Genomic DNA, 57,348 nt, shown 5'->3' on the forward strand with positions numbered 1-57,348 from the left:
ACGGAGGCGCCAATGTAAATTCAATGCGTCTGCCGGAGTACCGGCAGCGGTGTGTTGGCAAAGGATCGCTACCCGGGGGTGATTCCCGCGCGCCAGAGCCTATGCGTAGGTTTGCGTAGAATTTGGAAAGCGGTGTGGTCAAATACCGACTTTGCGTGCCGGAGAATCCGGCGAAACGGGCGACATCTGCGCATGAGGATCGATCTGGCCGGGATAACGGTCATGACAATCAGGACTGATGTGTTGAAACGGGCATTTGGCGTCGCGCGCTTGCGCCCGTGGCGGGTGCTGCTGCTCGTGCTGCTGTCGCTCTGGCTGCTGCAGGCGCACGTTGCCCAGGCAGTCTACAAGGTCGAAGTCGAAGCGCCCAGGCCGATCCGCGAGATGCTCCAGGACCATCTGGACCTGTCCCGCTACAAGGATCGCGACGACATCACGCCCGACCAGTTCGACTATATGGTCGAGACCGTAGGCGAGCAGGTGCGCCAGTTCACTTCCACCGAGGGCTATTTCGACCCCACCACGACCACCCGCGTCGAGGGCGAAGGCGACAAGCGCGTGGTGCACGTGATGGTCGATCCGGGCGCGCGCACGCTGATCCGCAATGTCGACGTGCAGGTGACCGGCCAGGCGGCAACGCACTCGCCGGAGCAGATTGCGCAGATGCGCGCCAAATGGGGGCTGCCGGTTGGCGAGCCGTTCCGGCAGCAGGCCTGGGACAAGGCCAAGGAAGATGCCTTGTTCGAGCTGCAGCGCCATACCTACTACGGCGCCCGGCTGGCGGCCTCGCAGGCGCGCATCGAACCCGATGAACTGCGCGCGGACCTGTCCGCGCACTATGCCAGCGGTCCGGCTTACCTGCTGGGACCGCTGCACGTCTCCGGCACACGCCGCTATCCGGAACAGATCATCCACAACGTCAATCCGCTCAGCGTGGGCGAACCGTACCGCGTGGAGCGCCTGCTCGAACTGCAGCGCGCGATCCAGAACCAGCCTTATTTCTCCAACGTGCAGGTCGAGCTCGACCAGCCGCAAGGGGCCGCCGCGAACCCGCCCGATGGCGTGGTGACCGCGCCCGTCCACGTGACGGTGCGCGAGTATCCCGCCCACCGGCTCAATTCCGGCGTCGGCTACACCACCGATACCGGCGCGCAGATCGAAGGCCGCTATTCCTATTACAACCTGTTCAACCGCGCCTGGACCTTCGATTCGCAGGCGCGCCTGGAGCAGAAGCGTTCATACCTCTTTGCCGAGACGGCCATGCCGCCGGACAGCAGAACCTTCCGCAACAGTCTGTACAGCAGCTATGAGCGCACCATCGATATCGAGAACACCGATACGACGAGCTGGCGCGCTGGCCTCAAGCGCTCGCGCTCGCGCGAGAAGTACGACGTCACGATGTCGCTCGATTTCTACTACGACGACCTGTTGCCGGTGGGGCAGGAACACCAGCTCAGCAAGGCGCTGGTGCCGGCATTTGCGTGGACGCGGCGCGATGTGGACAACCCTGTGTTTCCTCGCCGCGGCAATGTCATCAGCACCCAGGTGGGGGTAGCTGCCAAGAACCTCCTGAGCGACGCCACCTTCCTGCGGCTGTATGGCCGGATCCGCCAGTACGTGCCCGTCGGCAACCGCGACCTGTTCATCGCGCGGCTGGAACTGGGCGCGGACATGACCGGGGACAGTGCAAGCAGTATTCCCGCCTCGCTGCGCTTCCGTGCGGGCGGCAGCGACTCGATCCGCGGCTACGGCTACCAGTCGATCGGCACCAAGAGCGGCTCCAGCGTGCTGCCGGCCAAGTATCTCGGCACGGCCAGCCTGGAATACCAGTACTGGTTCAAGCCGGACTGGGGCGCGGCCGTGTTCTGGGACGCCGGCACCGCCACCGACAACCTGAAAGGCATTCGCATCTTCAACGGCGTCGGCATCGGTGCGCGCTGGCGCAGTCCGGTGGGCCCGGTGCAGCTTGACGTCGGCTATGGCGTGGAGGAGCACCAGTTCCGTCCGCACATCTCGCTGGGGGTAGCGTTCTGATGGCGCGCCTCGTCCGACCCCGGTCACAGGCATGAGCATTCCCGACATGCCCCCCGTTCCCGCTCGCGGCGACAACGCGCCGCCACCACCGCGCCGCCGCCGCGTGTGGCGCGTGCTGGCGTGGCTGCTGGCAGGCCTGCTGGTCTTGATGACAGCCCTTATCGCTGCCGGCGTGGCCGCGCTGCGCACCGAGGCGGGCACGCGCCACCTCTGGTCGCTGGCGACGCGATTGTCGGCAGGCATGCTCACCGGCAAGCTTGAGGGCGGCACCGTGGCCCACGGCCTGCGCCTGCGCGACGTGGTGTTCGCCAGCGGTAAAACGCGCGTGGCCGTCGATCGCGTGGATGCCAGCTGGGGCCTGGCTTGGCAGCCCCGGCAGTTGCATGTGGCATGGCTGCGCATCGGCAAGGTCGATGTCCGGCTTCCGCCGTCGGCGCCCAGCACCGGGCCGGCCACGATGCCGAAGTCGCTGGAGCTGCCGCTGGCGATCGATGTCGATTCCCTGACGCTGGAGCAGTTGTCGTTCTTGCAGGGTTCGGCGCCGACTGCCAGGCCGATGGTGTTCAGCGACCTCGCGGGCGCGCTGCATACGGACGGCGTGCGCCACCGCGTCAGCGTCGACCGTCTGGTCACGCCGTACGGCAAGCTCGCCGTCAACGCCCAGATCGCCGGGAAGGTGCCGTTCGATCTCAGCGCGGAGGCGCTGCTCGAGGGCAGCTGGCAGAAGGAAGCGTTCGCCGTGAATGCCACCGCGAAAGGGTCGCTGCAGGCATTGCGTGCGGAGGTGGAAGCCAACGGCGATCGCATCAGGGCCCGCGCCGGCATCGACCTGACGCCGTTCGGCAAGGTGCCGTTCACGCACCTGCTGGTGGATGGGGAACGCATCAATCCGCGCCTGTTCAGCCCGACGGCGCCGCAGGCGAACCTCACCGTGCATGCCGAGCTGAGGCCGGTCGACGGTGTTGGCGTGCCCACGGACAAGGCCATGCCGGCATCGGTGCCAGCACCGGCGCCGGCCTCGGGCGCCTCGGCAGTGCCGGCGGCTCCAGCGGTCGCACCGGCCGCACCGGCCACTGCGCCGCTGGCAGTCGCCGGCGACCTCGTAATCCGCAATCTCGAAGCCGGGCCCATCGACGCCGAACGCCTGCCGGTGCAGTCGGTACAGGCACATGTCGAGCTCAGCGAAATGGCACAGGCCGTGCGCGACCTGCGGATTTCCCTGCCCGGCAAGGCCGAGATCACGGGAAGCGGCTCGCTGCATAGCGGCCGGGGCGGGTTCGACCTCGATGTGCGCCGGCTGAACCCGGCCGCGCTCTATCGCTCGCTGAACGAGGCCAGCCTGTCGGGGCCGGTCGTGCTGCGGCTGGAGCCCGGCCGCCAGAGCGTGGCGCTGGACCTTACGGGCAGCGAGCTCAAGCTGTTTGCCGATGCCAGCCTCGACGCCGATACGCTGACGCTGGGCTCCTTGCGTGCGGCAGTGGGGCCGGGCGTGCTGACGGCCGAAGGCAAGCTCGGCCTCAAGGACAAGCAGGCCTTCGAGTTCAAGGGCAAGCTGGCCGGCTTCGATCCGGCGCGGCTGGCCAAGGTGGCAGCGGGCCGGATCAACGCGGACTTTACGGCCAGCGGCACGCTTGAAGGCGAGCCGCGCGTCGCGCTGGACTTCGCCGTGGGCGAGAGCGAATACGCCGGGCTGCCGATGACCGGCGCGGGCAAGGTCCGGCTGGCCGGCGAACGGCTGCTGCCGAGCGAGGCATCGCTCAGCATGGCGGGCAACCAGGCCAACCTGCGCGGCAGTTTCGGGGCGCGGGGCGACCAGCTGAAGCTGGCGGTGGACGCGCCGCAGCTGGAACGACTGAAATTTGGCGTGGCGGGCCGGCTGAAACTGGATGCCACCATCACCGGCACGATCAGGAAGCCGGAGGTCGTGGCCGATTACAACGCGCAGGCGCTGGTGGTAGGCCCGCACAAGGTTGCCACAGCCAGTGGCCATGCCGAAGTGCGCGGCGGACTCGACGGCACGCTTGCCGTGCAGCTCGCCGCGCGTGACTACCACGGCCCGCAAGCCAGCCTGCGCACGCTGGATGCGACGCTGAACGGCACGCAGGCCAACCACACCTTCGACGTCAAGGCCGCCGGCAGCCTGCACCAGCGGCCGATGCAGCTGGCGCTGTCCGGGCAGGGCGCCTGGAAGGGCGGCACGAATGGCTGGAACGGCACCATCCGCACGCTGGAAGGACGCAGTACCGTCAACGTGCGGCTCGCGGCACCGACGCAGCTGCTGGTGGCGGACCAGCACATCCGGCTGGGCGCGGCACGGTTGCTGCTGGACCGCTCCACGCTGACGATCGACAACCTCGACTGGGATCACGGCCGCATTCGGACCCAGGGCAATCTCGATGGCCTGCAGGTGGGCCACGTGCTGGAGCTGGTTGAAACGATTACCGGCGAAAAGCCGCCGATGCGCAGCGATCTCGTGATCGATGGCCGCTGGAATCTTTCCCTGGCCGAGACGGCGACAGGGTTTGCCGAGCTGCGCCGCCGCAGCGGCGATGTCTCCGTCAATGCCGGACGCGGCTTCACCACCCTCGGTTTGGGCGAGACCGGCGTGCGTGCCGAGGCCACGGGCAATCGCATCACGCTGCGCGGCGGCATGGTGTCTTCGCGCATTGGCAAGCTGGCCGTGGATGCCTCGGCCGGGCTGATCGCCGACCAGGGCCTGCAGACGATCGGGCCGCAGTCGACGCTGGGCGGCACGGTCACCATCGATGTGCCGCGCGTGAAGTCGCTGGAAGCGCTGACCGGCCCGCAGTACGCCTTCGACGGCAAGCTGGCGGCGGCAATGCGGCTGGCCGGCACGGTTGGCGCGCCGCTGCTGACCGGCACCATCGACGGCGACAGCCTTGCCGTCACGCTCTACGATGAAGGGCTGCGTCTGACCGACGGCACCGTGCGCGTCGTGCTCGACCAGAACACCATCGAACTCAAGCACGTGGAATTCCACGGCGGCGACGGCAAGATCACGGCAACCGGCAACGTTAAGCTGGGCGAAGCCAATCCCAACCTGACCGGAAAGATCGTTGCCGACAAGCTGCAGCTGTTTGCCAGCCCCGAGCGCACGCTGATCGTCTCCGGTGATGCCACCATCGCCAACGAGAACAAGCAGATCGTGATTCGCGGCAAGTTCCGCGTGGATCGTGGCCTGTTCGACCTGCCCAAGGCCGGTGCGCCCGTGCTTGGCGATGACGTGATCGTGGTGCGCCGCAAGGACCAGCGCGCGGTCAAGACGGCGGCTACGCCGATGCCGGAAACGAAGCCCGCCAGCCGGTTCAGCCCGGTCGTCGACCTGACGGTGGATCTGGGCAACGATTTCCGCTTCCGTGGCGCCGGCGCCGACCTGAGGCTGGCTGGCCAGCTCGGCATCAAGAGCGAGCCATTGTCGCCCCTGCGCGCAAACGGCACCGTGCGCGTGACCGATGGCACGTACGAGGCGTTTGGCCGCAAGCTGAACATCGAGCGCGGCATCGTCAACTTCAACGGTCCGGTAGACAACCCGAATATCAACATCCGCGCCATGCGCCGCAACCAGGAAGTGGAGGCGGGCGTAGAGGTCACCGGCACCGTGCGCCTGCCGCGCGTGCGGCTGGTGTCGGAGCCCAATGTGCCGGAGGAAGATAAGCTATCGTGGCTGATGTTCGGCTACGGTGCGGAAAGCGCGGGGGCCGGCCAGCAGAAACAGATGGGCGGTGGGGCGCTGGGCGGTGCCGCGCTGGGCATGATCGGCGGCAAGGCGGGCAAGGGAATCGTGCAGCATTTCGGCATCGACGAATTCTCGATCGGGCCCAGTACGGCTGGCCTGAACGAGCAGCAGGTGGTGAGCGTGGGCAAGGCGGTCACCGACCAGTTCTCGGTCGGCTACGAGCAGAGCCTGACCTCGGCCTCCAACGTGGTCAAGCTGACCTGGGCTTTCTCGCGGCGCTGGTCGCTGATTGCGAAGGGCGGCTCCATCAACGGATTGTCGGTATTGTTCAACCGCCGCTTCGACAGCTGGGCCAACCTGTTCACCGGGGCCTCGAGCCGCAGCGGCACCAGCAGGAGCCAGCAGGATGGGAACCCGGAATCAGATACCGAGAGCGCCGCGCAGGCAGCGTCCGAAGCCGCCGTCGAGCCCGTGCGGCGTTGACGCCTCGCTCACCGTCACCACCACTCTTGCGTCGCCACGACGCCTTGCCGCCATGGGACTGATTGCCTCCGTGCTTGCGCTGTTCGGCTGTGACCAGCAGAAAGTCGATGAAGCGATGAAGAAGGCGGGCGACGCGGCCCGCAATACGTGGAACGCGGTCAAGCCCGACAGCCAGCTGTTCAAGGGCATCGAGCCCGGGCAGTCGACCGAAGAGGACCTGCGGCGCCAGGCCGGCAAGCCGGAAATCGTGTGGGAGGAAGATGACGGCGGGCGGCGCCTCGAGTACCCGCGGGGGCCGGAAGGCACGACGACCTGGATGGTGACGATCGGCGCCGACGGCAAGGTCAGCAAGATCGAACAGGTGCTTACCGCCGACAACTTCGCCCGCGTGCGCGCGGGCATGAGCAAGGACCAGATCCGGCGCCTGCTGGGCAAGCCGACCAAGGTCGAGGCATTTGCGCTGAAGAAGGAGGAGGTGTGGGGCTACCGCTGGATGGAGACCTCGACCGACAAGGCCTTCTTCAACGTGCATTTCAATACCGACGGCACGGTCACGACGACCTCGCGCAGCGACGATCCGTCGAAGATGCAGGGCGGGGGCTGACCGGTCCCCCAAAGAAAAACGGCGGCAGCCCGAAGGCGCCGCCGTCTTTTATTCAGGCAGTGCGCGCTCAGCGAATCCGCATACCCGGCACCGCACCGCTGTGCGGCTCCAGGATATACAGGCCCGGTGCCGCCTTCTCGTCAGCAGCCGAGGCCGCCAGCACCATGCCTTCGGACACGCCGAATTTCATCTTGCGCGGCGCCAGGTTGGCAACGACCACCGTCAGCTTGCCCACCAGCTGCTCCGGCGTGTAGGCCGACTGGATGCCCGAGAACACATTGCGGGTGCGGCCTTCGCCCAGGTCCAGCGTGATCTGCAGCAGCTTGTTCGAGCCTTCCACCTTCTGGCATTCCACGATCTTCGCCACGCGCAGGTCAACCTTGGCGAAATCGTCGATGGTGATGGTGTCGGCGATCGGCTCGATCGACGATGCCGCCGCCCCGGTGGCGGCAGGCGCGGTAGCCTGCAGCGAATCGCGGTTGGCGGCCAGCAATGCGTCGACCTGCTTGGCGTCCACGCGCGTCATCAGGTGCGAGTACGGCTGCACCGGGCTGCCGGCCGACAGCTGCTTGTCGATGGCGCGCCAGTCGAGCGGCTCGATGTTCAGGAAGCGTTCGACGCCGGCGGCCATGGCAGGAACCACGGGCTTCAGGAAGACGGTCAGCAGGCGGAAGGCTTCCAGCGAGACCGAGCAGGCCGCATGCAGCGCTGCGCGCTTGCTTTCGTCCTTGGCCAGTTCCCACGGCTTTTCGGTATCGACGAAGGCGTTGACCGCATCGGTCAGCTCCATCACCAGCCGCAGCGCCTTGCTGTACTCGCGGCCTTCGTAGAAGTGCGCCACCTGCGGCGCGGCCTCGCGCAGCTGCTCGAGCAGCGGATGGGCGAGGGCGGCTTCGTTGACCACGCCGTCAAAGCGCTTGACCAGGAAGCCCGCGGCGCGGCTGGCAATATTGACGTACTTGCCGATCAGGTCGCTGTTCACGCGCGCGATGAAATCATCGAGGTTCAGGTCGAGGTCTTCCATGCTGGCGTTGAGCTTGGCGGCGAAGTAGTAGCGCAGCCATTCCGGGTTCATGCCGGTGTCGATATAGCTCTGCGCGGTGATGAAGGTGCCGCGCGACTTGCTCATCTTCGCGCCGTCCACGGTCAGGAAGCCGTGGGCAAACACGTTGGTCGGGGTGCGGTAGCCCGAGAAGCGCAGCATCGCCGGCCAGAACAGCGTGTGGAAGTAGAGGATGTCCTTGCCGATGAAGTGGTACTGCTCGGCGGTCGAGTGCGGGCCGACCCACGCGTCGAAATCGATGCCCTTCTTCTCGGCCAGGTTCTTGAAGCTGGCGTAGTAGCCGATCGGGGCGTCGAGCCACACGTAGAAGTACTTGCCGGGCGCGCCGGGAATCTCGAAGCCGAAGTAGGGGGCATCGCGCGAGATGTCCCAGTCGGACAGCGTCGAGGTCTCGCCTTCGCTGCCCAGCCATTCCTGCATCTTGTTGGCGGCTTCGGGCTGCGCCAGATCGGCCACCCATTCGCGCAGGAAGCTCTCGCAGCGCGGATCGGACAGCTTGAAGAAGTAGTGGGCCGACGACTTCCGCACCGGGGTCGCGCCGGACACCACCGAGTACGGATTCTTCAGGTCGGTGGGCACGTAGGTGGTGCCGCACACTTCACAGGAATCGCCGTACTGGTCCTTGGCGCCGCACTTCGGGCACTCGCCCTTGATGAAGCGGTCCGGCAGGAACATGTTCTTGACCGGGTCGTAGAACTGCTCGACCTCGCGCTCGGCGATCAGGTCCTCGGCCTTCAGGGACAGGTAGATCTTCTCGCACAGTTGCCGGTTCTCGTCGGCATCGGTGCTGTAGTAGTTGTCGAACGACACCAGGAAGCTGTCGAAGTCGCGCTTATGCTCGGTCCAGACGCGGTCGATCAGCTGCTTGGGCGTAATCCCTTCCTTCTCCGCGCGCAGCATGACCGGCGTGCCGTGGGTATCGTCGGCGCCGACGTAGTAGACCTCGTTGCCCATCATGCGCTGGAAACGCACCCAGATATCGGTCTGGATGTATTCCACCAGGTGGCCGATGTGGATCTGGCCGTTGGCATAAGGCAGGGCGGATGTGACGAGGATGCGACGTGCGGTCATAAACAAGAGCCGGTCAGAAAGCGGGGAAGTTCGGGAGGGACAGCGGGGCCGGACGGCCCGGTGCTCGCCGGGAAACGGCTATTTTAGCAAGCGGGCGCGCTTGTCGGGCCGGTTGCACATGGTGGAATGCCGCCGGCGATCCGCGAGACGGCAGCGAACAGGCAAAAAAAAGCGCCGGTCAGTGCCGGCGCAGCTTTCCACAACGGAAAAGGAGGAGAAATCAGGCACCGCCCGGGAGGTCAGCCACCCATCGCGAGCCAGCGACGGTGGCAAGCGGTACCTGTCTCTATGACAGGATCACCCCTGAATTGGTTTCAAAAATATTTCGACGCGGCGATTTTGTGTCCGGCCGGCCTCTGTGGCGTTGTCCGCCACGGGCTGGGTCTGGCCCCGGCCTTCGGCCGACAGGCGGTTCCGTGCGACGCCGCGATCACCCAGGTAGCTCGCCACGCTCTGGGCGCGGCGCTGCGACAGCTGCATGTTGTAGTTCGGATTGCCGGTGCTGTCGGTATGGCCGACCACGTTGGCGCTCACGTCCTGGTGCTGGCCCAGGGTTTGCGCCACCTGGTCGAGCACGCTGCGGAACGAAGGCTTGATGCTGGCGCTGTCCGTGTCAAACGTCACCTGGCTCGGGATATTGACCTTGAGGGAGCCGTCCGGCTGCTCGGTGATCTGGGTGCCGGTGCCCGCCGTGTCCTTGCTCAGCTTGCCGCGGATGGCGTTCCAGTTGTAGCCTGTTGCGCCGCCGATGGCACCGCCAACGGCCGCGCCGACCAGCGTGCCGGTGGTGTTGCCGCCGATCAGATTGCCCAGGCCGGCGCCGACTGCCGCGCCCACGCCGGTGCCGACCGCCGTGTGGGTCTGCTGCTCGGTGGCGCAACCAGCGGCCAGCAGCGTGGCAGCAGCGAGAGAAACGGTGACGAGCTTGAGATTCATGCTTTCTCCTTCTGATATTCCCGTAAGTATTTTTTGTCCTGCAATGCGATGGTAACTGTTTCCGCGTGTGCAGGGCAGGCCGCGTACTGTCTGGTCGGGCCGGTGTCTGACGCCAGCAGGCGACAGGCAAAGCCGGGCCTTGCGCGGCACAAGCGCACTACAATATGGATATGGCGGCGCACGCACAAGTGCAAGGTTGTGAGATTTGTAAATGTCTGTAATCCCACAGGGCAGGCAGGGAGAATCCACTCCGATTCCCGGGTCTCATGGTCACTGCTTCATACTTTGATACATTACGCGCCAGTCCCCACCCATACCGAACAGCGGAGTTTGTCTTGAGCCTCAGCACTGAGCAGGTAACCGAAGCCCTGCGCACCGTCATCGACCCCAACACGGGCAAGGATCTGGTGTCCACCCGCTCGGCCAGGAATATCCGGGTCGACGGCGGCGACGTATCGCTGGAGGTGGAGCTGGGATACCCCGGCAAGAGCCAGCTTGATCCGATTCGCAAGCTGGTGGTTGCTGCGGTGCGGCAACTGCCAGGCGTGACCAATGTCAGCGTCAGCGTGACCATGAAGATCGTCGCGCACGCCGTGCAGCGCGGCGTCAAGCTGCTGCCGGGCGTGAAGAACGTGATCGCGGTGGCGTCGGGCAAGGGCGGGGTCGGCAAGTCGACCACCGCCGTGAACCTGGCGCTGGCGCTGGCGGCCGAAGGCGCGCGCGTCGGCATGCTCGATGCCGATATCTACGGCCCCAGCCTGCCGATGATGCTGGGCATCGACGGCCGCCCGGAATCGGCCGATGGCCAGACCATGGAGCCGCTCGAAGGCCACGGCCTGCAGGCCAACTCGATCGGATTCCTGATCGAGCAGGACAATCCGATGGTGTGGCGCGGCCCGATGGTGACCTCCGCGCTGGAGCAACTGCTGCGCCAGACCAACTGGCGCGACCTGGACTACCTGATCGTCGACATGCCGCCGGGCACCGGCGACATCCAGCTCACGCTGTCGCAGAAGGTGCCCGTGACCGGCGCCGTGATCGTCACCACGCCGCAGGACATCGCGCTGCTCGACGCCAAGAAGGGCCTGAAGATGTTCGAGAAGGTGGGCATCCCCATCCTGGGCATCGTCGAGAACATGGCGGTCTACTGCTGCCCGAACTGCGGCCACGTCGAGCATATCTTCGGCCACGGCGGCGGCGAGAAGATGTGCGCCGACTATGGCGTGGACCTGCTCGGCAGCCTGCCGCTGAACCTGTCGATCCGCGAGCAGGCCGATTCGGGCCGCCCGACCGTGGTTGCCGAGCCCGACAGCCCGGTGGCGGAGCTGTACCGCAGCATCGCGCGCAAGGTGGCGATCAAGGTTGCCGACAAGGCGCGCGACATGACCAGCAAGTTCCCGAGCATCGTGGTGCAGAACACCTGACCATCATGGAAACGCCAGCCGCTCCGGTTCCGGAAGGCCGTCCCGCCGTCACCATGGCTGTGGTGATGCGCAAGGTCCCGCTCGCCAGCCGCTGGCAGCCGTGGAAGTGGGAACTGGATGCCGTGCTGCCGGACCTCGGCGAATTCGGCACTGCGCCGATGTGCCTGGAGCAGGACGAGCACGGCGCGCGCTGGCTCTATCCGGGTTTCGAGGTGGCGTTGTTCCGTGACCAGGGCGAGGGCTATTACCTCAACCTGACCTCCATCACGCCTTGCTGGTTCGTGCTGTGGCGCATGCCGGAGGACGACGACTCCGAGCATCGCGGACAACCGTTGCCGCAGGCCGTCTCGCTGTCGTACAACGAGGCTGGCCGCTGGCTGGACGCCGGCGAAACCGTCGAGAATGTGCCGCTGGACGCGCAACAGCGCGAGTGGCTACAGGCGTACGTCGACGAGCACTACCGGCCGGAGCCCAAGAAGCGCCGCCGCCCCGAATCGTTCAAGGCGCCGCAGGACCGCGCGCAGTACTGACCGGCAGCCTGAGATGAGCGATTCCTCTTTCCTGTCGCGCTGGTCTCGCCGCAAGGCGGCGGTAAGGGAGGGCAATCCTGTTCCTCCGGAGCCGGCGCCGGAGACGGAGACAGTACCTGCTGCACCTGCCTCGCCGGTCGCGGTTCAGCAGCCGGTCGCCGAGCGTCCGCCTGCGCCCACGCTGGCGGACGTCGCGCTGCTGCAGCCGGGGGACAATATTTCGCGCTTTGTCGCAAGCGGCGTGGACGAGACGGTCAAGCGCGCCGCTTTGAAGACCTTGTTTGCCGATCCGCACTTCAACGTGATGGACGGCCTCGATACCTATATCGACGACTACAGCAAGCCCGACCCGATTCCGCCGGATGTACTGCGCCAATTGCGTCAGTCCGAGACGCTGGGTCTGTTCGATCCGATCGAAGAGGAAGAGGCGGTCCCCGCCGTGCAACTTGCCGAAGCTGCCGAATCTGACAATCACCAGCCGGCCACCGGCGAGCCGCAGCCTGAACCTGCCTCACCTGAACGCTCCGGGAATCCCGCGGAAGACCCGCCGGGCCCGGACAAACACGCGTAGCCCGAGCTGGGCTCGCGGCCTACAATAGGCACCCCCACAATCCGCCGGCACCAAAGACCCTCACAAGAAGGGGCTACGGAGCCGGCCAGATGGTCTTGTCATGCCGACGCTGATCTGCAATTGCAACGACACCATGCCGCTTGACGGGGCGGCACTGTCGGAAAGCGGCCAGGGCCCGCTCAAGGTCCACCGATTGCTCTGCCGCCGGGAAATCGGTGATTTCACCGCCGCGCTCGACGGCACCGACGACGTCATCGTCGCCTGCACCCAGGAGCGGCACCTGTTCGCCGAGGTGGCCGCGCAGGCTGCCCGCGGCAGCAGCGGCGAAGCCGTGGTCACGGCGCCGGTGCGGTTCGTCAATATCCGCGAAACCGGCGGCTGGTCGCAGGGCGCGCGCCGCGATCCGAAGACCGCCAATGCCAAGATCGCCGCCTTGCTCGCCGCCGCGGCACTGCCCGAGCCGGAGCCGGTGCCCGTGGTGGACTACCGCTCGGAAGGCGCCGTGCTGATCATGGGTCCGGCGGACCGTGCCCTGCCGTGGGCGGCAAAGCTGGAAGCCACGCCGCTGGAAATTACCGTGCTGCTGACCGATGGCGCCGCGCACCGTCGCGCCAGCGCCGGGCAGCCCGCGGAGCGAGCCTGGCCGGTGCACAGCGGCACGCTGCAGTCCCTGACCGGCTGGCTGGGCGCCTTCGAAGCAAGCTGGGAAACCGGCGAAGGGCGCAGCAATCCGATCGATCTGGATCTCTGCACGCGCTGCAATGCCTGCATCGAGGCCTGTCCCGAGAACGCCATCGATTTCAGCTACCAGATCGACATGGATCGGTGCCGCTCGCACCGCGACTGCGTCAAGGCCTGCGGCGCCGCGGCGGCGATCGATTTCGACCGGTTGCCTGCCAGCACGCAGGGCCGCTTCGATCTGGTGTTCGACCTGAACGACGCGCCGGCCTTCGCCATGCACCAGCCGCCCCAGGGCTACCTGCACGCCGGCGCGGACGTCCAGCGCCAGCAGGCGCATGCGCTGACGTTGCTGCAGCTGGTGGGCGAGTTCGAGAAGCCCAAGTTCTTCCGCTACAAAGAAAACATTTGCGCCCACGGGCGCAACAAGACCACCGGCTGCACGGCTTGTATCGACATCTGCTCGACGCAGGCGATCCGCTCGCTCTGGCATGACGGCAAGGGCCGCATCGAAGTCACGCCCAACTTGTGCATGGGCTGCGGCGCATGCACCACGGTCTGCCCGACCGGCGCGATCAGCTATGCATATCCCGGCCCGGACGTGCTCGGACTGCGCATGCGTACCGTGCTGAGCGCCTATGCGGAGGCGGGCGGGCGCGATGCCATCCTGCTGCTGCATGGCGAGGAATCCGGCACCCCGGCCATTATGGCGCTGGGGCGTGCGGCCCGCGCCGGGCAGGCGCGCGGGGTGCCCCCGAATGTGATTCCGCTGCCGGTGTTCCATCCGGCTTCGGCCGGGCTGGAGTTATGGCTGGCAGCGCTGTGCTGGGGTGCCGGCCATGTGGCGGTGCTCCTGACCGGCGACGAGGCGCCGCAGTACCGGACCGCGCTGGCCGAACAGATGGCCGTGGCGCGGGCCGTGCTTGCCGGCCTGGGCTACGACGAAGATGCGGTCTCCCTGGTCGAGGCCGCCGATACCGCAACGCTCGACCAGCAGCTTGCCGGTTTGCGCGCCAGCCGCAACAAGCTGGCGCCGGCGCCGTTCCGCGCCGTGGCGGCCAAGCGCGAAACCCTGGATTTCGCGCTGGACTACCTGACCCGGAACGCTCCCGTGCCCGCGGCCAGCGTGCCGTTGCCGGCTGGCGCGCCATTGGGCGCGGTGGCGGTCGACACCGCTACCTGCACGCTCTGCATGGCCTGCGTCGGGGCTTGCCCGACACAGGCACTGCGCGACAATCCCGAGCGCCCGGTGCTGAGCTTCCTGGAGCGCAACTGCGTCCAGTGCGGCCTGTGCGAGCGAACCTGCCCGGAAGACGCCATTACGCTGGTGCCGCGGCTGCTGACCGGCGACGCCGCCCGGCACCTGGTCACCCTGAACGAGACCCAGCCGTTCCATTGCGTGCGCTGCGCCAAGCCGTTCGGCACCGCGCAGATGGTGCAGTCGATGCTGGTGCGGCTGGCCGGCCACCCGGCGTTCTCGGGCGCCGCCGCCGAGCGGCTCAAGATGTGCCCGGACTGCCGCGTGATCGACATGATGGAAAAAGACACCGGCTCCGCCAGCGGCGCCACCCTGCAGTAAATCAGCCAGGCAGGCCACAACACATCACGACATGACAGAATTCCAGCCGATCCAGCTGACCGCCGCCGCGCCGGCCGACGATGCCGAAGACACCGCCCGCGCCGATCTCTACGGCCTGCTCGCCACGCTGTTCTACCAGGCACCCGATGCGGCGCTGCTGCATCACATCGCTGCCAACCGCGCTGTCGGCGAAGATGCGGCCACCGTGCTTGGCGAAGCCTGGAACGCGTTGTGCGACGCAGCATCGGTCACGACCGAGGCCGAGGCCGCGGAGGAATTTCGCGTGCTGTTCGTTGGCGTGGGCCGCCAGGAGATCTTCCTCTACGGTTCCTACTACCTCAGCGGCTTCCTGAACGAGCGCCCGCTGGTGGCCCTGCGCGACGACCTGGCGCGATACGGGCTGGAGCGCCATGACGATGTCAGCGAAACCGAGGACCATATTGCCACGCTGTGCGAGGTGATGCGGTTCCTGGTGGCCGGAGACGATCTGGCAGTGTCCAACCTTGGCGAGCAGCAGCGCTTCTTTGCGAAGCACCTGCAGCCCTGGGTGGAAAAATTGTGCGATGCACTCGCGGAGCATCCGCAGGCGCGCTTTTATCGCAGCGCGGCCGGCTTGCTCAAGGCATTTGCCGGCGTGGAGGCCGTCGCGCTGGAGATGAACTGAGGGCTGGTGCGAGGGGGCACTAATTATCAGCTTTGGGTATCCAATGCTTTAGGTCACTGACGCCATTGCAAAGCCCTACCACTGTGCCAAAAACGTAAGGAAAAACCCTCAAGCGGCATGGTCTTTCGTTCAGGATGAATCTAGAATATGCATTAGAACGCATAACTAGATTGTTCATCGGTATTCAACAACCGAGGAGCCCCCATGAAGGACAACGAGCACAGGGTCGCACGCCGCACGTTCCTCGCGGGTGCCGGAGTCGTTGCCGCCGCCACGGGCGCCGCAGCGCTGACATCGCGTGGGCCCGCCGTGCCTGCGCAGGCCACGGCCATTCCCGACATCACGCCTGACACTTCGACGGACAGCCAGGGTTACCGGGTATCCGAACACATTCGCAAGTATTACCGGACCGCACTGGTGTGAGCGCACTGGCACGGCGCGCCGCGCCGCATGCCAGTGCGATTTCCCGCCTGTGTCCTCATCCTGAGGTGAGACATGATCTTGACCCGCAAACGCGCGGCGCAGGGCGCTTCGCCCCGGCTGGCTGACGGATTGTCGCTGTCCGGTGCGCACGCCGGCGCCCAGGCCGCCAGTGGCCGGCTTTCGGCTCGGCTTGCTACCAGCCTGGCTGGCGCAATGCCGACCATGGACCGTCGCAGCTTCCTCAAGCGCTCGGGCATCGGTGTTGGTGTCGGGCTGGCCGCGTCGCAGCTTTCGCTGATCCGCAAGGCCGATGCCGCTGACGACAAGGCGGCAGCCGCCGGCGACGGCAAGAGCGGCATCGTCGTGCGCCGCACGGTGTGCGGCCACTGCTCGGTGGGCTGCGCAGTGGATGCAGTCGTGCAGAACGGCGTGTGGATCCGCCAGGAGCCGGTCTTCGATTCGCCGATCAATATGGGCGCGCATTGCGCCAAGGGCGCCGCGCTGCGTGAGCACGGCCACGGCGAGTACCGCCTGAAGTACCCGATGAAGCTGGTCGACGGCAAGTACCAGCGCATCAGCTGGGACCAGGCACTCGACGAAATCACTGCAAAGATGAAGGACATCCGCCAGAAGACTGGTCCGGATTCCATGTTCTTCATCGGATCATCCAAGCACAGCAACGAGCAGGCCTACCTGATGCGCAAGTGGGTGTCGTTCTTCGGCACCAACAACACCGACCACCAGGCGCGCATCTGCCACTCCACCACGGTGGCCGGCGTGGCCAACACCTGGGGCTATGGTGCGATGACCAACTCGTACAACGATATGCAGAACGCGAAGGCAGCTCTGTATATCGGCTCCAATGCGGCCGAGGCACACCCGGTCTCGATGCTGCACCTGCTGCACGCCAAGGAGAATGGCTGCAAGGTGATCGTGGTCGATCCTCGCTATACGCGTACCGCGGCCAAGTCCGACCACTACGTGCGCATCCGCTCGGGTACCGACATCGCCTTCCTGTTCGGCATGCTGTACCACATCTTCAAGAATGGCTGGGAAGACCAGAAATTCCTGCATGACCGGGTCTATGGCATGGACAAGGTCAAGGAAGAGGTGCTGGCCAAGTGGACGCCCGACAAGGTGGAGGAAGTCTGCGGCGTACCCGAGGCGCAGGTCTACATGGTTGCCGAGATCATGGCCAAGAACCGCCCCAGCACGCTGGTGTGGTGCATGGGCCAGACCCAGCACACCATCGGCAATGCAATTGTGCGCGCGTCGTGCATCGTGCAGCTCGCGCTGGGCAATATCGGCGTGTCGGGCGGCGGCGCCAACATTTTCCGCGGCCACGACAACGTGCAGGGCGCCACCGACGTGGGCCCGAACCCAGATTCGCTGCCCGGCTATTACGGGCTGGCCACCGGTGCGTGGAAGCACTACGCGGCGGTGTGGGGCGTGGACTACGAATGGATCAAGAAGCAGTTCGCCTCGCAGGCGATGATGGAAAAGTCCGGCACGACTGTGTCGCGCTGGATTGACATCGTGACCGAGAAGAACGAGCTGATTGACCAGGACAACAACGTGCGCGGCGTGTTCTTCTGGGGCCATGCTCCGAACTCGCAGACGCGCGGCCTGGAAATGAAGAAGGCGCTCGACAAGCTCGACCTGCTCGTCGTGATCGATCCGTACCCGTCGGCAACTGCGGCCATGGCAAACATGCCGGCCGCCGATGGCGAGAAGCCCAACCCGAACCGCGCCGTCTACCTGCTGCCGGCCTGCACGCAGTTCGAGACCTCGGGCACGTGCACCGCATCCAACCGCTCGCTGCAGTGGCGCGAGAAGGTCATCGAGCCGCTGTTCGAGTCGATGCCCGACCACACCATCATGCAGGCGTTTGCCGACAAGCTCGGCTTCGGCAAGGAACTGTCGAAGAACATGAAGCTGATCGAGGTCAAGCGCGCCGGCCGCACCTGGATGGAACCGGAGCCCGAAGCCATCCTGCGCGAGATCAACGCCAGCAACTGGACCATCGGCTACACGGGGCAGTCGCCCGAACGCCTGAAGTCGCACATGCGCAATATGCAGATGTTCGACGTCAAGACGCTGCGCTGCAAGGGCGGCAAGGATCCGCTGACCGGCTACGACCTGACCGGCGACTACTTCGGCCTGCCATGGCCGTGCTACGGCACGCCCGAGTTGAAGCATCCGGGCTCGCCGAACCTGTACGACACCAGCAAGCATGTGATGGACGGCGGCGGCAACTTCCGCGCCAACTTCGGCGTGGAACGCGAGGGCGTCAACCTGCTGGCCGAGGACGGATCGTGCTCGCTGGGCGCGGAAATCACGACCGGCTATCCGGAGTTCGACCATGTGCTGCTCAAGAAGCTGGGCTGGTGGGATGACCTGACCGATGCGGAGAAGGCCAAGGCTGAGGGCAAGAACTGGAAGACCGACCTGTCGGGCGGCATCCAGCGCGTGGTCATGAAGAACCACGGCTGCCATCCGTTTGGCAACGCCAAGGCGCGCGCGATCGTGTGGAACTTCCCCGATGGGATTCCGCAGCACCGCGAGCCGCTGTACTCGACGCGCCCGGACATGGTCGCCAAGTACCCGACCCACGACGACAAGATGGCGTTCTGGCGCCTGCCCACGCTCTACAAGACCGTGCAGCAGCGCAACATCGAGAACAAGGTCCACGAGAAATTCCCGATCATCCTCACGTCCGGCCGGCTGGTCGAATTCGAGGGCGGCGGCGAGGAAACCCGTTCGAACCCGTGGCTCGCAGAACTGCAGCAAGAGAACTTCGTCGAGATCAACCCGCGTGCGGCATCGGAGCGTGGCATCCGCAACGGCGACTTCGTCTGGGTGAAGACCCCGACCGGTGCCAGGATCAAGGTGCGCGCGCTGGTGACCGAGCGGGTGGGGCCAGACACCGCCTTCATCCCGTTCCACTTCTCGGGATGGTGGCAGGGCAAGGACCTGAAGGACTACTATCCCGAGGGCGCGATGCCGATCGTGCGTGGCGAAGCGGTGAACACCGCCACTACCTATGGCTACGACGCGGTCACGATGATGCAGGAAACCAAGACCACCGTTTGCCAGATCGAGCGGTTTGCATAAGAGCAGGGGAACACTATGGCACGCATGAAATTTATCTGTGACGCCGAGCGCTGCATCGAATGCAACAGCTGCGTCACCGCCTGCAAGAACGAGCACGAAGTGCCGTGGGGCGTGAACCGGCGCCGCGTGGTGACCGTCAATGACGGCGTGGTCGGGGCGGAGAAGTCGATCTCGGTGGCCTGCATGCATTGCTCGGACGCGCCCTGCATGGCGGTGTGCCCGGTCGATTGCTTCTACCGTACCGAGGACGGGGTGGTGCTGCACGACAAGGACGTCTGCATCGGCTGCGGCTACTGCTCGTACGCCTGCCCGTTCGGCGCGCCGCAGTTCCCGGCCACCGGCACGTTTGGCGTGCGCGGCAAGATGGACAAGTGCACGTTCTGCGCGGGCGGCCCGGAAAAGAATGGCAGCGAAGCCGAGTTCGAGAAGTACGGCCGCAACCGCCTGGCCGAGGGCAAGCTGCCGCTGTGCGCCGAAATGTGCTCGACCAAGGCGCTGCTCGGCGGCGACGGCGATGTGATTGCCGATATCCTGCGCAACCGCGTGATCAAGCGCGGCAAGGGTGGCGATGTGTTCGGCTGGGGCACTGCCTACGGGACGACCAAGGGTGGCGAACAGGCGGCACCCGCGGCGCCGGCCGCGCCTGCTGCGCCTTCCGCACCTGCCACCGGAGGAGGGCAGCCGTCATGAGCCGCCTCCGCACGATTGCCCTGCTGTCACTGTGCGGTGCCATGCTGGCGGCCTGCGGCGAGAAGCCGCAGACCATCGGCCCATCGCACCGGAAGTCGGACACGCAGGCCTACCAGGGCGCACCTGACGACCCGTTCGTGGTGAAGGGCTGGACGCCGGGCGACAAGACCAGCTGGCAGAACCAGATCCACGAGCGCAATCAGAACCAGAACGAATACAACCGCACGCAATGACCGCGCAGCAGGGAAACCGGGCGCGAGCCATCGATGACCCGAAGGAGGGCATATGACGCCGACGCAGAATTCGTGCCGCGCGGGCCTGGCTGGTCGCTGGCGGGTTTGGCTGGCCGCCGGCGTGCTGGCCGTGGCCGGCAGCGGTGCAATCGCCCAGACCGCGGCATCCGCACCGCAGGCTCCGGCAACGCCGGCCGCCGCTGCCGCGGCCGACGCCAACAATCCGGCGACGCATCCGGTGCAGCCGTTTGCGGGCATCGCGTCCGAGAACATCTTCAACGTCCCGAAGCGCGATATCGCCGCCGAGGCGCAATCGCAGCAGGCCCGCACGAAGGAGCAGCCGGGCAACAACGCGCCGTTCTGGCGCGAAGTCAATTCCGACCAGGCGCACTACAGCAGCCTGCCTGCCAAGGAGGCCGGCGTGCTGATCCAGCGCACGGGGCAGAAGTGGCGCCTCTTTCGCAACGGCGTGATCACCGTGTGGGGTGGCTGGCTGGTGATCCTGGTGCCCGCCGCCATCCTGGCGTTCTTTGCCTGGCGGGGCATGATTCCGCTGCGCGAGCCGCGCACCGGCCGCCTGATCGAGCGCTTTACGCCCGCCGAGCGGGTCGTGCACTGGACCATGGCGATTTCGTTCGTGATCCTGGCGATCTCGGGCATCGTGATGCTGTTCGGCAAGCATTTCCTGCTGCCGGTGATGGGGCATACGCTGTTCGGCTGGCTGACATACCTGCTGAAGAACCTGCACAACGTGGCGGGGCCGGTCTTTACGCTCGCAATCATCGTTGCCTTCGTGATCTTCGTGCGCGACAACCTGCCCAGCCGTGACGACATCCGCTGGATCACCAGCCTGGGTGGCCTGATATCCGGCAAGCACGTGCCGAGCCATCGTTTCAATGCCGGTGAGAAGCTGTGGTTCTGGGGCGGGCTGGTGGTGTTCGGCCTGATCCTGTCGGCGACCGGCTGGGTGCTCGACATGATCGTGCCGGGCATGGACTACTACCGCGGCACCATGCAGATCGCCAACGTCATCCACGGCATCGCCGCCGTCCTGATGATCGCCATGGCCTGCGGGCATATCTACATGGGGACGATCGGCATGGAAGGCGCCTATCGCGCCATGCGCGACGGCTGGGTCGACGAGGCGTGGGCCAAGGAGCACCACGAACTCTGGTACGACGACATCAAGGCCGGCAAGATCCCCGTCCAGCGCTCCGCCACGCCCGACGCCGCAGCCGGCCGTCCCGGCCGGCGCAGCCCCGGCGAGGCCTGAGGCTGCGCGGCGTTCCACAGAACCGTTCAGGGTAACCAACCAATGAAACGCATCCTGATGCTGATCGCCCTCGCCGCCAGCGCGGCTGGTACCGCCGGCGCCCTGGCCAAGCTGCCGCCGCCGACCGACGCGCAGAAGGCCAAGGCCGAGGAAACCAAGGCCCGCACTGCCTGGACCGACAAAGTGGCGGCCTACAAGCTCTGCCAGGTGCAGGACAAGACGGCCGCGCGCTACTACAGCGACATGAAGGCGCAGGGCAAACAGACCAAGGAGCCGATGCAGACGCCGGCCTGTGCCGACCCCGGGCCATTCGTGCCACCGTCCGCCGCATCCGCGCCGGCTGCGGCGCCCGCTCCCGCTCCCGGTCCCGCGGCCGAGGCGAAGCCTGCCGCCGCGGCAGTACAATCGCCAGCGAAGGCACCGTAATTCGCGCCCCATGGCAGGCCCGGCCGGCATGGGGCAATCTCCGTAGCCCGCGTCTGAGCCATCCATGCCCCTGCGTCCCGAGCTTACCCAGGCAGCCGTTCCCCTGATCGAAGAAGTCGAGGTCGTCGACGAGCAGGGCCGTGTGCGCCCGGCCTACCTGCCCGGCGAGCGCCCGCTGACGGTCTATCTCGACAAGCGCGAGCTGGTCACGCTGATGACGCTGGGCGGTGCCCCCGAGCACCTGGTGCTGGGCTATCTGCGCAACCAGCGGCTGGTGGAGTCGATCGAGGACATTGCCGCGGTGCAGGTGGACTGGGAAACCGAATCGGCGGCGGTCACGACGCGCACCGGTGTCGACCGCATCGAAGAGCGCACAGCCCGCCGCGTGGTCACCACCGGTTGCGGCCAGGGCACGGTGTTCGGTTCGCTGCTCGACGAAATCGACAATATCCGGCTGCCGGTCGGTGCCACGCTCGAGCAGGACACGCTCTACAGCATCGTCGATACCATCCGCCTGCAGCAGTCGGTCTACAAGCAGGCCGGCTCCGTGCATGGCTGCGCGCTGTTCAAGGGCAGCGACATGCTGATGTTCGTGGAGGACGTGGGCCGGCATAACGCGGTGGACGCCATTGCCGGCCGCATGTGGCTGGAGGATATGGGTGGCGACGACAAGATTTTCTATACCACCGGCCGCCTGACCTCGGAAATGGTCATCAAAGGTGCCCAGATGGGCATTCCGTTCCTGCTGTCGCGCTCGGGCGTGACGCAGATGGGCTACCAGATGGCACAGCGCGTCAACCTGACGCTGTTCGCGCGCTGCACCGGCAAGCATTTCCTGCTCTATACGGGCCGGGAGCGCTTCCGCCACCGGTTGCCGGAAGATGCGGTGGCGTAGCCGGCACTTCCAGTCGGTTTCGTGCAAGGGCGGTGGGCCGGAATGGTTGTACAATTCGCGGCACTCTGAGCCAGCGCCTATTGTCCAACCTCCCTCCAACCTCTATGAGCATCAAATCCGACAAGTGGATCCGCCGCATGGCGGAACAGCACGGCATGATCGAGCCGTTCCAGCCAGGCCAGGTCCGGGAGCAGGACGGGCGCAAGATCGTCTCGTACGGCACCTCGAGCTACGGCTACGATATCCGCTGCGCCGACGAGTTCAAGATCTTCACCAATATCAACAGCACCATCGTCGATCCGAAGAACTTCGACGAGAAATCGTTCGTGGATTTCAGGGGCGATGTCTGCATCATCCCGCCCAACTCCTTCGCGCTGGCGCGCACGATGGAGTATTTCCGCATTCCGCGCAGCGTTCTGACCATCTGCCTGGGCAAGAGCACCTATGCCCGCTGCGGCATCATCGTCAACGTGACGCCGTTCGAGCCGGAATGGGAAGGCTATGTGACGCTGGAGTTCTCCAACACTACGCCGCTGCCCGCCAAGATCTACGCGGGTGAGGGTTGCGCGCAGGTATTGTTCTTCGAAAGCGATGAGGTCTGCGAGACCTCGTACCGTGACCGGGGCGGCAAGTACCAGGGCCAGCACGGTGTCACACTGCCCAAGACCTGAGCGCATTACAATGCCGGCGTCTGCCGGCCGCGCGGCCCTCCGGGGGCGCCAAAACCTGACGTCAGAGCCACATGCCGCCGCCGCGGGGAACTCCCCGGCGGCCATGTGGCTCAAGTCCTTTATGTCCAGCTTTCCTCCATCAAGGATGCCCGATGAAATTCCGCTTTCCCGTCATCATCATTGACGAAGACTTCCGCTCCGAGAACATCTCCGGCTCGGGCATCCGCGCGCTGGCCGAAGCGATCGAGAAAGAAGGCATGGAGGTGATGGGCCTGACCAGCTACGGCGACCTGACCTCGTTCGCCCAGCAATCGAGCCGGGCCTCGAGCTTTATCGTGTCGATCGACGACGACGAGTTCGTGCGTGCCGACGACCAGCCCGAAGCCGCCGCCATCGAGAAACTGCGCGCATTCGTCAACGAAGTGCGCCGCCGCAACTCGGACCTGCCGATCTTCCTGTACGGTGAAACGCGCACCTCGCGCCATATCCCCAACGATATCCTGCGCGAGCTGCACGGCTTCATCCACATGTTCGAGGACACGCCCGAATTCGTGGCACGCCATATCATCCGTGAAGCCAAGGTCTACCTCGACACGCTGGCGCCGCCGTTCTTCAAGGCCCTGATCGACTACGCGCAGGACAGCTCGTATTCGTGGCACTGCCCGGGCCACTCGGGCGGCGTCGCGTTCCTGAAGAGCCCGGTCGGCCAGGTGTTCCACCAGTTCTTCGGCGAGAACATGCTGCGCGCCGACGTCTGCAACGCGGTGGATGAACTCGGCCAGCTGCTTGACCACACCGGCCCCGTGGCCGCGTCGGAGCGCAATGCGGCGCGCATCTTCAACTCCGACCACATGTATTTCGTCACCAACGGCACGTCGACCTCGAACAAGATGGTGTGGCACGCCAATGTGGCGCCGGGCGATATCGTGGTGGTGGATCGCAACTGCCACAAGTCGATCCTGCACGCGATCATGATGACGGGCGCAATCCCCGTGTTCCTGATGCCGACGCGCAACCACTACGGCATCATCGGGCCGATCCCCAAGAGCGAGTTCGATCCCGAGACGATCCGCCGCAAGATTGCCAATCACCCGTTCGCCAGCAAGGCCAAGAACCAGAAGCCGCGCATCCTGACCATTACCCAGGGTACCTACGACGGCGTGCTGTACAACGCCGAGCAGATCAAGGAAATGCTGGCTTCCGAGATCGATACGCTGCACTTCGACGAGGCCTGGCTGCCGCACGCGGCGTTCCACGATTTCTATCGCAACATGCACGCGATCGGCAAGGACCGCCCGCGCAGCAAGGACGCGCTGGTGTTCGCCACGCAGTCCACGCACAAGCTGCTGGCCGGCCTGTCGCAGGCTTCGCAGATCCTCGTGCAGGACTCGGAAACGCGCAAGCTGGACCGCTACCGCTTCAACGAGGCCTACCTGATGCATACCTCGACCAGCCCGCAGTATTCGATCATTGCCTCGTGCGACGTCGCCGCGGCCATGATGGAAGCGCCGGGCGGCACCGCGCTGGTGGAAGAGAGCATCCAGGAAGCGCTGGACTTCCGCCGCGCCATGCGCAAGGTGGAAGGCGACTACGAAGCTGGCAACAACGGCGACTGGTGGTTCAAGGTGTGGGGCCCGGACGCGCTGATCGAAGACGGCATCGGCGACCGCGAAGAATGGATGCTCAAAGCCAACGAGCGCTGGCACGGCTTCGGCGACCTGGCCGACGGCTTCAACCTGCTCGACCCGATCAAGGCCACCATCATCACCCCGGGCCTGGACGTGGACGGCGAGTTCAGCGAGCGCGGCATCCCGGCGGCCATCGTCACCAAGTACCTGGCCGAGCACGGCATCATCATCGAGAAGACCGGGCTTTACTCGTTCTTCATCATGTTCACTATTGGCATCACCAAGGGCCGCTGGAACTCGCTGGTGACCGAGCTGCAGCAGTTCAAGGACGACTACGACCAGAACCAGCCGCTGTGGCGCGTGCTGCCGGAATTCGTGGCCAAGCACCCGCAGTACGAGCGCATGGGCCTGCGTGACCTGTGCGACGCCATCCACAGCGTGTACAAGGCCAACGACGTCGCCCGCGTGACCACCGAGATGTACCTGTCGGACATGGAGCCGGCGATGAAGCCGTCGGACGCCTGGGCCATGATGGCCCACCGCGAGATCGAGCGCGTGCCGGTCGATGAGCTGGAAGGCCGCGTCACCGCCATCCTGCTGACGCCGTATCCGCCGGGCATCCCGCTGCTGATTCCGGGCGAACGCTTCAACCGCACCATCGTGCAGTACCTGAAGTTCGCCCGCGAGTTCAACAAGCTGTTTCCGGGCTTCGAGACCGACATCCACGGGCTGGTGGAGGAAGAGGTGGACGGGAAGACCGCGTACTTCGTGGATTGCGTGAAGCAGGGCGGCTGAAGCTGCCGTTGACCAGACCGAAAGGCCCCGCAGCGATGCGGGGCCCTTTCATTTGGCGCGCCACTTTACCGGCCGGGCTCAGGCAAAGGGATTGAGCAACGTCGCGCCGGTGCCGGCAAAATCGTCCACATTGCGCGTGACGAGCGTCAGATCATGAATCAGCGCTGTTGCGGCAATGAATTTGTCGAGCGCATGCTCGGCCCGGCGCACGCGCAGCCTGCCCCAGACCTGGGCGATGTCCGCATCCACCGGCAGGATGTACTGCGCGAACTCGTCCAGCACACGCTGCCCAGCCACCGCTCCAGCCTGTCCGCCTGCGATACGTCGCCCCGATGGCGAATCAGCGCAACCCCGCGCCGCAGTTCGCCCACGGTCAGTACCGACAGATAGAGCGCGGCGTTGTCCCGGATTGCCTGCCGAAAGAAGTCGCGCACGCCGCACAAGCCTTCGCGACGCCGTCAGCCATGGGCATGCCGCGCGCCAAACACCACCCGCAGCCCGGTCGGCATCATCGTGAAGCCAAAGGCCTCGTCGACCGGCCCCGAGCCCGGCGCGTGACTAAGCATGAATTGCCGGCACACCATCGACAGCGCAGCCTTGATCTCGAGCAGGGCCAGGCTGCGGCCCGGGCACAGGCGTGGCCCCGAGCCGAAGGGCACGAAGCCGCTGCGATGATGGGCCGCGGCCGAGTCTTCCAGCCAGCGCTCCGGCCGGAACTCGCGGGCGGCGGCGAAGCTGCTGTCGCTGAGGACGTTGGGCCGGGTCAGCAGCATGATTGTGGTGCCTCGCGGCAGCAGGTATCCGCCAATCTCGACGTCTTCGTTGGGCTCGAGAAAGAAGAGCGGTGCAACCGGCTTGAGGCGCAGCGATTCTTGCGCCACCGCGTCGATGTAGACGAGCCGCGCGGCGTCCCCGAAGTCTTTGAGCACATAGCTCTCGCCCAGCACGGCATCCGCCTCTTGCTGCATCTTGCGCTGGACCGCGGGGCTGCAGCACATGAAGTGCATCATCCAGGCGATGGTATTGGCGGTGGTGTCTTCGCCCGCCAGCAGCATGGTGAAGATATTGGCATACAGCTCGTCATCGCTGAGCGGGGCCTCGCCCGCCGCCTGCGCGGCGATCATGGCTTCCAGGAAATTGCTGGGATGTGCCGCGCGGTCCGGAGATTGCGCGAGCCGCCGGCGCGCCGCCGCGATGAATTCGCCAATCGCATCGCGTGCCGCCTCCACGGCACGGTCGAATGCGCGGTCGGCCGGCAGCCGGAAGTAGTGCCAGTACGGAAACGGCGCATTCACGCGCTGGCTGACCATTGGCAGGATTTGCTGGAGGTGTTGCTGGATGGTGCCGCCCTCGCGCTCCAGGGTGTTCATGTCATAGCCGAAGGCCAGGCTGGTGGTGACATCGACCGTGTATCGCATCAGGTCGCGCTGCACGTCGACCGGCCACCGGTTGGCGGCGGCCTGTTCCCAACGATGCTTCAGTCTCAGGGTAACGACGGCAAGGGTCGGAAAGAAGTCGCGCAGGTGCTGGGCGTCGAGTGCTTGCGCGACGGGCCGGCGCTGCCTGCGCCAGTCCGCACCTTCGGCGGAAAACACGCCCACGCTGCCGATTTCGCGCGACAGTGCTTCGATGGCGCTGGCCCGGCGAAAGGTCTCGGGCCGGTCGTGAAGGATCCGGTCGATCCATTCGCCATGCGAAATCACCACGACCGGGCGGCGCATCAGGTTGAACCGGTAGATCGGACCGTATGCGTCGCACCATCGCTCGAGGTCGATGTGGAGCTGGGTTTTCCGCAACTGGAGGGTGCTGCCCAGCAATGGGAGGCCCTTCGGGCCCGGGAGCTCTGACAACGATCGCGCCGGGGTACCGGCGGCCGCCGTAGCCGAATCCAGTCCGCTTTGCTGCGCAGCCTGGCGCTTCCAGGCGAGGATCTCGGCACGATCCAGAAACAATTCTCCGCCTGCGACCATGGCGGTGAAGCGCTGCAGGCAGACATCGGGCTGGTCGACCTTCACGCCCGATGCACAGGCGAATCGCCAGCCATGCCCGCGGCACGTCAGGATGCCGCCGTCGATAGTGCCTTCCGCCAGCAATGTGCCCCGATGCGGGCAGCGGCCCTGGTAGGCCGAGACCGCGCCGCCATGGCGGACCAGCACGATGTCAACGCCCTCGACCTGCGCCGGCAGGGCACTGCCCTCGCTGAGGGCGACGGCGGACGCCACCCGCACCCTGTCGCCGGCGCTGATCGGTTCATGGCGCGCAGCCATGTCACTGCTTGCCCGAAGGATCATCCTTGGGGTCGAGGTAGTTGATGTCGAGCGGACCCATGCCGTTCACCTGGATGACTGTCGGCGCCTTGGAGAAGGCATAGTGGTGCGCCTTGGCCGGCAGGTAGTGGAATCCGCCGGCTTTCAGCGCCTGCGCCTGCGAGGTATCCATCTTGTCGCCGCCGCCCAGGTAGAGCGCTCCCGAAATGACGGTCAGGTATTCGGATTGCGTGTGCCAGTGCGGCGGGATCTTGTATCCGGCCGGTGTCTTGATGCGGATCACGAACGGCCCTTCCTTGCCGGGGTCGCCATAGAGCACCGCAAGTTTCGCGCCCTTGGGCAGCGACGGCGGCGCGTCACCCCACTTCACAGCGGCGGGATTCATCATTTCCATGCCGGCCATGGCGGATTCCTCGGCGGCGGCCGGCAGGATGGCGAGCGCGCAAAGCAGGGCTGCGCCCATCAGTGAGAGTTGCGGTGCGAACCGCAGGAGTCGCGTGTTCATCGTCTTCTCCTTGTTGTATCGGCGCCGGCTCCGGAGGCGGCCGAAGGTGGCCACCGCCTTCTTATAGAGGCTGCCGTGCAATCATCGTAGTGAAGCGCGCCCGGCTTACAAGCCCACAATGGCTTGAGGGCTGCGGCGTCCGCGGCTTATGCCGAATCCGGCGCAAGGGCACGCGGAAAGTGCGGTTTCGCTATCCTGGCTGCGCGCGGGGGAAGTGATCATCGATGCGCCGCTGGTCAATACGAGCCAAGAAAAAGGCCCCGCAGAACTGCGGGGCCTGCGGGGCCTTCTTTCGTGCCGGCTGTCTGGCCGGGCGCTAGTCAGTTCTTCTTCTCGAACTCGAACTGTGGCGCTGCCGGCTCCGGTGACGGCGCGGCACCTGGCAGTTCCAGCGAACCCGGCGGGGTGGCCATTCCCGGTGCCGATGCCGGTTTCTCCGGCTCCCCGCCAAGCGGGATGCTTACCTCCGCCGCGTTGCTGTGTTTCAGCGAGCCCTTGTCCAGCAGGCCGGTCACCATGCCTGGCCAGAACATCACCAGCAGCACCATCACCAGCTGCAGGCCCACCCAGGGGAGGGCGCCCCAGTAGATGTCGGAACTCTTCACTTCCTTCGGCGCGATGCCGCGCAGGTAGAACAGCGCGAAGCCGAACGGCGGGTGCATGAACGAGGTCTGCATGTTCACGCACAGCATCACGCCAAACCAGACCAGCGCGGCCGTGGCGGCGGCTTCGGGGTTGCCGCCCATGGAATCCATCACCACCGGTGTCAGCACCTTCACGGCCACCGGGGCCAGCATGGGCACCACGATAAAGGCGATCTCGAAGAAATCGAGGAAGAAGGCCAGGAAGAAGATGAACAGGTTCACCACGATCAGGAACCCGATCCAGCCGCCCGGCAGCGAGGTGAACAGGTGCTCCACCCACGCGCCGCCGTCCACGCCCTGGAACACCACCGAGAAGCAGGTGGAGCCGATCAGGATGAACACCACCATGGCCGTGATGCGTGCGGTGGACTGGTAGGCTTCGACGATCAGCAGGCGCAGCTCGGTCAGTTGGCCGGCGCGCAGCAGCAGCCAGAGAATGACCAGGTACATGACCGCCAGCGGGATGCGGAAGGCATGCGAGCCGAACGCGAAGATGCCGACTGCGGCCGCCACCAGCGCAGCGCCGAGGCCGATGCGGTAGATGCTGCGGTCAATCTTGTTGAAGCCCTTGTCGCGGATCACCGCCAGCACCAGCGCGCCTACCGCACCCATTGCCCCCGACTCGGTCGGCGTCGCGATGCCCAGCATGATCGTGCCCAGCACCAGGAAGATCAGCACCGCGCAGGGGATGATGCCGCGCAAGCATTTGCGCCAGAGCGCCCAGCCCCGCAGCGTGCGGGCTTCGGCGGGCACCGGCGGCAGCCAGTCGGGCTTGAAGCGCGCCAGCAGGAAGGTATAGAGCGCGAACAGCGCAATCTGCACCACCGACGGACCCCATGCACCGAGGTACATGCTGCCGACGTCGGCACTCCCCATCGGCGTCTTGAGCTGGTCAGCCAGCACCACCAGCACCAGCGACGGCGGCACCAGCTGCGTGATAGTGCCCGACGCTGCCAGCACGCCGGTGGCGTACTTCATGTTGTAGCGGTAGCGCATCATCACCGGCAGCGAGATCATCGCCATCGCAATGACCTGGGCTGCCACCGTGCCGGTAATGGCGCCGAGAATAAAGCCGACGATAATGACCGAATAACCGAGGCCGCCGCGCACCGGGCCGAACAGCTGGCCCATGGAGTCCAGCATGTCTTCCGCCAGCCCGCATTTCTCCAGGATGGCGCCCATGAAGGTGAAGAAGGGAATGGCAAGCAGCAGCTCGTTGGCCAGCACGCTGCCGAACACGCGGCTCGGCACGGCCTGCAGGAAGCTGATCGGGAAATAGCCCCATTCAATGGCCAGGAAGCCGAAGGCCAGCCCGACGGCGGAAAGCGAAAATGCGACCGGGAACCCGATCAGCATGAATACCACCAGGCCGCCGAACATCAGCGGCGGCATATATTCCAACGGAATCATTGCACCGGCCTCTCGTATTTCGATTCGATACGCACCAGGCCTTTCAGGGCGGCGATGCGCTTGATCAGTTCGGACACGCCTTGCAAAGCGAGCAAGGCGAAGCCGACGGGCACCGCCAGCTTGATCGGGTAACGCGGCAGGCCGCCGGAGTTACCGGATTGCTCGAGGATGCGCCACGAGGGCAGGAACAGGGAATCCCACGACAGCCAGGTGAACAGGATGGCCGAGGGCAGCAGGAAGACAATGATGCCGAAGATGTCGATCCAGTGCTGCGCGCGTTCGGACACGTTGCCGTAGATCAGGTCTACGCGTACATGCTCGTTGCGCTGGAAGGTGTAAGAGGCGCCAAACATCACGGCAACGGCAAACATGTACCACTGCAGTTCGAGTGGCCAGTTATCGCTCAAGTTGAAGCCGTAACGCAGGAGGGCGTTGCCTGCGCTGATCAGGCACGAAAGCAGGATCATGATGTTTGCAAGCCTGCCTGTGTACTGATTCAACCTGTCGATCTGTCGTGACAGACCAAGCAAGTAATACATGGGTTGTCTCCCCGGTTTTTGCGGCGATTAGTTTATCTGTAACAAATTGATGCGGCGCTAGGGGCTATTACCTACGGACATTGACGACATTGCGCCAGGGGTACGATGCATAAAGAAAAAAGCCACCGGGCTGCCGCCGCGGTGGCTTTTTCTTGCGCAGAACTTACGCGAAACTTACGACGCCATGCGAAATCAGAGCGCTGCGCGTGCGGCAGCGATGGCTGCCCGCACCTGCGCCGGGGCGGTGCCGCCGATATGGTCGCGTGCGGCGACCGAACCTTCCAGCGTCAGCACGGTATGCACGTCGTCGCCGATCAGCGCGGCCTTGTCGCCTAGGCCCGAGACATCGCGCAGCTCCGCCACGGTCAGGTCGGCCAGGTCGCACTGGCGGTCGTCGCAGGCGCGCACGGCGTGGGCCACGGCTTCGTGGGCGTCGCGGAAGGGCAGGCCCTTCTTCACGAGATAGTCGGCCAGGTCGGTGGCGGTGGCATAGCCCTGCAGCGCTGCGGCGCGCATCGCGTCCGGCTTCACGGTGATGCCCGGCACCATGTCGGCGAAAATGCGCAGCGTGTCGACCACGGTGTCGACCGTATCGAACAGCGGCTCCTTGTCTTCCTGGTTGTCCTTGTTGTACGCCAGCGGCTGGCCCTTCATCAGCGTCAGCAGGCCGATCAGGTGGCCGTTGACGCGGCCGGTCTTGCCGCGCGCCAGCTCGGGCACGTCCGGGTTCTTCTTCTGCGGCATGATCGAGCTGCCGGTGCAGAAGCGGTCGGCGATGTCGATAAAGCCCACGCGCGGGCTCATCCACAGCACCAGTTCTTCGGAGAAGCGCGACACATGCGTCATCACCAGCGCGGCGGCTGCGCAGAATTCGATGGCGAAGTCGCGGTCCGACACGGCGTCGAGCGAGTTGCGGCAGACGCCGTCAAAGCCCAGTTGCTGCGCGACGAATTCGCGGTTGATCGGGTAGCTGGTGCCGGCCAGCGCCGCGGCGCCCAGCGGCAGGCGGTTGACGCGCTTGCGGCAGTCGGCCATGCGCTCGGCATCGCGCGTGAACATTTCCACGTAGGCCAGCAGGTGGTGGCCGAAGGTGACCGGCTGCGCCACCTGCAGGTGGGTGAAGCCGGGCAGGATGGTGTCGGCGTTCTTGTCGGCCAGGTCCAGCAGCGCGCCGCGCAGGGCGCCCAGCAGGACGATGATGTTGTCGATCTCGCTGCGCAGCCACAGGCGGATATCGGTCGCGACCTGGTCATTGCGCGAGCGGCCGGTGTGCAGGCGCTTGCCGGCATCGCCCACCAGCGCGGTCAGGCGTGCCTCGATGTTCAGGTGGACGTCTTCCAGGTCGAGCTTCCACTCGAAGTTGCCGGCCTCGATCTCACCCTTGATCTGCGCCATGCCGCGCTCGATCTCGGCGCGGTCGGCCTCGGCGATGATGCCTTGCTTGGCCAGCATGGCCGCGTGCGCCAGCGAGCCCTGGATGTCGAACAGGGCCAGGCGCTTGTCGAAGAACACCGAGGCGGTGTAGCGCTTCACCAGGTCGGACATCGGTTCGGAGAAGCGGGCGGACCAGGCTTCGCCTTTCTTGGCAAGTTGGGAGGTCATGGGCGGTCAGGCTGAAGTGCTGAGGTGGAGTTTCGCGCGCGGGGCGACCGGCAGGCTGCGGCCATGCGCGAGGAAATTGCGGAAAACGGAGATTATATCGCCCGCGGGCCCCTTGGCGGCGCCCGCCGCCTCGTCTCAGAGCCGGTTGTGGATCACCGGTCCCTTGAATACCACCGGGCCGCTTGGCCCGTCCGCATTGGGGGAGCCGCCCGGCGGTTCGATGCTGACCGCCAGCACGGGGATCGCGTCGGGAAATTGCGCCAGCGCGAGACGGGCTTCCGGTGCCCGCCCGATCACGCCCAGGGACTGCGGCTTGCCGCCTGCCGGCAGCGCCCACAGTTGCAGGACTTGCCGGTCCGTGAGCGCCAGGTGATCCAGGCGCCTTACGATCAGGCTGCGCGCGCGGGCGTCCCACGACACCAGCAGGGCCGGCTGCGCGCGGTCGTCGTTTAGAACGGCCACGGTGCTGAGCTGCGGAGCGGTTTCCTCCGGCGGCGCGAGCCGTAGTCCGACGCCCACGGCCAGCACTGTCACGACCGCCATCGCCGCCGTGGCGCCGCGCCAGAAGACCGGGGCGGCCCAAAGCCGCTGCCACCATGCCTGCGGAGGCAGGCTTGCTTCCGGTGCTGCTTTCCAGCCCAGCCGCTGCTCGATGCCGCACCACAGCTTGTCGACCGGCTCGGTGCCGGCCTGCAGTTCGGCCACGCCGGCGAGCCTTGCCTGCCAGTGGCTGATCGCTGCGCGCACGCTGGGCTCTTCGCGCGCCATCTGCTCCAGCCGCCGCCGCGCGCCGCCGCGCAGCACGCCCAGCGCGTACTGCGCCGCCAGGCGATCAAGCAGGTCGGGGTGGCGAACCAGCCTCATGACGCCCCCTCCAGGCAGGTGCGCAGCCGCTCCAGCCCGCGCCGGACCCACGATTTGACGGTGCCGAGCGGTGCCCGCAGGCGCGCGGCAAGCTCGGCGTGGCTCAGGTCCTGCAGGTAGGCCAGCACGATGGCCTGGCGCTGCGACTGCTCCAGCCGCTGCAGGCAGCGGTTCAGGGCGCGCGCCTGCTGGCTGGCATCCGCCAGCTCGGCCGGGCCCGCGGCATCGTCGGCGAGCCATTCGCCCAGGTCATCATCGAGTTCCACTGTCTGGGAAACGCGGGCCGCGGCTGCCCGGCGCAGGCAGTCCAGCGCGCGGTTGCGCACGATCGTGGTCATCCAGGTCATCGGCGCGGCCAGGTGCGGCCGGTAGTCGCCGGCGTGGTGCCAGATGCTGACAAAGCTTTCTTGCACGACATCCTCCGCCCAATCCCGCCTGGCAGTGATACGCAGCGCAAGGCCGAACAGTTTCGTCGCGGTCAGGTCATAGAGCCCGCGCAGAGCCTGGCGGTCGCCCAGGGCCACGCTCTGCAGCAACGTCGCAAGCCGGTCGGCATCTACCGGCAGGGCATAAGAGGATGGTTCGGGGGAAGGGGGCACCGGGGCGGTTCCTCGCAGGGCTCTGCCGGATTATAGGCAGGCGACGCTGCATCCGAGTGCGCGGCGAGTGCGTAGAAGTGACAGGCGCAAGCCAGGCACCCCCGGCCGCGGGGCGCCCCGTCTTCATCCCTCACAGGAGAACACCATGGACCGCATGTCACAGATGCCCGCGCAGATTGCACGCGAAGGCGAAACCATCATCACGCTGCCGGATGCCCGCCGGCGCGGCTTGCTGAAGGTGCCCGGGCTGTTCGCGCTGGGCTCGCTGGCCGTGCTGAGCCTGGGTGAATCGATGCCCGCATGGGCGCAGACCCAGTCGGGCAGCACCAAGGACGACGTCAACATCCTCAACGTGGCGCTCGGGCTGGAATACCAGGCGATTGCCGCCTACCAGGTCGGCGCCGAAAGCGGGCTGCTGCAGAAGCCGGTGCTCGATACCGCGGTGAAATTCCAGGGCCACCACAAGGCGCACGCGCAGGTGCTGGCGGGAACGGTATCGAAATTGGGCGGGTCGCCGGTGATGGCGAAGAAGCCGTCGGAGTACGCCTTCCCGACCGGCCAGCTCAAGACCCAGGCCGACGTGCTGCGCTTTGCCGCCGGGCTGGAAAAGGGCGCCACCGCCGCCTACCTGGGCGTGTTGCCGAACTTCTACAACCGGGACCTGACCAAGGCCGCCGGCAGCATCCTCGGTGACGAGGCCATGCACTGGGCCATCTTGCTGCACGTTCTGGGTGAAGACCCGGTGCCGGGTGCGTTTGTGGGGTAACGGGGCGCAAACGGACCTATTGTTTTCTCCCTCTCCCGCTTGCGGGAGAGGGGCGGGGGAGAGGGCTGGCGTTGGCAGGACTGCCGGGATTCAAATTCCCGCAGGGTCCGGCAAGTGGTGAACCGGGCACCATCATGCTGGCAGGCGCCTGCCCTCTCCCCCGGCCCCTCTCCCATTCATGGGAGAGGGAGAAAACCCCAGGCATGCAGTTGATCAGCCCGTATTCCGCAGCCCCGCCGCCACCCCGTTGATCGTGAGGTGGATGCCACGCCGTACGCGGATGTCGTCGCCGTCCTTACCCGAGCGGAAGCGCTTGAGCAGCTCGACCTGCAAGTGGTTCAGCGGGTCGAGATAGGCAAAGCGGTTCTTGATCGAGCGCGCCAGCAGCGGGTTGTCCGCCAGCCGTTCCTGATGGCCGGTGACCAGCGCCAGCATGTCGCAGGTCAGGTGCCATTCCTTGCTGATGCGCGCGAACACGTTCTTGCGCAGCGCGGCGTCGTCGCACAGTTGCGCATAGCGCGAGGCCACCGCCAGGTCAGTCTTGGCCAGCACCATGTCCATGTTGGACAGCAGCGTGGAGAAGAACGGCCAGGCCTTGACCATGCGGCGCAGCGTGGTGACGCAGGCCTTGCGCGACTTGTCGTCGGGCGCGGCATCGACCATGGCCTTGACCGCGCTGCCGAAGCCGTACCAGCCCGGCAGCAGCAGGCGGCACTGGCCCCACGAGAAGCCCCAGGGAATCGCGCGCAGGTCTTCGATGCGGCGGTGCTTCTTGTCCATCAGCTTGCGCGAGGCCGGACGCGAACCGAGGTTCAGGTCGGCAATCTCGGTGATCGGCGTGGTGGCAAAGAAGTAGTCCTTGAAGCCGGGTGTTTCGTAGACCAGGTCGCGGTACGCGGCGAACGCGCTGTCGGACAGCTGCTGCATCACCGCCTCGAACGCGGCCAGGTCCTTCGGCGCGTTCTGCGTTGGCAGCAGCGAGGCCTCCAGCGTGGCCGCGATCACCGTTTCCAGGTTGCGCCGGCCGATTTCGGCATTGGCGAACTTGCTGTTGATGATCTCGCCCTGCTCGGTCAGGCGGATCTGCCCGTTCACCGTGCCCGGCGGCTGCGACAGGATGGCCTGGTAGGTCGGGCCGCCGCCGCGGCCGACGGTGCCGCCGCGGCCGTGGAACAGGCGCAGCGTGACCTTGCGCTGCTCGAACAGCTGCACCAGCGCCAGTTCGGCCTTGTACAGCTCCCAGTTCGACGTCAGGAAGCCGCCATCCTTGTTCGAGTCCGAGTAACCGAGCATGACTTCCTGCTCGACGCCGTGGTGCGCGATGATCGAATCGAAGCCCGGCAGGTCCAGCAGCGACTGCATGATGCCGGCGGCGTTGCGCAAGTCTTCGATCGTCTCGAACAGCGGGATCACCATCAGCTCGGCGCGCGCCGGATCGGTCTTGCTGCCCAGCGTGCCTTGCAGCATGCCGGCTTCCTTCTGCAGCAGCAGGACTTCGACCAGGTCGGACAGCGTTTCGGTGTGCGAGATGATGTAGTTGCGCGCCACCCGCTTGCCGTACCGGGCGCGCAGGTCACGTGCCATCGCCAGGATGGCCAGTTCCTTGCGGGTCTGCTCCGAGTACTCGTGCCACGGCAGGGTCAGCAGGCGCGGTTGGCGAAGTTCAGCCAGCAGCAGCTCCAGCTTGCGCGATTCCGGCAGCGACGCATAGTCGGCGGCAACACCCGCAGCGGCAAACAGCTCGGCGATCACCGCCTCATGCACATCCGAGACCTGGCGCATGTCGACCGAGGCCAGGTGGAAGCCGAAGATGCCGATGGCGCGCGCGAGCGCGTCGATGCGGCCGTTGGCCAGCGCGTGGCCGTGGTGGGCGCGCAGGGAATCGACCACGACCTGCACGTCGGCGGCCAGGGCTTCGGCGCTGGCGTAAGGCTCGGCGTCGGCAACCGGGTCGCGCGGCGCGGCGTGCCCGGTCAGGGTCTTGGAGGTAGCCGCAAGACGCGCGTAGATGCCGATCAGGGCCCGGCGATAGGGTTCGTCGGCGCGATGCGCGGAATGGTCCGGCGAGCTTTCGGCCAGCGCCAGCAGTTCGGGGCTCGCGTCGACCATCAGCGTCGACATCGACAGTTCGGCGCCCAGCGTGTGTACTTCGTCCAGGTACCAGCTCAGGATCAGCCGCGACTGCTGTCCGGCGGCATGCTCAAGCGTCTCGGCCGTGACGTTCGGATTGCCGTCGCGGTCGCCGCCGATCCACGAGCCCATCTGCAGGAACGGCGCGAGCGGTGCCGGCTCGGCGGCGCCCGCCGCACCCTTGCGCTTGCGCGTGGCCGGGAACACCGCTGCGATGTCTTCCTCCAGCTCGCTCATCAGCTGCGGAATGCCGCGCAGGAACGTGGTCCGGTAGTAGGACAGCGCATTCTCGATCTCGTCTTCCACCGTCAGGCGCGAGTCGCGCAGCATGCGGGTCTGCCACAGCGTGGTGACCTTGGCGCGCAGTTGCGCCGTATTGTGGTCACGCTCGCGCGCGGTCATCGGCAGGTCGCGCTCGGCCAGCAGGCGGGCGATCTCGCGCTCGGCGTCGAGAATACTCTTGCGCTGGACTTCAGTCGGGTGCGCGGTCAGCACCGGCACGATCAGCGCCTCATCGAGGAATTTGCGCAGCTGCTTGCCGGTTACGCCGGCGGCGTCGATGGCTTCCAGCGCATGCGCCAGGCTGCCTGCCTGCGGCGGCGAACCGGCCAGCGCATGGACGCGGCGGCGGCGGTTGTGATGCTGGTCCTCGGCGATATTGGCCAGGTGCGAGAAGTAGCTGAACGCCCGCACCACCTGGTTGGTCTGGTCGCGCGACAGGCGCTTGAGCAGGCGGTCGAGCTCGGCGCCGGCAGCGCGGTCGTTCTCGCGGCGGAAGCGCACGGCGGTCTGGCGGATGGTCTCGACCACTTCGAAGGCGGTGTCGCCTTCCTGCTCGCGCAGGCAATCGCCCAGCAGGCGGCCCAGGAAACGGATGTCCTCGCGCAGCGGCAGGTCCTTGTCGGCGGCGCGGCGGGCGGGCTGCGCGGTGGTCGTTCCGTTGTCAGACACGACTGAAAGCTTCGGCTTGCTGGTGCTCTTCGCTGCGCCGCGGGCGGCGGAGCGGGGGGATTTGGGGTTCGGTGCGCCGTTAGCGTCACTCTGGCCTGAGGCCGGGGCGGGGGCTTGTTCACGGGCGGCCGGTGCGGTGCGTCGGCCGGTGGGGCGCGCAGCATGCTGCGTCATGCAATCTCCTCGGTACTCTTATTTAATGGGGCGGAGCGGCTATTGGGTCGCGTGCTACCATTGGCGGATGCAAGCACCCGCCATCCCGTCTTCCTCCACCGCTATGTCTCGCAACGTTCCGCACAAGCTTGTTATTGCCTCCCGCGAGAGCCGTCTGGCTATGTGGCAGGCCGAATTCGTGCGTGCTGCATTGCAACAATACTATCCCGCGTGCGATGTGTCCATTCTTGGCATGACCACGCGCGGAGACCAGATTCTAGACCGTACTTTGTCCAAGGTTGGCGGCAAGGGTTTGTTTGTCAAGGAGCTGGAGTTCGCCATGGCCGAAGGCCGTGCCGACCTGGCGGTGCACTCGCTCAAGGATGTGCCGATGGAGTTGCCGGAGGGGTTCGTCCTGACGGCCGTGATGGAGCGCGAAGATCCGCGCGATGCGCTGGTGTCGCCGGCCTTTGCCTCGCTCGACGAGATGCCGGCGGGCACCGTGGTCGGCACCTCCAGCCTGCGCCGGGAAGCTGCCCTGCGCAGCCGCTATCCGCACCTGGTCATCAAGCCGCTGCGCGGCAACCTCGACACCCGCCTGGGCAAGCTCGATCGCGGCGAATACGGCGCCATCATCCTGGCTGCGGCAGGGCTCAAGCGGCTCGGACTGGGCGAGCGCATCCGTGCCCTGATCGGACCCGAGGCCTCTCTGCCCGCGGCCGGGCAGGGCGCACTCGGCATCGAGATCCCGTCAGGCCGTCCTGAACTGGCCGAATGGCTGGCGCCCCTGAACCACCAGCCGACCGCGCTGGCGGTGACGGCCGAGCGCGCGGTGTCGCGCAGGCTTGGCGGTTCATGCCAGGTTCCGCTGGCGGCCCACGCCAGCTGGAACGGCGCACAGTTGCAGCTCGATGCCTTCGCTGCCTTGCCCGACGGCACGCGCAGCGTGCGCGCCCACGCCGCCGGCCCGGTGACGGATGCGGCGATGGCCGAGGCGCTCGGTGACGCGGTGGCCCGCGACCTGCTGTCCCTGGGCGCCGGCGACATCCTCGCCGCGCTGGCCGATCCCCCGAATTCCCAAGCTCCTGCCTGAGGCTGGCCTATGCCCCGCCCGACTGTCGTTGTCACACGACCCGCCGGGCAGTCCCGGCAACTGACCGAGGCCCTGCAGGCCGCCGGCCTGGACGTGCTCGGCTTTCCCCTGCTGGCGATTGGCCCCGCCGCCGACGAGGCGCCACTGCGCGCCGCGCTGGCGCGGCTGACCGATTTCGCCCTGGTCGTCTTCGTCAGTCCCAACGCCGTTGCCTACGCGCTCGAGGCCCTGGCCTCGGTGCAGGGCAGCGCCACGCCGCAATGGCCGCCTGAAGTACCGGTGGCGGTGGTGGGCCCGGCCAGCGTGACGGCATTGGCCGAGCGCGGTATCAGCACGCCAAGCCATCGGATCATCGCTCCGGCGGGCGCGGACGAGACTAACCACGACGCCAACGGCGAAACACCGCGCTTCGATTCCGAAGCCCTGTGGGCGCAACTGGATCCGTCGGCGCTCAACGGGCGCGAAGTCCTGATCGTGCGCGGCAACGGCGGCCGCGACTGGCTGGGCGACCGGCTGCGCGAAGCCGGAGCAAGGGTGCTCGCGGTGGAGGCCTACCAGCGCACGCTGCCCGAGCCCGGCACCATGCAGTGGCAGGCCGTGCGCGAGGGCCTGCGCGCGGGCGCAACGCCCCAGGCCTGGCTGCTGACCAGTTCCGAAGCCGTGCGCAATCTCGATGAACTGGCCCGGCAGAACCTGTCGCCGCAGGAACTGGCCTGCCTGAGACAGGTGCAGTGCATCGCGCCGCATGCGAGAATTGTCGAACAGGCGGCCGCGCTGGGTTTCACCCGGGTCATGCGCGCTGCGCCGGGCGACGCCGGTCTGCTGGCGGCATGCACGCAGTGGGCCGATTCTTATGCGGGTCCAGCGCCAGCCAGCGCCGCCCAGCTTGCCGAAGCAAAGCCGGCGCCTGCGCCGGAGCCGGAACCGCCGCCCGCACAACCGCCTGCAACGTCAACGAAGGTCGAACGCGTGACGCAAGAATCTACGTCCTCCTCCGCTACTCCGCCGCCCACAGCGGCGCCGCTCCCGCCGGCGGGCACGCCGCATCGCCGCCCGGCTGCCCTGTGGGCACTGGTTGCCGTGCTGGTGGTTGCCACCGCCGGCGGTTTCTGGTGGCTGCAACAACGGGTTGACCACCTGACGGAAGAACTGGCCAAGCGCCAGCAGAACAACGATGCGCTGGTCCAGGAGACCCGCGTGTTGTCGCGCAACGCGCAGGACACCGTCAAGGAGTTGCAGGCCAAGGTCGGCGCGCTCGACGGGCAGGTTGGTGAAACCCGCGACAAGCAGGCTGCGCTCGAGCAGGTATACCAGGACCTGATGCGCAACCGCGACGACTGGGAAATTGCCGAGATCCAGCAACTGCTGACCAATGCCGGCCAGCAGCTCCAGCTGACCGGCAACGTGCAGGTCGCGCTGGCCGCGCTGCAAAGCGCCGATGCCCGCCTGGCGCGCACCGACAAGCCGCAGTACAACCTGCTGCGCCGGGCCATTGCCCGCGACATCGCGCGCATGAAGGCGGTGCCCGATACCGACCTGACCGGCGCGGCGATCAAGCTGGACGAAGCCATCAACCAGGTCGACACGCTGCCGCTGCTGTCGAGCGAACGCATGCTCGAGCGCAGCGAGGCGGCCGACGCCCGCAAGGACGCCGCGAAGGGCGCTCCGGCGGCGCCAGCCAATGGCGGTGCCAGCAACTGGTTCGGGCGCCTGTGGGACTTTGTGCGCGAGGAATTCGCGCAGGTCATCCGCGTGCGCAAGGTCGATGATGCCGAGGCCCTGCTGCTGTCCGGCGACCAGGGCTGGTTCCTGCGCGAGAACGTCAAGCTGCGGCTGCTCAATGCGCGGCTGGCCCTGCTGTCGCGCAACGAGCCGGTGTTCCGCAACGACCTGGCGGCCGCGCAGGCCATGATCGGCCGGTATTTCGACACCAAGTCGCGCCGCGTGCAGGCGGTGCTGACCCTGCTCAAGCAAGCCCAGGCCGGCGCTGTCACGGTGCAGCTGCCGACCATGGCAGAGAGCCTTGGCGCATTGCGCGCCCTGAAGAAGGAGTAGCGATGCGCCTTCTTTTCTGGGTAACGGTACTGTTCGGAGGCGCCGTCGGGCTGGCGCTGTTCACGCAGTTCAACCACAGCAATGTGGTGCTCTTCTATCCGCCGTACCGGGTCGAGCTGTCTTTGAACCTGGCGCTGGCCTTGCTGCTGCTGGTCTTCTTCGTCGTCTGGACCATCCTGACCACCGTCCGGCACCTGTCGGAAATGCCGGCCCGCGCCGCCGCCTACCGCGAACGCAGCCGCATGAACAAGGCCCAGGCGGCCCTGCGCGAGTCGATCGAGAACCTGTTCGCCGGGCGCTTTGCCCGGGCCGAACGCGCCGCGCGCGACGCCCAGGCATGGGAAGACCAGGCCCAGACGGCGGCGCTGGTCGGTGCCCGCGCGGCCCACCGCATGCAGGAAACCGAGCGGCGCGATGCCTGGATGGCGCAGGTCACCGACCCCGAGCGCGAGCAGGCGCGGCTGGTCTCGATGGCCGAGTTGCTGGTCGATGCCCGCGACGCCGAAGGCGCGCTCGAAACCATCGCGCAGCTGCAGTCGCAGGGCGGCCGCCAGATCCACGTGCAGCGCATTGCCCTGCGCGCGCACCAGCACCTGAAGAACTGGTCCGAGGTCCTGCGCCTGGCGCGCTCGCTGGAAAAACGCAACGCCCTGCATCCGGTGCTGGCGCTGCGCCTCAAGCAGATGGCGTGCGAGGCGATGCTCGACGAACGGCGCAACGACAGCGAGGCGCTCTACGCCTTCTGGCGCACGCTCTCGGCCGATGAGCGGCGCACGGCGCGCATCGCCGAGCCGGCGGCGCGCTACTTCGCGGCGCTGGGCCGCCAGAATGAGGCGCGCCGCATCGTCGAGGATGCGCTCAAGGCCAACTGGGACAGCAGGCTGGTGTTGCGATACGCCGACTGCGCCGAGCCCGGCCACGCACTGCCGCAGATCCAGCAGGCCGAGAGATGGCTGGTCGAGCATCCGGCAGATGCGGATCTCTATTACACGCTGGGTGTGCTGTGCCTGGGCGAAAAGCTCTGGGGCAAAGCCCAGTCGAATTTCGAACGCGCGCTGAAATATGCCGATTCGGACCGGCAGAGCCGCCTGCGCGTGCGCGCCCATCTGGCGCTGGCAAGGCTGTTCGAAGAAACCGAGCGGCCGGCCGAGGCCCAGCGGCATTACCGCGAAAGCGCGATGCTGGCGGCGTGAGCAGGTGCCGGGTGCCCGCACAGGCTTCCCGGCCGGCAACGACATTCCGCACCGATCGTTCAGTGCGCCAAGGGCTCCGGCTGGGGCCCTTCATCATTTCTGACTGACATGACTCTTGACCGCATTCTTCAATCCCAGGGCTTCGGCACGCGCCGCTACTGCGGCGACCTGATCGCCGCCGGACTGGTGGAGGTCAATGGCACGCTGTGCGAAGACCCGCGCGCCCAGTTCGAGGTCGACGGCCTGCGCCTGACCGTCGACGGCGAAGAATGGCTGGCCTGCACCAAGGCCTACCTGATGCTGAACAAGCCCGCCGGCTACGAGTGCTCGCAGCGCCCGCGCCACCATCCCAGCGTGTACAACTTGCTGCCGGTGCCGCTGCGCCAGCGCGAGGTGCAGGCAGTGGGGCGCCTGGACCATGACACCACCGGCCTGCTGTTGCTGACGGACGACGGCCAGTTCATCCACGCCCAGACTTCGCCCAAGCGCAAGGTGCCGAAGATCTATGAGGTCACCACCGCGGAACCGGTCACGGAAGCGCAGGCCGAAGCCCTGCGCGCCGGTGTGAAGCTGGACGACGAACCGGCGCCGATCGCCGCCGAAGGCTGCGAGATCACCGGCGAACGCAGCCTGCGGCTGACCCTGGTGCAAGGCAAGTACCATCAGGTCAAGCGCATGGTGGCGGCTGCCGGGAACCATGTGACCGGCCTGCACCGCAGCGCCATCGGCGGCCTGAGCCTGGATCCGGCGCTGCCGGAAGGCGAGTGGCGCTGGCTGACCGCCGAGGATCTTGCGGCACTGACACGCAAGGACTGAGTTGCTGCACTGCAGCGCGCGGCAATCTTTTCCGGAACTGCCCCGGCGATTTGATAAAATGCAAGGCATGGCGAAGCCCGAAGCACCCATCAATCTGACCAATCAGTTCCTGATTGCCATGCCTGGCATGGCCGATCCGACCTTTTCGGGTTCCGTTGTCTATCTCTGCGAACACAACGAGCGTGGCGCGCTGGGCCTGGTGATCAACCGGCCCATCGACATCGACATGGCCACGCTGTTCGACAAAATCGATCTCAAGCTCGAAATCCAGCCCGTGGCGCACCAGCCGGTCTACTTCGGCGGCCCGGTGCAGACCGAACGCGGCTTTGTGCTGCATGACCCGGTCGGCGTCTACGTCTCTTCGCTGGCCGTGCCCGGCGGCCTGGAAATGACCACCTCCAAGGATGTGCTCGAAGCCGTGGCCAACGGTAGCGGCCCGCATCGCTTCCTGCTCACGCTGGGCTATGCCGGCTGGGGCGCGGGGCAGCTGGAGGAAGAGTTGAGCCGTAATGGCTGGCTGACCGTACAGGCAGACCCCGAGATCATCTTCAGCGTTCCGCCCGAGGACCGCTTCGCCGCCGCCATCCGCCTGCTGGGCATCGACATCACCATGCTCTCGGGCGAGGCAGGGCATGCCTGACGAGGTGGGGCGCGAACTGCCCCGCGACGGCACGGTCCTGGCATTCGACTACGGCGAAAAAAAGATCGGCGTCGCGCTGGGCAACTTCATCACGCGGCAGGCCACTGCCCTGACCATCCTTCCCAATATCACTGTCGAAGGTCGCTTCGAGGCCGTTGCCGCGCTCATTCGGGAATGGACGCCGGTGCAACTCGTGGTTGGCATGCCGTACAACCCGGAGGGCGGCGAGCAGCCTTCGATGCGGCTTGCACGGCGCTTCGGCAACCAGCTCAACGGCCGCTTCGGCCTGCCGGTGGAATGGGTGGATGAACGCTATTCCTCGCGCCTCGCTGCCATGGCCGGCGCGCGCCGGGGCGAGCTCGATGCCGAAGCCGCCCGCATCATCCTGCAACAGTATTTCGACCAGCATCTGCTATGACCCAGATTCCCAATCCCGACGCCGAAGCGCTCTACCGCACGCTGCGCGACCAGGTGCAGGCGATGATCCCGGACGGCGAGCGTGCCCAGTGGTCGGTTGCCGGCATCTATTCCGGGGGTGCCTGGATTGCCGAGCGGCTGGCGGCGGACCTGAAGCTGCCTGACCACGGCGTGATCAACGTGGCCTTCCATCGTGACGACTACGCCAAGAAGGGCCTGCACAGCCAGGCCCAGCCGACCACGCTGCCGTTCGACGTGCAGGACCGCAAGATCCTGCTGATCGATGATGTGCTGGCCACCGGGCGCACCATCCGCGCCGCTGTCAACGAACTGTTCGACTATGGCCGTCCCGCGCGCGTGGCGCTGGCCGTGCTGGTGGACCGCGGCGGTCGCGAGTTGCCGATGACCGCCGATCTGGCCGCCGCGCAGATCGAGCTGCCGCGGGGCCGCACACTGGTGCTGTCGCACCAGGGCGAAGGCGCCGCCATGCGGTTCGCCTTCACCACCGAAGCCACCGCCGCCTGAGCTGGCCCGGACCACCACCATCGAGACCAGACCCTACCCCGATTTTTGCCCGCGCCCGACCAGCCATGACCAAGACGTTCCGCAACCCGCAGCTGACCAAGAACGGCGAACTGAAGCACCTGCTGTCGATCGAGGGGTTGTCGCGTGACATGATCACGCACATCCTCGATACCGCCAGCCAGTTCGTCTCGCTGTCAGATTCCGACCGCGATGTAAAAAAGGTGCCGCTGCTGCGCGGCAAAAGCGTGTTCAACCTGTTCTTCGAGAACTCCACGCGCACCCGCACCACCTTCGAGATCGCCGCCAAGCGGCTGTCGGCGGACGTGCTGAACCTGAACATCAACGCCTCGTCCACCAGCAAGGGCGAGTCGCTGCTCGACACCATCAACAACCTGTCGGCGATGTCGGCCGACATGTTCGTGGTGCGCCATGCCAGCTCCGGCGCGCCGTACCTGATCGCCGAACACGTCGCGCCGCACGTGCACGTCATCAATGCCGGCGACGGCCGCCATGCGCACCCCACCCAGGGGCTGCTGGACATGTACACGATCCGGCATTTCAAGAAGGATTTCACCAAGCTGACGGTGGCCATCGTCGGCGACATCCTGCACTCGCGGGTGGCGCGCTCGGACATTCATGCGCTCACCACGCTGGGTGTGCCCGAGGTGCGGGCCATCGGTCCTCGCACCCTGCTGCCTTCCGGCCTGGAGCAGATGGGTGTGCGCGTCTTCCACAACATGGAAGAGGGCCTCAAGGGTGTGGACGTGGTGATCATGCTTCGCCTGCAGAACGAGCGCATGAGCGGGGCGCTGCTGCCGTCCGCACAGGAATATTTCAAGGCCTACGGCCTGACGCCCGAGCGCCTGGCGCTGGCCAGCCGCGATGCCATCGTGATGCACCCGGGACCGATGAACCGCGGCGTGGAAATCGATTCCGCCGTGGCAGACGGCCCGCAGTCGGTGATCCTGAACCAGGTGACCTTCGGCATTGCCGTGCGCATGGCCGTGATGGGCATCGTGGCAGGAAACAGCGACTGAAGCGACTGATGACGCAGTCGAGCCAGAACACTTCGAACAAGCCAAGCGACACGACAAGCCAAGCTATGAAGATTCACATCCAGGGCGGCCGCCTGATCGATCCGGCCGCGCAGACCGATGCCCGGCAGGACCTCTACATCGCCGCCGGCAAGATCGTCGGCGTGGGCAGCGCGCCGGCGGACTTCCACGCCAACAAGACCATTGACGCAGACGGGCTGATCGTGTGCCCGGGCCTGGTCGACCTCTCGGCCCGGCTGCGCGAGCCCGGCTACGAATACAAGGCCACGCTCGAATCGGAGGTGGCCGCCGCTGCCGCCGGTGGTGTCACCAGCCTGGTCTGCCCGCCCGACACCGATCCGGTGCTGGACGAGCCGGGCCTGGTCGAGATGCTCAAGTTCCGCGCACGCACGCTCAACCAGACCCACGTCTACCCGCTGGGCGCGCTGACGCTTGGACTGAAGGGCGAAATCCTGACCGAAATGGGCCAGCTGACCGAGGCCGGCTGCGTCGGCTTCAGCCAGGCCGAGGCGCCGGTGCGCAATACGCAGGTGCTGCTGCGCGCGCTGCAATACGCGCAGACCTTCGGCTATACGGTGTGGCTGCGCCCGGAAGACCCGTTCCTCGGCGGCGGCGTGGCTGCCAGCGGGGCGGTGGCGTCGCGGCTCGGCCTGTCGGGCGTGTCGGTGATCGCCGAAACCGTGCGCCTGCATACGATTTTCGAGCTGATGCGCTCCACCGGCGCTCGCGTGCACCTGTGCCGCCTGTCGTCGGCCGCCGGCCTCGAACTCGTGCGCCAGGCCAAGCGCGAAGGCCTGAAAGTGACTTGCGACGTCAATATCCATCACGTCTCGCTGACCGACATGGATATCGGCTACTTCAACTCGCAGATGCGCTTCTCCCCGCCACTGCGCAGCGGCCGCGACCGCGACGCCATCGTGACGGCACTGGCGGACGGCACCATCGACGCCCTCTGCTCGGACCACACGCCGGTCGACGACGACGAGAAACTGCTGCCGTTCGCCGAGGCATCGCCGGGCGCAACCGGCCTGGAGCTGCTGCTGCCGCTGACCCTGCGCTGGGCCACCGAGCACAAGGTTCCGCTCGCCAAGGCGCTGGCGTGCATCACCTCCGAGCCGGCCCGCGTGATCGGCCTGCCCGCGGGGTCGCTCGCCGTCGGGAACCCGGCCGATATCTGCATCTTCGATCCGAAGCAGATGTGGAAGGTCGAACGCCGCTCGCTCAAGAGCCAGGGCAAGAACTCGCCGTGGCTCGGCTACGAGATGGAAGGCAAGGTGCGCATGACGCTGGTCGGCGGGCACGTGGTGCACGGTAACAACCACTGAGCCACATGATCTGGCTGCGTAAGACGGCACTGGTTCTGCACCTGCTGCGCGGGGTGCTGACTTGCGCCATCGTGTTCCCGTGGCTCGGCGTCCGCTCGCGCGAATGGCACATCCGCCGCTGGTCGCGCCGGCTGCTGCGAATCTGCAACGTGGATCTCGAGGTGGTCGGTGCGGCGCCGGAAGGCGCGAGCCGGCACGGTGCGCTGGTGGTTTCCAACCATATCTCGTGGCTGGACATCTACGTCATCCATTGCTGGCAGCCCGTGCGCTTCGTCGCCAAGTCGGAAATCCGCAGCTGGCCGCTGGTCGGCTGGCTTTGCGAAAAGACCGGCACCATCTTCATCGAGCGCGCCCGCAAGCGCGATGCGCATCGGGTACTGCATGACATCACCGATGTGATGCTGCAAGGCGACCTAGTCGGTGTATTTCCCGAAGGGACGACAACCGACGGCACCAGTGTGCTCCCGTTCCACGCCAACCTGATGCAGGCGCCGATTTCAGGCGGTCTGCCGGTGCAGCCGCTGGGACTCAGCTATCTGGATGCCGCCACAGGAAAGCCGACGCTGGCGCCGGCTTATATCGGCGACCTGACCCTGCTGCAGTGCCTGAACGCGATCCTGCGTGCGCCACGGATCAAGGCCCGGCTGACCGTAGGCCCGACCTTGCTCGCAACATCCGACAGCCGCCGCGAACTCGCCGAATCGGCACGCGAAGTGGTGAGCCACCTCAGCCAGGGCGCACAGGAACAGGCCGCCGCCGCGGCAAGCCGGTTGAACGGCGCGAGCACGGCCGCAGCCAGCGCTTCCGCGCCGGCCACTGCCATCAGCTAGGCCGCCTGTCGTCCCCGCTCAGGCGGGGATCACGCCATCAAGCCAGTGGGTCACAATACTGCGGGCAAGCAACCTGAACGATCGTCCGGTCCGCCGGATCCGGCGCCAGCCGCGCCGCTGTCAGCTTGCCACCCCAGACGCACCCGGTATCCAGCGCCATCAGGTTCGGGCGCACCACCAGGCCCAGCGTCGACCAGTGGCCGCACACCACGGTCACATCCTCGGTACGGCGTCCCGGTACGTCGAACCACGGCATAAAGCCGGCGGGAGCGTTCCCAAGCCCATCCTTGGTCTTGAAGTCCATCACGCCATCGGCTGTGCAGTAACGTAGCCGGGTCAGGGCATTGACGACCACGCGGTGCCGTTCGATGCCGCGCAGGCCGTCGTGCCAGCGATCCGCGGCATTGCCGAAGACGTCCGCCAGGAAGCCTTGCCAGTTGGGGCCCTGGAGCTGCTCTTCGACTTCGCGAGCCAGGTGGATGACCTGGTTGGCGGTCCATTGGGGGAGGACGCCGGCGTGGACGAGGAGGAAGTTGTTTTCGAGCAGGGCGAGCGGACGGTGGCGAAGCCAGGTTAGCAAGTCCTCACAATCCGGGGCGGAGAGGATGTCGTCGAGGGTGTCGTGACGGCCTTTCTTGCGGACGCCGGCGGCGACGGCAAGGAGGTGGATGTCGTGGTTGCCGAGGACGGTTTCGGCGCGCTTGCCCAAGGCGCGGATGGCGCGCAGAGTTTGAAGGGAGGCGGGGCCGCGGTTGATCAGGTCACCGACGAAGCGGAGGGTGGGGTTGGCCGTGAGATTCCTGATCAAATCGGAAAAGGAGTCGGCGCAGCCCTGGAGGTCGCCGACGGCGAAAAGTGATGTACTGGCAATTTTAATTTTGTGCATCCAAAGTGACAGCGGGAAATAGTCGCTTCTATTTGTAGATTTGTGACCCCGATTCGGGCCATTGGTTACAACAGGCTACAAAAAGACATGGCAATTGGGCTAGCCGGGGCACTGCCTCGGATAGAATACCGTCACTTCTGCAGGTTCTTAACGCCCCGCCGTCCTCCACGGGACAAGGTGGGCGCTCGGCTTTTGTCGGGTTGTCGAAACATATCGAAGCAGGGAGCATAAGCTTTGTCGCATATTTTGGTCACGGGAGGTGCGGGGTTCATCGGCGCCAATTTTGTCCTGAGCTGGCTAAGCAGGGATGACGCCGACGGCATCGTCAACGTCGACAAGCTGACTTATGCCGGCAATCTGAAGACGTTGGCTTCCCTTGAGGGCGATGCTCGCCATATCTTCTCGCAGACCGATATTTGTGACCGCCCGGCTCTGGATGCCCTGTTAGCCACCTTCAAGCCACGCGCGATTGTTCACTTTGCTGCTGAAAGCCACGTCGACCGCTCAATCCACGGCCCGGGCGAGTTCATCCAGACCAATATTGTCGGCACTTTCACACTGCTTGAGGCCGCGCGCGCTTACTGGAGTGGGCTTGATGGAGCTGCCAAGGCTGCCTTTCGCTTCCTTCACGTCTCTACTGACGAGGTTTTCGGCTCACTCGGCCCTAATGATCCGCAGTTCTCAGAGACGACCGCCTACCAGCCCAATAGCCCGTATTCGGCGTCCAAGGCCGCTTCGGACCATCTTGTGCGGGCCTATCACCACACTTACGGCTTACCAGTCCTTACCACTAATTGTTCAAACAACTACGGACCGTATCACTTCCCCGAAAAGCTGATTCCCCTAATCATCGCCAATGCTCTCGCGGGTAAGCCGTTGCCGGTCTATGGTGATGGTCTCAACGTGCGCGACTGGCTGTATGTGGGCGACCATTGTGCTGCCATCCGCGAAGTGCTGGTGCGCGGGCGGCTGGGCGAGACCTACAACGTAGGCGGCTGGAACGAGAAGACCAATCTGGACGTGGTGCACACGCTGTGCGACCTCCTCGACGAGCTGCGCCCCAGGAGCAATGGCTCGTACCGCGACCAGATTGCCTTCGTCAAGGATCGCCCAGGCCATGATCGCCGCTATGCGATCGATGCGCGCAAGCTGGAGCGTGAGTTAGGCTGGAAGCCCGCCGAGACTTTTGAAACCGGGCTGCGCAAGACTGTTCGGTGGTATTTGGATAATCAAGCCTGGGTGCAGGACGTAATGTCCGGCGAGTACCGGAACTGGGTCGCCAAACAATATGCGGCATAAAGCAGCAATTCCTACTTTCCTCGTCACCGGTAGCAATGGCCAGGTCGGCTTTGAACTGCGCCGCAGTCTGGCTCCGCTGGGCAGCGTGGTGGCGCTGGACCATGCCAGCTGCGACCTGTCCCGCACGGACGAGCTCCGGCGCGTGGTGCGCGAATGCCGCCCCGATGTGATCGTCAATCCCGCCGCCTACACGGCGGTCGATAAGGCGGAAACCGAGTCCGAACTGGCTTTTGCGGTAAACGCCATGGCTGCGGGTGTGCTGGCCGAAGAGGCAGAGGCTCTAGGCAGCCTGCTGGTCCATTACTCGACCGACTATGTCTTCGATGGCACCAAAACAGGCGCGTACGTCGAAACGGATGCGACGAATCCCCAGTCGGTATATGGGAAGAGCAAGCTGGCAGGAGAAACGGCCATTGCTGAATCCGGTGCGCAGGCGCTCGTATTGCGCACCTGCTGGGTGGCGGGGGCGCATGGCGGTAACTTCGCCAAGACCATGCTCAGACTAGCGAAGGAGCGCGAGAGTCTGCGTGTTATTTCCGACCAGTTTGGCGCACCCACTACGGCATCGCTGATTGCCGATGTTACTGCGCAGATCGTGGCGCGCTTTTGGTTGACTGGCGTACGCGAGGACTTTCCTTCTGGCGTGTATCATCTGGCCGCTGCCGGTGAGACGAGCTGGCACGGCTATGCAACTGAAGTGCTCCGCTATGCCAGGTCGCTCGGCGTTGAAATGAAGGCGGATCCGGAGAAGGTGGAAGCCATTCCCGCCACGGCGTATCCGCTGCCGGCTCCCCGGCCCGCAAATTCGCGGCTCGATACGACGCGCCTTCGGGAAGCCTTTGGCATTCATCTTGCGCCTTGGGAGCAGGGCGTGCATTTCCTGCTGGATCAGATCTTCCAATAACGGGCATCAACATGCGCAAGGGAATTATCCTAGCCGGAGGCTCCGGTACGCGGCTTTACCCAATTACACGGTCCGTTTCCAAGCAATTGCTGCCGGTGTATGACAAACCGATGATCTACTATCCGCTGTCTACGCTAATGCTGGCAGGGATTCGTGACATCCTTATTATTTCCACACCGGAAGACACTCCGCGATTTGCGGATATGCTTGGCGATGGGAGCAACTGGGGCATTAACCTTGAGTATGCTGAGCAGCCCTCCCCTGATGGCCTTGCACAAGCCTTCATCATCGGCCGCAATTTCATCGGGAACAGCCCATCGACCCTGATCCTCGGCGACAATATCTTTCACGGACACGACCTCGTGCGCCAGCTTCATAGCGCCACGAAGCTGGATGACGGAGCCACGGTTTTCGCTTATCACGTGCACGACCCGGAGCGATATGGGGTGATCGAGTTTGACGAACACTTTCGCGCACTGTCGCTGGAAGAAAAGCCCGAGAAGCCGCGTTCAAACTATGCGGTAACCGGTCTTTACTTTTACGACAACCAGGTCTGCGATATTGCTGCCGGCATCAAGCCCTCAGCGCGTGGAGAGCTGGAAATCACGGATGTGAACAAGCACTATCTGGCCAAAGGCGAACTGAATGTCGAGATCATGGGGCGAGGGTATGCATGGCTGGACACAGGCACCCATGAGTCGCTGCTCGAGGCGGCCAGCTTCATCGCCACACTTCAAAATCGGCAAGGCCTTATGGTGGCCTGTCCCGAAGAGATTGCCTATCGAAGTAAGTGGATCAATGCCGAACAGGTCGAGGCACTAGCCAGGCCGCTAGCCAAGAACGGTTATGGCAAGTATTTGCGGCAGATTGTGTCGGAGGCGATCAAGTGAGTCTGAATGTCATTCCTACGAGCATTCCGGAGGTGCTCATCCTTGAGCCCAAGGTATTTGGAGACAGTCGTGGCTTCTTTTTCGAGTCCTTCAACCTGAAGGATTTCGAGCTGGCGACAGGGTTGAAGCGCACGTTTGTTCAGGATAATCACTCGCGCTCGGCGCGTAATGTGCTGCGTGGCCTACACTATCAGATCGAGCATTCACAGGGCAAGCTGATCCGCGTAGTGGCAGGTGAGGTATTCGATGTCGCCGTGGACATGCGCAGGAGTTCGCCGAACTTCGGAAAGTGGATTGGCATTACGCTATCGTCAGAAAACAAGCGACAGCTATGGGTTCCCGAGGGGTTCGCCCACGGCTTTGTCGTGACTTCAGACGAAGCAGAGTTCCTGTACAAGGTAACTGATTATTGGCACCCAGAGCATGAACGGAGCCTGATATGGAATGATCCGGATGTTGGCATTGAATGGCCGATTGAGGGAAATCCAATACTCGCCGCAAAAGATGCTGTTGGAAAAAAGCTGGTCGAGGCTGAATTGTTCGACTAGCCGCAACGCCGTGACTGTCGTACCAGGCAAGCGCATCCCCGCGAATTGCAAAAAAAAAAGTGATCATCGCCTGCCGGTAAACAATCGCAACACAGCCCCAGTGGTGGTATAACGCTTTCCCATATGCTGACACTTTCGATTGCTTTTGTACTTTCGTTTCTCTTTACGCTGCTTGTGATACGCTATTCAAGCGTACACGCTCACATTACTGCGGACTGGGACCTGAACGGGGTTCAAAAATTCCATGCCCGCCCGGTTCCTCGCGTGGGTGGACTCGGCATTGCTCTTGCCCTGATTGGGGTGAGCATTGCAGTGTTCCTTTTCCGGGATTCAAAGGCAATAGGCATTCCCTATCTTTGGCTTTTGTGTAGCGCCGCGCCTGCATTTTTTGCCGGATTCATTGAGGATCTGACCAAGCGTGTAAGTCCGAGAGAGCGACTCATCGCAACGCTGATTTCCGCAGTCCTCGCGGCGTATCTCCTCGATGCACGCATCGTTCGTATCGATGTTCACCTTCTCGATATGGCGCTCGCAATGCCGTTGCTTTCCGGTGTTATCACGGTGTTTGCCGTTGCGGGCGTTGCCAATGCAATCAATATTATTGACGGTTTTAACGGGTTGGCATCGATGGTGGCAATGATGATGTTTGTTTCGCTGGCATACGTATCCTTCCAGGTAGCCGATCCATTGATTATCACTGTGGCCTTTGCCATGGTTGGCGCGATTCTGGGATTCTTCATCTGGAATTTTCCGGCCGGCCATATCTTTCTTGGCGATGGCGGAGCCTATCTGATCGGATTCGTTCTTGCGGAATGCGGGATCTTGCTGGTCTTGCGCAATCCGCAAGTGTCTGCCTGGTACCCGGTCCTGATGTTGATATATCCGATCTTTGAGACGCTGTTCTCAATCTATCGTCGACGCGTTCTGAAGGGGGTGCCGGCCGGATATCCGGATGGCGTTCATCTGCATACTCTTATCTATCAGCGTCTGATGCGATGGGCCGTTTGCAGCAAAGACGAACGGCACAAGCTGCGAAGAAATTCGATGACGTCGCCCTATCTCTGGCTTCTGAGTCTCATGGCGGTCCTGCCGGCGACTTTATTCTGGAATAACCGAACTATTCTGCTGATTTTTATTGGTCTGTTCATTACTTTGTATGTGTGGTTGTACTGGCGGATCGTTCGGTTTCAGTCGCCACGATGGATGATTATTAAGAGATAGGTTATGGAAATGAAATCGATTCCCACCCCGAGCGGTGAGGAGGAGGGTGTAACCATCAGGTTTGAGGACGTATTGCGCTTTCTCAAATGTCACGTCTGGAAGATCCTGATCTTGAGTCTGGCCGGGCTAGCCTTCGGTATTTCTGTGACGTTTGTGATTCCCAGACAATGGGAGGCGGTCGGGGTATTGCAGATAGGTCAAATTGCGAACGAGGCGACGACCGCGCCTGCTCCGCCGACCCCGATTGAGCCGGCCGCACGGGCACTGGAGCGGTTGAGAATGCCACAATTCACGAACAGCGTCTTGAAGGACCTCGGCCAAAACGTGGGGCTCGATGAGGGTGCAACCGCAGTTCTGATCCGGCGCTCGTTGAAGTCGACGATACTGAATGGTACGGATCTCATACAGTTCGCTGTAAGGGGTTATTCGCCAGAGGAGGCCAAGCGCGCCGCACGGGCAATTGGAGATGAGTTGAGTCGCGTTCATGCAGGATTGATGCGGCCGTCCCTGGATAGGCTAAATGCTGATCTGGCAGAGGTAGAGCAGGGCGTGATTTCTGAAGGGAAGCGCCGTGACGCGCTGAGTGAGCTTGTAAAGACCCGTGGTCAGGCAGGCGTCGCCGGAAAATTTTCCGAGAATGTTCTACTTAGTGAGATGGTCACTGAAAACGAGAAAGCGCTTCGCTTCTTGCGGTTTCGCAAGAACTCGCTTCACGAACTCCTGAGTAAGGAGCGTACATTCAACACGCACCTGCTCGGCCCGGTCGAAGCGAGCAGGCGATACGTGTACCCAAGCAAGGCGCTGTTTGGTGCTGCCGGCCTGGTGATCGGCCTGCTCCTGAGTTTGCTTCTTGGTATCGCGATTGAAACGAGGCGTCGTGTGAAGCAACTGTAGTGAGGGCGCTTTTGAATGCCGGCATGAATGCCGGCATACTTCACTCGCGGCGGTAGAGACACACCAGTACATCGCTCGGAAACAGGCGAGTCAGAGGAAGAACTGCCATGATTCCGAGATATTGGACCCAGACGCTCCACGAGCTTGCCGATTTATCAAAGCGCATGCGCGACAGCATGCCCTTCGCGCGGATCGAAGGCAGCTCCGCACGCTTTACCAAGGCAAATCCATGGCGTGATACCAAGTCGGTGAGGTTCGCGCTGTTGAAGTAGTGAACATGGGGCGACGGAAATCCTTTTTGCCAAAGCCGCTCGAACGGACCCGCCCACCCAAGCCGAGCGAACAATTTTGACAGACGATAAAAGAAGCCTTTGCTGTTCGGAAGGTTCAGGACGAGCAGTCCACCGGGAACGAGGCGTTGATGGCAGACAGCCGTGATCGCATGCACGTCGGGGATATGCTCGAACACATCGTTGAACACGATCGCGTGGAATTGCTCATCAGGCTCCAGCGCTTCGGGAAAATAACCCTTGCGGACCGGCAGTCCTTTCGCAGCCGTGCGCATGAAGACCTGTGAGTCGGGCTCCACGCCAAGCACTGAGTAGCGAGAAGCTGCTTCCTCCAGAAACCACCCATGAGCACATCCCACATCGAGCAGTCGCCCCGAGTTTCTCGCTTCATTCTGCTGAATCAGGTCGAGTATTTCCTTGAAATTCTGTACTCGTATTTCTCGTAGCCCTGCTTCGCGATCCTCCTCGTCGATGGAGAAATGCGCCGCCTCGTCGTTGATCATTGGTTCGAAGTCGCCTGCTTCATAGCCGCATACCGGACATACTCTATGCCAGGACAGGAGCCCGGCTTTGGTTTCATTGCTGCAGGAGGGGCAGGAACTGGCGTGTTTATCGAAAGACATATCCTTACCGGTCATACAAAGATTTAACGACGTTCCTGCGTTACTTCGAGTCCTATGTGCTCCACATGGGCTCCTACACCACGGATCATGTCGAACGCGGTCAGTCGCTTGGTGTATTGGTGCGCTTAGGTTCGCGCCACCGGACGCATGCTTCAATAGCGTGCAGTCGCCAACGACTGGCTCACCGACTTGCTTCTACCCCGGCGTGTAGCCAGAAAGATAACTAGCGACAGATTGGTTGCAATAATGCACCAATAGGCATATCGAAAATCAATCGACGGTACGGCGGCCAGCAAGCTGAAATAGCATCCCAATGCCGATAGGTTCAGGGCGATAACCTGCATTCTCTCCACGGACTGTTTCATGCTGGCACCCAATATCAGCATGAATAATGAGAGCATCAGCCAGGTGTAGGGCTTAAAAAATTCACTCAGAATGCCGTTCTGACTCTTCGTGACAAAATTCTCCAGAGATTGTGCTTGATCCGGTCGCGACAAAGTAATATTCATATCGTTCTGCATGATACCCGGCTGCCATACATATCCGGGCGAGAGTTGTGGAGAACGAAGAAAATACAGGAAGGCATCCCACCGTATCTTTGCGGAGAGCAGAGGGTGAGCGAGTACGGTCTCCTTCCAAAGCCTATGGGTGAATTCATACGGTACATGTGTCACGAGACTGCCGCTCGGATCATAGCCGCGGCCGATGAAGCACAATGCTCGCTCATACAAGATTCGAGGCTTGGTGCAGGTTTCAAGGTCGTCCTGTCTCACCCATGGCAGCAAGTTCTGTCCTGTCTGGACCGATATCATCGCAATCTCGTCACCCATCAGGAATGTCTCCAGGTGCTTCTTTTCAGCTTTCAGGAGGTCATAGCTGATCATTGAGACGATGAACCAGAATGCTACTGAGACCAAGCCAGTGATCAGTAGTCCGTAGACGGCTCTGCTTGCACGCAGGTGGTATAGCGCCGCGACGAAAATAAGGGGCGCAGTAGCGAGAATGGCGTTATGCCGCACGGCAAACGCATAAAAAAGGAAAGGCACTCCCAGCACGGCGAGTTTGATGCTTCTCTTGTTATTGAGCAGGAACCCGGACGCCACCAGCAACGAGAAGGCCATGCCAACGTCCTTCCATAGGACACCGGTAAAGTTCAGAATCCAAGGTAAAAAGAAAATGGCGGGGATGAGAAGTTTCCAGGGAGGGTTGGAAATATTCAACTGCCAGGCAAAGATCCCGAGCACAAGCAGGGCCAGATGCAATACCAGCAGACTCTGCGGGCCGGGTATCAATTTCAGGCACAGGTGCCATACATACGACATTATTGCCGGGTGGCTGTCGGTGTAGCTGTGATCGAGCGCGCTGCGGTACTGCATGACGGAATCGTTGGACATGAAGCCGGGAGCAAAACATGTCCAGATAGTCAGAACGAGTAGCGCCGTTACTGCAATCGTGAGCGCCTTGTATTTCGCGTTACTCATGGTCATGCCGGCAGTGTAACTTAATCTCGATGTGAGAAATCATGAGCCCGTCGTCAAAATAACGCCGATCAGAATGAAAACTACGCCAAATATGTACTGCGTCTGAAAGCGTTCGCAAAAAACAAAATAGCTGCCAATGGGTACGAGTACAAAGGCTAAGGCCATCAAGGGGTAAACCTTGCCAAGCTGGATACGCTGGAGCACCCATACCCAGACAATTGAAGTTAGCCCATAAAGAAGCATCGCTGCGAACAGCGTTGCGAGGGGCTTGGCAGAAAAAAAGCTTCCACCGGTCTGGGAAGCATTTGCGCTCATTTTGAACAATATTTGCCCAAGAGCCAGCCCAATTGCGCACAACAGGGCTACTGCATAGGTAATGATCACAGGTCGTTCCCTTTCCTTGTTATATATGCATGCGACGCGATGAAACATTGACGCCGTGAGGAAGATC

General features: G+C 64.6%; 48 protein-coding genes and 1 pseudogene. 34 read left to right on the top strand and 15 right to left on the bottom strand.

The genetic code is table 11. The features are described from left to right. Positions 1-222: 222 nt before the first annotated feature. Genes RM96_RS10440 through bamE form a run of 3 tightly spaced genes read left to right on the top strand, consistent with a single transcriptional unit; the run spans position 223 to position 6,818 of the window. Entirely contained in the window at positions 223-2,034 is a 1,812-nt protein-coding gene (locus RM96_RS10440; RefSeq protein WP_238587218.1) for an autotransporter assembly complex protein TamA, read from the top strand. Positions 2,035-2,065: 31 nt separating this feature from the next. Next, positions 2,066-6,214, top strand: coding sequence for a translocation/assembly module TamB domain-containing protein (locus tag RM96_RS10445; RefSeq protein ID WP_039010317.1), 4,149 nt, complete (start codon positions 2,066-2,068; stop codon positions 6,212-6,214). A gap of 52 nt (positions 6,215-6,266) precedes the next feature. After that, on the top strand, positions 6,267-6,818 hold the full coding sequence (gene bamE / locus RM96_RS10450) for an outer membrane protein assembly factor BamE domain-containing protein (protein ID WP_039010318.1): 552 nt from the start codon (positions 6,267-6,269) through the stop codon (positions 6,816-6,818). Positions 6,819-6,885: 67 nt separating this feature from the next. On the opposite strand, the gene metG is transcribed toward bamE, so the two are convergent. Together metG and RM96_RS10460 are read right to left on the bottom strand one after the other, a co-directional pair. Further along, positions 6,886-8,952 (bottom strand): methionine--tRNA ligase, encoded by a 2,067-nt coding sequence (gene metG, locus RM96_RS10455; protein WP_039010319.1) that lies wholly within the window; start codon positions 8,950-8,952, stop codon positions 6,886-6,888. 297 nt (positions 8,953-9,249) lie between these two features. Next, positions 9,250-9,888 (bottom strand): OmpA family protein, encoded by a 639-nt coding sequence (locus tag RM96_RS10460; RefSeq protein ID WP_039010320.1) that lies wholly within the window; start codon positions 9,886-9,888, stop codon positions 9,250-9,252. 335 nt (positions 9,889-10,223) lie between these two features. Between RM96_RS10460 and apbC the strand changes: the two genes are divergently transcribed. The 14 genes from apbC to RM96_RS10530 all read left to right on the top strand — a co-directional run bounded on the left by apbC (position 10,224) and on the right by RM96_RS10530 (position 25,482). After that, positions 10,224-11,312, top strand: coding sequence for an iron-sulfur cluster carrier protein ApbC (apbC, locus tag RM96_RS10465; RefSeq protein WP_039010321.1), 1,089 nt, complete (start codon positions 10,224-10,226; stop codon positions 11,310-11,312). 5 nt (positions 11,313-11,317) lie between these two features. Next, positions 11,318-11,842, top strand: a complete 525-nt coding sequence (locus RM96_RS10470) for a DUF3305 domain-containing protein (RefSeq protein WP_039010322.1) — start codon at positions 11,318-11,320, stop codon at positions 11,840-11,842. 13 nt (positions 11,843-11,855) lie between these two features. Further along, positions 11,856-12,413 carry a DUF3306 domain-containing protein gene (locus tag RM96_RS10475; RefSeq protein ID WP_039010323.1) on the top strand — a complete coding sequence of 186 codons (558 nt, stop codon included), beginning with the start codon at positions 11,856-11,858 and terminating at the stop codon, positions 12,411-12,413. Between the two features lie 100 nt (positions 12,414-12,513). Further along, positions 12,514-14,670 (top strand): 4Fe-4S binding protein, encoded by a 2,157-nt coding sequence (locus RM96_RS10480; RefSeq protein ID WP_039010324.1) that lies wholly within the window; start codon positions 12,514-12,516, stop codon positions 14,668-14,670. A gap of 31 nt (positions 14,671-14,701) precedes the next feature. Beyond that, on the top strand, positions 14,702-15,334 hold the full coding sequence (locus tag RM96_RS10485) for a TorD/DmsD family molecular chaperone (protein WP_039010325.1): 633 nt from the start codon (positions 14,702-14,704) through the stop codon (positions 15,332-15,334). A 204-nt stretch (positions 15,335-15,538) separates the two neighbouring features. Beyond that, on the top strand, positions 15,539-15,757 hold the full coding sequence (locus RM96_RS10490) for a formate dehydrogenase (RefSeq protein ID WP_039010326.1): 219 nt from the start codon (positions 15,539-15,541) through the stop codon (positions 15,755-15,757). A 72-nt stretch (positions 15,758-15,829) separates the two neighbouring features. Next, a complete protein-coding gene (locus tag RM96_RS10495) occupies positions 15,830-18,871 on the top strand; it encodes a molybdopterin-dependent oxidoreductase (protein ID WP_039010327.1) in 3,042 nt (1,013 codons plus the stop codon). A 15-nt stretch (positions 18,872-18,886) separates the two neighbouring features. Beyond that, positions 18,887-19,561, top strand: coding sequence for a formate dehydrogenase FDH3 subunit beta (gene fdh3B, locus RM96_RS10500; protein WP_039010328.1), 675 nt, complete (start codon positions 18,887-18,889; stop codon positions 19,559-19,561). Continuing rightward, on the top strand, positions 19,558-19,794 hold the full coding sequence (locus RM96_RS10505) for a hypothetical protein (protein ID WP_039010329.1): 237 nt from the start codon (positions 19,558-19,560) through the stop codon (positions 19,792-19,794). The genes fdh3B and RM96_RS10505 overlap by 4 nt, the downstream gene beginning before the upstream one ends. A gap of 52 nt (positions 19,795-19,846) precedes the next feature. Beyond that, entirely contained in the window at positions 19,847-21,067 is a 1,221-nt protein-coding gene (locus RM96_RS10510; protein WP_039010330.1) for a formate dehydrogenase subunit gamma, read from the top strand. A 42-nt stretch (positions 21,068-21,109) separates the two neighbouring features. Further along, positions 21,110-21,493 carry a hypothetical protein gene (locus RM96_RS10515; protein ID WP_039010331.1) on the top strand — a complete coding sequence of 128 codons (384 nt, stop codon included), beginning with the start codon at positions 21,110-21,112 and terminating at the stop codon, positions 21,491-21,493. Positions 21,494-21,557: 64 nt separating this feature from the next. Next, the gene (locus RM96_RS10520) at positions 21,558-22,388 is read left to right on the top strand and encodes a formate dehydrogenase accessory sulfurtransferase FdhD (protein ID WP_039010332.1); all 831 of its coding nucleotides are present in this window, start codon (positions 21,558-21,560) and stop codon (positions 22,386-22,388) included. Between the two features lie 104 nt (positions 22,389-22,492). After that, positions 22,493-23,059 carry a dCTP deaminase gene (dcd, locus tag RM96_RS10525; protein ID WP_039010333.1) on the top strand — a complete coding sequence of 189 codons (567 nt, stop codon included), beginning with the start codon at positions 22,493-22,495 and terminating at the stop codon, positions 23,057-23,059. Between the two features lie 152 nt (positions 23,060-23,211). After that, positions 23,212-25,482: an arginine/lysine/ornithine decarboxylase gene (locus RM96_RS10530; RefSeq protein WP_039010334.1), complete on the top strand. Its 2,271-nt coding sequence runs from the start codon at positions 23,212-23,214 to the stop codon at positions 25,480-25,482. 78 nt (positions 25,483-25,560) lie between these two features. Here RM96_RS10530 and RM96_RS10535 read toward each other — a convergent pair. The 8 genes and pseudogenes from RM96_RS10535 to RM96_RS10570 form a co-directional block, all read right to left on the bottom strand. Further along, positions 25,561-25,925: pseudogene (locus RM96_RS10535) on the bottom strand (type II toxin-antitoxin system VapC family toxin). Between the two features lie 15 nt (positions 25,926-25,940). Continuing rightward, on the bottom strand, positions 25,941-27,749 hold the full coding sequence (locus RM96_RS10540) for a cytochrome P450 (protein ID WP_052279443.1): 1,809 nt from the start codon (positions 27,747-27,749) through the stop codon (positions 25,941-25,943). A 1-nt stretch (position 27,750) separates the two neighbouring features. After that, on the bottom strand, positions 27,751-28,254 hold the full coding sequence (locus RM96_RS10545) for a cupin domain-containing protein (RefSeq protein WP_039010335.1): 504 nt from the start codon (positions 28,252-28,254) through the stop codon (positions 27,751-27,753). A 320-nt stretch (positions 28,255-28,574) separates the two neighbouring features. Next, entirely contained in the window at positions 28,575-30,308 is a 1,734-nt protein-coding gene (locus RM96_RS10550) for a TRAP transporter large permease (protein WP_039010336.1), read from the bottom strand. After that, positions 30,305-30,847: a TRAP transporter small permease subunit gene (locus RM96_RS10555; RefSeq protein WP_039010337.1), complete on the bottom strand. Its 543-nt coding sequence runs from the start codon at positions 30,845-30,847 to the stop codon at positions 30,305-30,307. Before RM96_RS10555 ends, RM96_RS10550 begins: the two co-directional genes overlap by 4 nt. 192 nt (positions 30,848-31,039) lie before the next feature. Beyond that, positions 31,040-32,449, bottom strand: a complete 1,410-nt coding sequence (argH, locus tag RM96_RS10560) for an argininosuccinate lyase (RefSeq protein ID WP_039010338.1) — start codon at positions 32,447-32,449, stop codon at positions 31,040-31,042. 135 nt (positions 32,450-32,584) lie between these two features. Continuing rightward, positions 32,585-33,313, bottom strand: coding sequence for an anti-sigma factor (locus RM96_RS10565; RefSeq protein WP_039010339.1), 729 nt, complete (start codon positions 33,311-33,313; stop codon positions 32,585-32,587). Then, positions 33,310-33,912: a sigma-70 family RNA polymerase sigma factor gene (locus RM96_RS10570; RefSeq protein ID WP_039010340.1), complete on the bottom strand. Its 603-nt coding sequence runs from the start codon at positions 33,910-33,912 to the stop codon at positions 33,310-33,312. Before RM96_RS10570 ends, RM96_RS10565 begins: the two co-directional genes overlap by 4 nt. Positions 33,913-34,066: 154 nt before the next feature. Between RM96_RS10570 and RM96_RS10575 the strand changes: the two genes are divergently transcribed. Then, on the top strand, positions 34,067-34,678 hold the full coding sequence (locus RM96_RS10575) for a ferritin-like domain-containing protein (protein ID WP_238587225.1): 612 nt from the start codon (positions 34,067-34,069) through the stop codon (positions 34,676-34,678). Between the two features lie 213 nt (positions 34,679-34,891). Here RM96_RS10575 and ppc read toward each other — a convergent pair whose 3' ends face one another. Further along, positions 34,892-37,933: a phosphoenolpyruvate carboxylase gene (gene ppc, locus RM96_RS10580; protein WP_039010342.1), complete on the bottom strand. Its 3,042-nt coding sequence runs from the start codon at positions 37,931-37,933 to the stop codon at positions 34,892-34,894. Positions 37,934-38,000: 67 nt separating this feature from the next. Between ppc and hemC the strand changes: the two genes are divergently transcribed. The 10 genes from hemC (at position 38,001) to RM96_RS10630 (ending at position 47,861) form a co-directional block, all read left to right on the top strand. Then, complete coding sequence (gene hemC / locus RM96_RS10585; RefSeq protein WP_039010343.1) at positions 38,001-39,005, top strand: hydroxymethylbilane synthase; 1,005 nt, start codon at positions 38,001-38,003, stop codon at positions 39,003-39,005. Positions 39,006-39,014: 9 nt separating this feature from the next. Continuing rightward, positions 39,015-41,060: a fused uroporphyrinogen-III synthase HemD/membrane protein HemX gene (hemDX, locus tag RM96_RS10590; protein ID WP_039010344.1), complete on the top strand. Its 2,046-nt coding sequence runs from the start codon at positions 39,015-39,017 to the stop codon at positions 41,058-41,060. A gap of 2 nt (positions 41,061-41,062) precedes the next feature. Beyond that, positions 41,063-42,253 (top strand): heme biosynthesis protein HemY, encoded by a 1,191-nt coding sequence (locus RM96_RS10595; RefSeq protein ID WP_039010345.1) that lies wholly within the window; start codon positions 41,063-41,065, stop codon positions 42,251-42,253. A gap of 108 nt (positions 42,254-42,361) precedes the next feature. Beyond that, a complete protein-coding gene (locus tag RM96_RS10600) occupies positions 42,362-43,069 on the top strand; it encodes a pseudouridine synthase (RefSeq protein ID WP_039010346.1) in 708 nt (235 codons plus the stop codon). Positions 43,070-43,136: 67 nt separating this feature from the next. Continuing rightward, positions 43,137-43,709 carry a YqgE/AlgH family protein gene (locus RM96_RS10605; protein WP_039010437.1) on the top strand — a complete coding sequence of 191 codons (573 nt, stop codon included), beginning with the start codon at positions 43,137-43,139 and terminating at the stop codon, positions 43,707-43,709. Beyond that, entirely contained in the window at positions 43,702-44,127 is a 426-nt protein-coding gene (gene ruvX, locus RM96_RS10610; RefSeq protein WP_039010347.1) for a Holliday junction resolvase RuvX, read from the top strand. Before RM96_RS10605 ends, ruvX begins: the two co-directional genes overlap by 8 nt. After that, positions 44,124-44,651 (top strand): bifunctional pyr operon transcriptional regulator/uracil phosphoribosyltransferase PyrR, encoded by a 528-nt coding sequence (gene pyrR, locus RM96_RS10615; protein ID WP_039010348.1) that lies wholly within the window; start codon positions 44,124-44,126, stop codon positions 44,649-44,651. Before ruvX ends, pyrR begins: the two co-directional genes overlap by 4 nt. Positions 44,652-44,716: 65 nt before the next feature. Beyond that, positions 44,717-45,688 (top strand): aspartate carbamoyltransferase catalytic subunit, encoded by a 972-nt coding sequence (locus RM96_RS10620; protein ID WP_039010349.1) that lies wholly within the window; start codon positions 44,717-44,719, stop codon positions 45,686-45,688. A 65-nt stretch (positions 45,689-45,753) separates the two neighbouring features. Beyond that, positions 45,754-47,031, top strand: a complete 1,278-nt coding sequence (locus RM96_RS10625) for a dihydroorotase (RefSeq protein ID WP_039010438.1) — start codon at positions 45,754-45,756, stop codon at positions 47,029-47,031. A 5-nt stretch (positions 47,032-47,036) separates the two neighbouring features. Further along, positions 47,037-47,861: a lysophospholipid acyltransferase family protein gene (locus RM96_RS10630; RefSeq protein WP_039010350.1), complete on the top strand. Its 825-nt coding sequence runs from the start codon at positions 47,037-47,039 to the stop codon at positions 47,859-47,861. 37 nt (positions 47,862-47,898) lie between these two features. Here RM96_RS10630 and RM96_RS10635 read toward each other — a convergent pair whose 3' ends face one another. After that, positions 47,899-48,747, bottom strand: coding sequence for a symmetrical bis(5'-nucleosyl)-tetraphosphatase (locus tag RM96_RS10635; protein WP_039010351.1), 849 nt, complete (start codon positions 48,745-48,747; stop codon positions 47,899-47,901). 234 nt (positions 48,748-48,981) lie between these two features. Between RM96_RS10635 and rfbB the strand changes: the two genes are divergently transcribed. The 6 genes from rfbB (at position 48,982) to RM96_RS10665 (ending at position 54,503) form a co-directional block, all read left to right on the top strand. After that, entirely contained in the window at positions 48,982-50,046 is a 1,065-nt protein-coding gene (rfbB, locus tag RM96_RS10640) for a dTDP-glucose 4,6-dehydratase (protein ID WP_039010352.1), read from the top strand. Then, positions 50,036-50,950 (top strand): dTDP-4-dehydrorhamnose reductase, encoded by a 915-nt coding sequence (rfbD, locus tag RM96_RS10645; protein WP_039010353.1) that lies wholly within the window; start codon positions 50,036-50,038, stop codon positions 50,948-50,950. The genes rfbB and rfbD overlap by 11 nt, the downstream gene beginning before the upstream one ends. An 11-nt stretch (positions 50,951-50,961) precedes the next feature. Then, positions 50,962-51,840, top strand: coding sequence for a glucose-1-phosphate thymidylyltransferase RfbA (gene rfbA / locus RM96_RS10650; RefSeq protein WP_039010354.1), 879 nt, complete (start codon positions 50,962-50,964; stop codon positions 51,838-51,840). Beyond that, positions 51,837-52,388 (top strand): dTDP-4-dehydrorhamnose 3,5-epimerase, encoded by a 552-nt coding sequence (gene rfbC, locus RM96_RS10655; RefSeq protein WP_039010355.1) that lies wholly within the window; start codon positions 51,837-51,839, stop codon positions 52,386-52,388. Before rfbA ends, rfbC begins: the two co-directional genes overlap by 4 nt. A gap of 123 nt (positions 52,389-52,511) precedes the next feature. Next, the gene (locus RM96_RS10660; RefSeq protein ID WP_039010357.1) at positions 52,512-53,609 is read left to right on the top strand and encodes an MraY family glycosyltransferase; all 1,098 of its coding nucleotides are present in this window, start codon (positions 52,512-52,514) and stop codon (positions 53,607-53,609) included. Positions 53,610-53,612: 3 nt separating this feature from the next. Continuing rightward, on the top strand, positions 53,613-54,503 hold the full coding sequence (locus RM96_RS10665) for a hypothetical protein (RefSeq protein ID WP_052279445.1): 891 nt from the start codon (positions 53,613-53,615) through the stop codon (positions 54,501-54,503). A gap of 40 nt (positions 54,504-54,543) precedes the next feature. Here RM96_RS10665 and RM96_RS10670 read toward each other — a convergent pair whose 3' ends face one another. The 3 genes from RM96_RS10670 to RM96_RS10680 all read right to left on the bottom strand — a co-directional run bounded on the left by RM96_RS10670 (position 54,544) and on the right by RM96_RS10680 (position 57,281). Continuing rightward, positions 54,544-55,296, bottom strand: a complete 753-nt coding sequence (locus RM96_RS10670; RefSeq protein ID WP_238587220.1) for a class I SAM-dependent methyltransferase — start codon at positions 55,294-55,296, stop codon at positions 54,544-54,546. 272 nt (positions 55,297-55,568) lie between these two features. After that, the gene (locus tag RM96_RS10675; RefSeq protein ID WP_152624088.1) at positions 55,569-56,897 is read right to left on the bottom strand and encodes a hypothetical protein; all 1,329 of its coding nucleotides are present in this window, start codon (positions 56,895-56,897) and stop codon (positions 55,569-55,571) included. A 39-nt stretch (positions 56,898-56,936) separates the two neighbouring features. Then, positions 56,937-57,281: a 4-amino-4-deoxy-L-arabinose-phospho-UDP flippase gene (locus RM96_RS10680; protein WP_238587221.1), complete on the bottom strand. Its 345-nt coding sequence runs from the start codon at positions 57,279-57,281 to the stop codon at positions 56,937-56,939. Between the last annotated feature and the right edge of the window lie 67 nt (positions 57,282-57,348).

Source organism: Cupriavidus sp. IDO, from assembly GCF_000812465.1.
GTDB lineage: Bacteria > Pseudomonadota > Gammaproteobacteria > Burkholderiales > Burkholderiaceae > Cupriavidus.

What these genes read in the sequence shown, in the direction of transcription:
- hemC (WP_039010343.1), top strand. Translation starts at nt 38,001, where the DNA reads ATGCAAGCACCCGCCATCCCGTCTTCCTCCACCGCTATGTCTCGCAAC.
- argH (WP_039010338.1), bottom strand. Translation starts at nt 32,449, where the DNA reads ATGACCTCCCAACTTGCCAAGAAAGGCGAAGCCTGGTCCGCCCGCTTC.
- RM96_RS10635 (WP_039010351.1), bottom strand. Translation starts at nt 48,747, where the DNA reads ATGCACAAAATTAAAATTGCCAGTACATCACTTTTCGCCGTCGGCGAC.
- RM96_RS10675 (WP_152624088.1), bottom strand. Translation starts at nt 56,897, where the DNA reads ATGAGTAACGCGAAATACAAGGCGCTCACGATTGCAGTAACGGCGCTA.
- RM96_RS10595 (WP_039010345.1), top strand. Translation starts at nt 41,063, where the DNA reads ATGCGCCTTCTTTTCTGGGTAACGGTACTGTTCGGAGGCGCCGTCGGG.
- RM96_RS10630 (WP_039010350.1), top strand. Translation starts at nt 47,037, where the DNA reads ATGATCTGGCTGCGTAAGACGGCACTGGTTCTGCACCTGCTGCGCGGG.
- RM96_RS10530 (WP_039010334.1), top strand. Translation starts at nt 23,212, where the DNA reads ATGAAATTCCGCTTTCCCGTCATCATCATTGACGAAGACTTCCGCTCC.
- ruvX (WP_039010347.1), top strand. Translation starts at nt 43,702, where the DNA reads ATGCCTGACGAGGTGGGGCGCGAACTGCCCCGCGACGGCACGGTCCTG.
- RM96_RS10495 (WP_039010327.1), top strand. Translation starts at nt 15,830, where the DNA reads ATGATCTTGACCCGCAAACGCGCGGCGCAGGGCGCTTCGCCCCGGCTG.
- metG (WP_039010319.1), bottom strand. Translation starts at nt 8,952, where the DNA reads ATGACCGCACGTCGCATCCTCGTCACATCCGCCCTGCCTTATGCCAAC.
- ppc (WP_039010342.1), bottom strand. Translation starts at nt 37,933, where the DNA reads ATGACGCAGCATGCTGCGCGCCCCACCGGCCGACGCACCGCACCGGCC.
- bamE (WP_039010318.1), top strand. Translation starts at nt 6,267, where the DNA reads ATGGGACTGATTGCCTCCGTGCTTGCGCTGTTCGGCTGTGACCAGCAG.
- RM96_RS10485 (WP_039010325.1), top strand. Translation starts at nt 14,702, where the DNA reads ATGACAGAATTCCAGCCGATCCAGCTGACCGCCGCCGCGCCGGCCGAC.
- RM96_RS10505 (WP_039010329.1), top strand. Translation starts at nt 19,558, where the DNA reads ATGAGCCGCCTCCGCACGATTGCCCTGCTGTCACTGTGCGGTGCCATG.
- RM96_RS10510 (WP_039010330.1), top strand. Translation starts at nt 19,847, where the DNA reads ATGACGCCGACGCAGAATTCGTGCCGCGCGGGCCTGGCTGGTCGCTGG.
- RM96_RS10620 (WP_039010349.1), top strand. Translation starts at nt 44,717, where the DNA reads ATGACCAAGACGTTCCGCAACCCGCAGCTGACCAAGAACGGCGAACTG.
- RM96_RS10515 (WP_039010331.1), top strand. Translation starts at nt 21,110, where the DNA reads ATGAAACGCATCCTGATGCTGATCGCCCTCGCCGCCAGCGCGGCTGGT.
- RM96_RS10660 (WP_039010357.1), top strand. Translation starts at nt 52,512, where the DNA reads ATGCTGACACTTTCGATTGCTTTTGTACTTTCGTTTCTCTTTACGCTG.
- pyrR (WP_039010348.1), top strand. Translation starts at nt 44,124, where the DNA reads ATGACCCAGATTCCCAATCCCGACGCCGAAGCGCTCTACCGCACGCTG.
- RM96_RS10670 (WP_238587220.1), bottom strand. Translation starts at nt 55,296, where the DNA reads ATGATCAACGACGAGGCGGCGCATTTCTCCATCGACGAGGAGGATCGC.
- hemDX (WP_039010344.1), top strand. Translation starts at nt 39,015, where the DNA reads ATGCCCCGCCCGACTGTCGTTGTCACACGACCCGCCGGGCAGTCCCGG.
- RM96_RS10605 (WP_039010437.1), top strand. Translation starts at nt 43,137, where the DNA reads ATGGCGAAGCCCGAAGCACCCATCAATCTGACCAATCAGTTCCTGATT.
- RM96_RS10565 (WP_039010339.1), bottom strand. Translation starts at nt 33,313, where the DNA reads ATGAGGCTGGTTCGCCACCCCGACCTGCTTGATCGCCTGGCGGCGCAG.
- rfbD (WP_039010353.1), top strand. Translation starts at nt 50,036, where the DNA reads ATGCGGCATAAAGCAGCAATTCCTACTTTCCTCGTCACCGGTAGCAAT.
- RM96_RS10445 (WP_039010317.1), top strand. Translation starts at nt 2,066, where the DNA reads ATGAGCATTCCCGACATGCCCCCCGTTCCCGCTCGCGGCGACAACGCG.
- RM96_RS10520 (WP_039010332.1), top strand. Translation starts at nt 21,558, where the DNA reads ATGCCCCTGCGTCCCGAGCTTACCCAGGCAGCCGTTCCCCTGATCGAA.
- RM96_RS10490 (WP_039010326.1), top strand. Translation starts at nt 15,539, where the DNA reads ATGAAGGACAACGAGCACAGGGTCGCACGCCGCACGTTCCTCGCGGGT.
- fdh3B (WP_039010328.1), top strand. Translation starts at nt 18,887, where the DNA reads ATGGCACGCATGAAATTTATCTGTGACGCCGAGCGCTGCATCGAATGC.
- rfbA (WP_039010354.1), top strand. Translation starts at nt 50,962, where the DNA reads ATGCGCAAGGGAATTATCCTAGCCGGAGGCTCCGGTACGCGGCTTTAC.
- RM96_RS10480 (WP_039010324.1), top strand. Translation starts at nt 12,514, where the DNA reads ATGCCGACGCTGATCTGCAATTGCAACGACACCATGCCGCTTGACGGG.
- RM96_RS10600 (WP_039010346.1), top strand. Translation starts at nt 42,362, where the DNA reads ATGACTCTTGACCGCATTCTTCAATCCCAGGGCTTCGGCACGCGCCGC.
- RM96_RS10475 (WP_039010323.1), top strand. Translation starts at nt 11,856, where the DNA reads ATGAGCGATTCCTCTTTCCTGTCGCGCTGGTCTCGCCGCAAGGCGGCG.
- RM96_RS10540 (WP_052279443.1), bottom strand. Translation starts at nt 27,749, where the DNA reads ATGGCTGCGCGCCATGAACCGATCAGCGCCGGCGACAGGGTGCGGGTG.
- dcd (WP_039010333.1), top strand. Translation starts at nt 22,493, where the DNA reads ATGAGCATCAAATCCGACAAGTGGATCCGCCGCATGGCGGAACAGCAC.
- RM96_RS10470 (WP_039010322.1), top strand. Translation starts at nt 11,318, where the DNA reads ATGGAAACGCCAGCCGCTCCGGTTCCGGAAGGCCGTCCCGCCGTCACC.
- RM96_RS10460 (WP_039010320.1), bottom strand. Translation starts at nt 9,888, where the DNA reads ATGAATCTCAAGCTCGTCACCGTTTCTCTCGCTGCTGCCACGCTGCTG.
- RM96_RS10555 (WP_039010337.1), bottom strand. Translation starts at nt 30,847, where the DNA reads ATGTATTACTTGCTTGGTCTGTCACGACAGATCGACAGGTTGAATCAG.
- RM96_RS10665 (WP_052279445.1), top strand. Translation starts at nt 53,613, where the DNA reads ATGGAAATGAAATCGATTCCCACCCCGAGCGGTGAGGAGGAGGGTGTA.
- RM96_RS10550 (WP_039010336.1), bottom strand. Translation starts at nt 30,308, where the DNA reads ATGATTCCGTTGGAATATATGCCGCCGCTGATGTTCGGCGGCCTGGTG.
- RM96_RS10625 (WP_039010438.1), top strand. Translation starts at nt 45,754, where the DNA reads ATGAAGATTCACATCCAGGGCGGCCGCCTGATCGATCCGGCCGCGCAG.
- RM96_RS10575 (WP_238587225.1), top strand. Translation starts at nt 34,067, where the DNA reads ATGTCACAGATGCCCGCGCAGATTGCACGCGAAGGCGAAACCATCATC.
- RM96_RS10440 (WP_238587218.1), top strand. Translation starts at nt 223, where the DNA reads ATGACAATCAGGACTGATGTGTTGAAACGGGCATTTGGCGTCGCGCGC.
- RM96_RS10545 (WP_039010335.1), bottom strand. Translation starts at nt 28,254, where the DNA reads ATGAACACGCGACTCCTGCGGTTCGCACCGCAACTCTCACTGATGGGC.